Origin of the sequence: Clostridium sp. (assembly GCF_018372875.1) — a bacterium.
GTDB lineage: Bacteria > Bacillota > Clostridia > Clostridiales > Clostridiaceae > Clostridium.
The window spans coordinates 1-57,671 of the sequence record NZ_JAHAIF010000032.1 but is presented as its reverse complement, the minus strand read 5'-3'; the positions used below and the strand labels follow the sequence as shown (position 1 = coordinate 57,671).

The following is a 57,671-nucleotide window of genomic DNA, read 5'->3' as shown; positions in this document are numbered from 1 at the left end:
TCTCTTAGGGTAGCACTATTAACTCCAAGAAAACCACAAATAAATCTAGATATTAACATTCCAAGGTAGGGGAGAAATAGAAGTGTAGCATCTAAAATGTTGTAAATTTTATAAACCAGTTCCGCTATTTTATATCTTTTGTTTGTAGGTATTTTTATAATATAGTGTATAACACCACCAAGCATACGACCTAATGTTTCAGAGCTTATTAACAAGGAGTACATTGAAGTGGTTAGAAAAGATGAACTTTGAAAATAAGCCATTATCATAAGATTTACCCCATTACCCATTCCATTTGTTATAGCCATATAACCATATAGACCTTGTACACCCTTTTCCTCCTTTAAATATTTCAAAGCCTCAGATATTTGATTAAAGTAAGATTTGAAGTTAAAGGAGTTATTTAATAATAAGCTGGTTTCATCAATGCTTATTAACATTTCAAATCCAGAAGTAATTAATAATAATATTCCCTCTGCAAATAAAAGAAGATGTATTCCATAATTTTGATATATTATTGCTGATATGGGAGATATGAATACAGTAACTGTTGGGTAAATAATTGAAGATATAGAGTAACCTTTTTGCATAAAACCCTTAGGTATAAGTTCTGGATATAATGCAGAATAAGCCGTAGAATATATAGAACCTATAGCGCCTGTAATTATTCCAAAAATCATGTAAGTTATATAATTAAAACCTTTAACTACTACATAAGAAGCAAAGAGAATATAAATTATTCCCATAATACCATCTAGTGAAAAAATTATAGTTTTTCTTTTATGGCTATCTATATATGGTGATAACAATATAGGTAATATTACTGTTGGTAACATGGAGGTTGCTGCAAACAAGCCAGTCATCCAAGGGGATGATGTATTATCAAAAACAACTAAACTTAATGCAACATTCATAGCTACTCCACCTATAGCACTAATTACAGTTCCTATTGTGATTATAGTAAAGTTTTTACTCCAAAGAGTTTCTTTATTTTTCATTGTGTTATTTCCTCCTATATTTTCTTGGTAACACAATTATATGATTAAGCTTAACGAGAAACAATTCAGTATATTTGGGAAAATCATACTCCATTATACATGCTTAGATTGATTAAAATGAATACCTTAGGAAAATAAATGATTCATATCTTTTAAAATAGTAAAAGCCTCTTTATATTTTCTTCTATGAATATATAATTCTATCATAAATATAGAATGGAATTGCTTAAATCCATAATGTATCTCATTTTTAATGGTGCTATATATTTCTTTTAATAAAGTAAAGTATTCTTCTGAGTCAAGGTAGTTATCTTTATATCTTAGTTCCACTAAATGTATCATCTTATAATATAATTTTGGCATATCTGTATTATATATTTTTTGGGCTTCTTCTAGATATTTATAACCCTCATCCTTTTTATTAAGCTCACAATAAGCTATAGCGAGTTTGTGGCAGACCAAAAAAATTTTAAAATCATCTTTATATATAGAATAAGCAGATAATAAGTGAGGAATAGCTTCAGTATATTTTTGCTTTTCTATGCAAGAAGCTCCGATGTTGTAATTTACATCTGCTTGAATGCTATAATCTTTACGACATAATTCAAGTAGCTTTTTGTATGACTTTAGCATAAGATCGTGATTAAATAAATTTGCATAGCTAGAGCCTTCAATAAAGGTAATTTTTTTCATTACCATGAAATTACCTTCGTCAGAAGCACGTGAATAGCCTATAGCACAATATGCTAAAGCTTCTTGGTATTTTCCTTCTGAAAACATTAATCCTGCCATTGATAAAGAAACAAAACTATTAGGTAATAAATTATCAGCTTTTTGTAAAGCATAGAATTTTTTATTGAAGTCTTCCTCTAGATAAGAATATATGTATTGGTAAAGAAATAGGGTGGATTCATTCATATAATCCTTAAATAGTGTTAAAGATTTAAGAAGAGATTTAGCTTTTATACTATCTTTTTTATTATATAATTGATATACACGAAATAATTGATATTCTAAGCCTAATTCGCTGTATAATAAATGTTCATCTGCTGTAGATAATTCTTTTTCTTCTTCAGTAGTAGGTTCATCATGAAATGTTTTATCAAAGAAGTTAAAAAGCAGAGATTTATATTTTGAGAGAAGTATCTCGTCTCTTAAATAATTTATATTTAATGCTTTAAATAGTTGATCTATTATTTCAGGGCTTGGCTCTGCAGATCCGTTTTCTATTTTGCTTAAATATGATACAGCGCAAATTCCTTTACATAATCCTTCTTGGGAATAATTCAGTTTTAATCTATTATATTTAATTAAATATCCAATATAATTTTTCATGGTATATTCTCCTTCTTGTATCATAAGTAAATTGTATCATAGATATGCTATAATAAGCATTTTATAAGTATATCCTAGTGTGTATATAATTTTTAGTCTTAATAATCATAAATTGAAATATAAAAAGAGAAACCAATAATTGATTTCTCTAAAAATAATAATCCTATTAAACTTAACTGTTTTATACGTATTGTATTATTAACAGCTTTTTTCAAGTGTTGTCTCCACTTCTGTTATTTCTTCATGAGGAAGCCAATTAGCCTTTTTATAATATATAAGCAAGATTACAGCACTTGCAAACCAAGTGATTGGATATCCAAAGAAAACAATTTTTATATCTTCAAAAATTGGTGTGAATGTTAGAACCCAAGCCATTCTTAAGAAGCACCAACAAAGTACCATTATTATCATAGGCACAGTAGTTTTACCTGCTCCTCTAAGTACACCTGAGAATAGATGAGAAAGTCCCAAGAATATATATCCAGGAGCTAAACATTTCATCATTAATGTACCATAATAAATAACATTACTATCATTTGTGAAGATCTTTAATATGTTTGGAGTAAATATCATTATAATAGTAGAAATAGCAATAACAGTAATTAAGCTAAAGATTGTCCCGATTTTAGTACCCTCTTTAACACGATCATATTTTTTTGCTCCTATATTTTGTCCGGTAAATGTTGTTATAGCCATAGCAATGCTCATAACAGGTAGAATTGCAAAACCATCTATTTTAGCATATGAACCACATCCAGCCATAGCTAATGTTCCAAAGCTATTGATATTTCCTTGTACAACAACATTTGAAAGAGAAACTATAGTGTTTTGTACACCTGTAGGTAGTCCGATTCTAACAATCTTAATAATTTGTAACTTATGAAATTTTATATCTCTAAGTATTAATTTAAAGCTATTAGAAGTTCTTACTAATACAAATACAGTTAAGCCAGCGCTAACAAATTGGGCTATTAGAGTAGCAAATGCAACTCCTGCAACACCCATATCAAATATAGCTACAAATAATAAATCTAGAATAATATTTATTACTGAAGACACCATTAAGAAATATAATGGTCTTTTTGAATCGCCGACAGCACGTAAAATACCACTACACATATTATAAACAACAATTCCAAGAATACCACCAAAATAAATTTGAAGATATATTGTGGATAATCCCATAACATCTTCTGGTGTTCCCATAAGTCTTAAAATAATAGGAGAGAGTACAATACCTACAAAAGTCATAAATATTCCAGAAGTAAGTGCAAGTGCTACTGTAGTGTGCACTGCATCATGTAATTTTTTATCATTTTTTGCACCATAGTATTGAGAAATAACAACTCCAGCACCTACTGAAATTCCCATGAAGAAGCTAACTAATAAATTAACAAGTGGTGTGGAAGAGTTTACTGCAGCTAGTGCCTCGCTCCCAACGAATTTACCTACAATAACTGCATCTACAGTATTATAAAGTTGTTGAAATAAGTTTCCTAAAAGTAATGGAAAGGCAAATCCTATAAGTTGTTTTCCAATTGAACCCTCAGTCATAAGACCATTATTTGATAATTTTTTTTCTCTCATAACATAACTCCTATTGTGTCAATATTTCTTTAGATTTTTTAAAAAATTCATAAAAATTCTAAAATCGTCCTTTAAATATATTAACACTAATGTAAAAATATTGCTATATAGATATTGCTATAAAATTGTTTTGTTGTTAATAATAAGTAAAAAAATAATAGTATACATAAAAATGATTTTAGATACAGTATATGATAATCTTTTTTCACTATATATAAATTTATATTATAAGCTCATCAGGCTGGTGAATTTATTTGGTTTATGGAACCAAGGCTTAGAGCAATAGGATTTTTTATATTTACCTTATTATAATGATTTTTTTTGGGTAACCTTATAGGAATAAGTGAAATATTAAAGGTATGTTGATTTTCTTTAGGTATAAGGATGTAAAAAAGTAATCAATCAAATATAATGTAATTAGAGAAATAGGTTTAGGGGGCTTGGTAGTGAGAGAAGAGCTTAATTGCTGAACTGAAATGCTTAAAAGCTCATATAAGGAGGAGTATTTAAATGGGCATAATTGAAGTTTCTAATATTACAAAGGATTATGGCAATAACAAAGGTGTATTTGATGTAACCTTCTCAGTAAACAAAGGTGAAATACTAGGATTTTTAGGACCTAATGGAGCAGGTAAAACAACAACAATTCGTCAGCTTATGGGGTTTATTAGGCCAGATAAAGGTAATGTAAAAATTAATGGTTTAGATTGCTTTGATAAAGCAGAGGAAGTACAAAAGGTTCTTGGATATTTACCAGGAGAAATAGCATTTATGGATGATATGACAGGTATGGAATTCATAAAATTTATAGGAAATATGAAAGGAATGAAAGATTTCTCTTCTGCAGAGGAATTAATGAAATTCTTTGAATTAGATCCAAGTGGAAAAATTAAAAAGATGTCTAAAGGTATGAAACAAAAGATAGGTATAGTATGTGCTTTTATGCAAGATCCAGATATATTGATATTGGACGAGCCTACTAGTGGGTTGGACCCTTTAATGCAAAACAAGTTTGTGGAACTTATTTTAAAAGAGAGAGCTAAAGGAAAAACAATACTTATGTCATCCCATATTTTTGAGGAGATAGAAAATACTTGTGATAGAGTTGCAATTATTAAGGAAGGTCATATTATTGCAATAGAGGATATGGAAAAGCTTAGAGAGAATAAGCATAAGATATTCCAAGTAACCTTCAATGATGAAAAAGAAGCAATTAAATTTGCTGAAGCTACAAAGAAAAGTTTAAGAGATGGAAATATTGTTGATATAAAGGTTTCTAAAAATATAGATGAATTTATTAAAACTTTAAGTAAATATGCAATAAAAGATATTAATATTAGGACTCAAACATTAGAAGAGTTATTCTTACACTATTATGGAGGTGAAAAGAATGATAAATAATACTTTATTTAAGAGAGAGGTTAAATCCAACTACAAAATAATGCTTATTTTTATGGCATTAATTTCCATGTATTCATCTGTTATTGTATTAATGTTTGATCCAAAGTTAGGTGAGAGTCTAAATGTTATGGCAGAAAGTATGCCAGAGGTATTTGCAGCCTTTGGTATGATGAATGCAGGAGCAACATTAATTGAGTTTATTGCAAACTATTTATATGGATTTATACTTATAGTAATACCTACAATATGTATTATTATCCTTGGCAATAAGCTAATTGTTAGATATGTTGATAAAGGTTCTATGGCATATCTTCTTGCAACTCCTAATAAACGTAAGAATATAGTTACTACACAAGCTGTATTTATGGCGTTTACTATTTTAGTTTTAGTTAGCATTGCTGTTTTGATTAGTGTAGGAGTTGCACAAATTGCATTTCCAGGAGATTTGGATATAAAGAAGTTCTTATTACTTAATGTTGGTTTATATGGATTATTATTTTTTATGGGAGGAATGTGTTTTCTATCCTCTTGTATATTTAATGACATCAAATACTCTTATGGGGTAGGTGGGGGGCTGGCAGTAGTTTTTATACTTATTCAAATGCTTTCACAAGTTGGAGATAAACTTGAAAAGTTAAAGTACTTCACTCCGTTAACCTTATTTCAACCAGATAATATTATTGTAGGGGATTCAAGTGCAATTGTATGTTTTGCAGTTTTATATATAATTGGACTAATAATGTATTTAGTTGGTATTAGAATATTTATAAAAAAGGATTTTCCAGTTTAATATAGGTTAACTTTTTGGTAATATAAGTTGATTTTTACTCCATTGCTTAAGTTGAAAGGCTTTAATATACTTATATTTAGAAAGTTTTCTAATGTAAAGTATTAGGAGTGATAGTTATGAATCTACGAATAGGTAGTGTTATACAGAAGTTGAGAAAATTAAAGGGGCTAACACAGGAACAATTAGCAGATAGTATTGGAGTTTCAAAGGCAGCTGTATCAAAGTGGGAAAGTGGGAGTACTTATCCTGATATTACTTTGTTGTCACCTATTGCAAGATTATTAGGTACTACAGTAGATGGATTATTAGAATTTGAAGAAAACCTAACTAAAAATGAAATAGATGAAATATTAATGAAATGTTCAAATAAGTTTACTACTTCAGATTATTTTCAGGCATATGAATATAGTGAAAAGTATTTAAAGAAATATCCTAATTGTTTGGAACTAAAATTACAGATGACAGGCTTGTATTTTATTTATATGTCATCCCTAACTTCAGAATGTGATATGAATAGGTTTATGGATAGAATTATAGAAATGCTAAAAGAAGTTTCCAAGAGTGAGGATAATGTACTAAAAAATAATGCATTATTATCTTTATCAAGTTATTATATTATGTTAGAGAAATATGATGAAGCTTTAGTTGTTGTAAATAAATTACCAGAATCATCAACATATAGAAAGGTAGTTACTGCTACTATACATTATCGAAAGGGAGATATATGTGAGGCTAAATGTATATATCAACAGCTTTTATTAGAAAGCATACAAAATTGTGGTATAAATTTAGTGTCTTTAGCGAGAATAGCAGAGAAGGAAGGAAATCTTGATAAGGGAATAAAGATATTAGAAACTAATATGAATATTTCAAAGCTTTTTAATGTTTCTAATAATGGTGCAGGAACTTATATGGAAATAGCTGAAATGTATGCTAGAAATGGAATGGAAGAAAAAGCTATTGATGCCTTAGAGAAATATGAGCTTTTTGTAATAAATAGTTTAGGTGAAAATAATGAAAATCTATCAGATACTATTTATTTTGATACAATTAAAGTAGAAAAGAAGCTAGTGACAAATGAGCAGCATATGAAGGATAGTATTAATCTTTTATTTGAGGGAAATGAATCATTTGATTCTATAAAAGATAATATAAGGTTTAAAGAACTTATAAAGAGAATAAAAAATTAAATTAATTTAGAGTAAATTAAAAAGTTGTCTATACAATTGATTTGTTGTGTTAAATAATTATTTATAATATAAATGAATAAGTAAATAAAATTTCCGAAAATTAAATTTACCCCATTTACGCCCCTAAGGTACTGTACTAGAACGTTGATAGTAGAGTACCTTTTTTATTAATAAAAAAACAGACAAGTTATTTAGGGGAACCTGTCTGTGATGGATCTTGTACTTTAGTAGTACATATATATTTAGTTTGGCACAGTATTATTATAAAATATATAAATTCAAAAGGATAGGATCTATATTAAATAAAAATGGTGTCGAAAATTAATATTATTATTTAATCAATTAATCTAATTAAATAATAATATTAAATGTGAACTATATGCACATTTATAAAGATAAAAAAGCAAAATCAAGAGATATTAAGAGATATGCTTAAAAAAAGCTATACAAATATCTTGTTCTGGGAAGATTAACATATTCTATGGATGGATATACTTTCAAGAATAGTGAGTAGAATGTAAAATTAAGAGGAATAGAGACGAATGTATGATTAGTATATTGTATGGAGGAGAGAAGGAATGTTAGAATACACATATTATGAAAATTTTATAAGTTATCTTAACGCTAATTCTGTTCTTAAGATATACAAAAACTCTATAATAGATATAGCTACTAATGATATTACTATAGATAGTGGATCTATATTAAGGATAAGTCTAAATAATAAATTGATAGAGATAACCCAAAAGGATACCTCAGCAATGGGAATAGAGAAATGGTTAATGGAACTTGGTTGTAAATATAATAATAAAAATAAAATAAGGAATAGATATATATCAGATTTTTCTCAGGATGAAATTATGTATGATGAAATGTATTATTATGTTTGTAAAAAGTTTAGATGTATATTGAAAGATTATGAAGGATTAAAAATAAAAGATTCTAAAGGGGAATATCAATGTTTTGAAGAGGCTGTAATTACTGGAAGTGGTGATTTGGAATATAAGTTAAATCGGTACCTTTCATGTACTTTCAATATAGTAAGTAAGATACATAACTATAAAAAAGTAATTAATATAAGTATTACAGATGATATGGAGGAAAAACAGTTAGAAGAAGAAATAGGAATAGCGTTAAGTGAGTTTGTATACAAGATGAAGTTGCCAAGGTTAAACCTTAATAAAATATATGGAAGTTTTGGAAGTGAAGTTGAATGTCTTTTATCTCCTTTCTTTGCGGGAAAATTAATTCATGAATCTACTGACTATTGTTCTAAAAATAGTTTTTTAGAGAGTAGCAATTATATAAAGGATATATTAAATGAAAAAGAGAGAAATAAAGATATTAATGAGTCTATAATAGATGGATTGTACATAGATGATTGGGAGTTTACCAATATAGATAAGGATGGTGTTTTTTACATAAAAGCAAAAGATGTATTAGTAATAAAGAATAAGGAAGTTATAGGTATAATTGAGAACGTAGAGTTTTTAGGGGATAAATATAAATTTTTATCATCAATATCTCAGGTTGGAACAGAGTTTAAGTCATATAAAGATGTGTGTAAAATAGAGAATAAAAAAATAGTTAAAGTTAATTATGAATCACCATCAGTATTATGTAAATTAGATATTCTTATATAAAGGGCTATACATATTGGTAATAGCCCTTATTTTTATGGAATGACTATATTTTTTCTGGGATTGTCACAGCTATCTATTAACTTGTGTTGTAAATTACTATATTTTGAGTCAGAGGTTATTGCGTATAAATCATTATATAATAGACCTAAATCATATACATAATTAGAATTTATAAAAAACTTTTCACAATTTTTAAAGTAGGTTTTTGATAATTCTAATTCATTATTAATAAAAGCAATATGACCTTTCATAAAATAATAGCAGTTTCTATTATAGGAATCTAAGTCTTTTATATTTAACTTAGTAAGTTCTTCAAGTGAGGCATCAAAATTTCTTATATTAAATTCTAATATAGCTTTTTGCATAATAAAAGAAATTCTTAAGCTGGAATCAAAGTTATCCTCATATTTAAGAACAATTTTATCTAAGAGTTTTATAGCTTCATCATATTTTTTTGAATACCTTAAAGCATTAATATAATTTAAGTAACATTCAATCGCTTTTTGTTCATCCTTAATATAGATAAAAAAGAAGATTGCTTTTTGAATATGTTCTATCGAATGTTCATAATCTCCAATATTATAATAGGCAGAACTCAATGAAATATGTATTGATGCGAAAATTTGTAAGTATATTAATTCTTTATTATAGGATAGGAACTCTTCTAATAGATTAATACATTGTTTATAATTACTTATAGTGTTATACAGATATCCTAAATTATTTATAATCATAAAGTATTGACGTGTTTTAAGTATATTATTTTTTTGAAGAATATCCTTAGCTTTTAAAGAGTATTGTATAGCTTTTGAATAATCTTCTAATTCAAAATATATAACAGAGATAACATTAAATGCGTTTGATACATTTTCAATATATTGATTAGTATCATCCTCTTTAAGGGAAAAAACAGTTTTAATATAACTATTTAATAACTTAATACTATGGTTATAAAAGTGCATTTTATAATATGAATATCCTACATAATATGAATAATTAATATTTGTATTTATATCTATAATATTCTTTTCGTATTTTGAAATTATAGCTAAGTAATTTTCGTTTTCAAATAATTTATATAAGGAATCTTTAAATTTCTCGTTATTATCATAAGGTAAGGAATAGGTTTGAAGAAAAAATTCAATAGAAACTCCTAAGTTTTTAGCAATATGATCTAGTTGATATATAGAAGGAGTAACCTTATCATTTTCAATTTTACTCAACATAGTTCTACTCAAAATATTACAGGTAAGCTCTTCTTGTTTTAAACCTACTTCTTTTCTTAGCAATTTTACCTTTTTTCCTAATGAATACACAAAAAAACCTCCTTTTTGTGAAAGATGTTCACAATATATAAAAATAAAATAGAAATATGAGAAATTTTAAGATATACATAATAAAAGCCTAATAATATAAAATGGTCTATAATATATTTATTATACACTATGTAGCAATATTTTACATAATTGGGCTATTAAAGTAATATTTAGATATAAATTGGTTTGGAGGTGTATTAATATGAGAAAAATAAAAAATTTAACTGCTGTTGCTTTAACAGTTCTTTGCTTAGGTGGAGTGCTAGGATTCAATGCAGGTATAGCACCATGTAACGAAACAAAGCCTATTATGTTTACGTAAGTATAATATAAGCTATATTAAATATTATTAGAAGTAAAAATAGAAGATTCCTAGATAAAAAGAGCTACTAATAAAAGTAGCTCTTTTTATCTGGGGATTTGTTTCAGTTTTGGTGGTTTTATAGTTTTATTTATTATTAAACTGATTATTATTCCGCATAATGTTTCAAAAACTCTATTAAAAGCGTAATAATAAGGGTCTCCAAATGCATGAGTTGTAGTTATTGCTAAAAAGGCAATACAGGATACATTAATAGCTCCAGGCATTTTTAAAAAAGTAATATTTGAATGAATTACAATTATTATACCTATTGCAATAGAGATATAAATAATTAATTTTCTTAATAATACACTGTCTATATTTATTGTCATCCATTTGAATATAGTCATTATAATAAGTCCAATTATTGCACCATAGATAGTACCTATACATCTGTTTTTTGCCATGTTATAAGAATTTTCTAAAGTATCTTGAATACAGAAAAGACAAGTTAAACATGCAAAGAAAGGCTCGTTAGGTAATAAAACTAAACATAAAAATACTGATAAAGATGTTTTTATGGTTCTTAAACCTATCTTTGGTACTTCTAAATTCTTCATTTGTTAATCACCTTTATATTATAAAATTTTTATTATTTAACTAAGTAAACTATATCAAGAAAATTTGATATAGCTTGCTTAGTTTATCTATGTAATCCAAGTGCTAATATTGATAAAGTAGACCAGTCTGTTTGGGGATTTTCTATCCATTCACATTCTATATCTAACTCTTTAAGCCATGCATTAAGGCCACTACTTTCCTTAGAAACATTGGGAAGGTTTCTTCCATAAATACTTTTAATTTCAGCAAGTAGATTCTTTTGATCATTTTTATCTAATTTTGTTCCAATTAAATTTGAAATATATTCACGACATTCATCGTAATATACTGCATCTTGAGCATATAATTCATTTGCTAAGACTTGTCTTTCACTATTTAAGTATTCCCTAATTTCTGCTATTTCATTTTTATTAGATAAATATTTTGCAGAGATTCTAAGAGCCTCTATTTCTTTATCTAATTTTTTAATTGATTTTTCAAGTTTTAAATTTTTCATGTTTTATCTCGCTTTACTAACTTAGTTTATTTATCATAAAGATAACTAGAATATTATATCATTAATTATCAATGAATAAAGAGAAATTATAGATGGTAAAATATAATTTCTCTTTATTTATAAGGTGGATGAATAATAAGAGTTTATATTTTGAAGAAATGTTTATTATCTTATAGCTGTTTTATGGAGGACTTATTTTAATATATAAAAAAAGACCTTATCCCTTTGGATGAGGTCTTTTTTGGTGCCGCCAGTGGGAATCGAACCCACATGGTTTCCCGCACGATTTTGAGTCGTGTGCGTCTGCCAGTTCCGCCATGGCGGCATGTTTTTGAGAACACAATTATATTACCATAAGTAGAAGAATAATTCAATAGATAAAAAATTCAACCTTTATAGGCAAAATTTTTATATTTTTCTGTTGTGGTAATGGTGGACATTTGCTAGAATATAACTAGGATAAAATTAACCCTAGCGGGACAATTTTTGACCTAGTATATAATATAACTTTATTTTATAGTTATAATAATTAGGGAGGAGAAAACAATATGATGTATTCAAGAGAAGTTGAAGAAATGTGTGTAATTGCTAAAGGCCCAAATCATGGAGCAGCTCCAATACCTGAAGAAGGTAAATGGGTACAAGCTAAAGAAGTAAAGGATATTTCAGGTTTAACTCACGGAATTGGTTGGTGTGCACCTCAACAAGGAGCATGTAAATTAACTCTTAATGTTAAAGATGGAATTATTGAAGAAGCATTAGTTGAAACAATAGGATGTTCAGGAATGACTCACTCAGCTGCAATGGCTTCAGAAATCTTACCAGGTAAGACTATATTAGAAGCTTTAAACACAGACTTAGTTTGTGATGCTATTAACACAGCTATGAGAGAATTATTCTTACAAATAGTTTATGGAAGAACTCAAACTGCTTTCTCAGAAGGTGGACTACCTATCGGAGCAGGTCTTGAAGATTTAGGAAAGGGTCTAAGATCTCAAGTTGGTACTATGTACGGAACTTTAGCTAAGGGACCTAGATACCTAGAAATGGCTGAAGGATATGTAACTAAGGTTGCTGTTGATGAAGACAACGAAATTACTGGATACAAGTTTGTTCACCTTGGAAAGATGATGGAAATGATCGGAAAAGGTATGGATGCAAACGAAGCTTTAGTTAAAGCATCTGGTCAATACGGAAGAGTAGACGACGCTGCTAAATTAATAGATCCAAGACACGAATAATTAATTGATAGGGAGGAATAATCATGCCATTATTTGAAAGTTATGAAAGAAGAATAGGACAAATAACACCTGTACTAGAAAAGTACGGTATGAAAACATTAGAAGATGCTAAAGCAGTATGTGAATCAATCGGTGTTGATCCATATGCAATAGTAAAAGAAACTCAACCAATCGCATTCGAAAATGCTGGATGGGCTTACGTTTTAGGTGCTGCTATAGCTATAAAGAAAGGTTGCAAGAAGGCTGCTGATGCTGCTGAAGCAATCGGAGAAGGATTACAAGCTTTCTGTATACCAGGATCTGTTGCAGATGACAGAAAGGTTGGATTAGGACACGGTAACTTAGGAGCTATGCTTTTAAGAGATGAAACTGAATGTTTCGCATTCTTAGCTGGTCACGAATCATTCGCTGCAGCTGAAGGTGCTATAAAGATAGCTGAAAAAGCTAACAAAGTAAGAAAGCAACCATTAAGAGTTATCTTAAACGGTCTTGGAAAAGATGCTGCTATGATAATCTCAAGAATTAATGGTTTCACATATGTTGAAACTTCATTTGACTTCTACACTGGAGAAGTTAAGGTAGTAAGAGAAAAAGCATACTCTAACGGGCCAAGAGCTAAGGTTAGATGCTACGGTGCTAACGATGTTAGAGAAGGTGTTGCTATAATGCACATGGAAGGTGTTGACGTATCAATCACTGGTAACTCAACTAACCCAACAAGATTCCAACACCCAGTTGCTGGAACATACAAGAAAGAATGTATTGCACAAGGTAAGAAATACTTCTCAGTTGCATCAGGTGGTGGTACTGGAAGAACTCTTCACCCAGATAACATGGCAGCAGGTCCAGCTTCTTATGGTATGACTGATACTATGGGAAGAATGCACTCAGATGCACAATTCGCTGGATCATCATCAGTTCCTGCTCACGTTGAAATGATGGGTCTTATCGGTGCTGGTAACAACCCAATGGTTGGTATGACTGTTGCAGTTGCAGTTGCTGTAGAAGAAGGAATGAACAAGTAGTTTTTACTTGAATATAAGAAAAGTACACTATTAGCTTATTTTAATAGTGTGCTTTTTGCTTTTTAAGTGTCTTGGAAAGTATAAAATTTTAATGTGACTTAGAGCTTGCTACTGAACGAGCAAAACAAATATCCACTCCACCTTTTTAATAAGTATTTTTAGAAATGTAATTATATAAGTCTTCCATTATTAAATCTCCACCAAGCTTGTAGTTATAATCAGAATTTGAAACTAGGGATTTATTATAGCTCCAGGTAGCATTCCATAACTTAGCTATAAAAATATATTTATTTAATTTATATATATGGTAAGAAGTACAATTTCCAAAGTAAAAGAATAACAGTTTTTTTCTCGTGTCTTTAGATAAAAACCATGATAAGGTAGCTAGGTCATAGTAAATATCATTCATTCCTATAAAATCAAAATCAACTAAGTAGACTTTATTATTTTTATATAAGATGTTAGAAGGATTTAAGTCGTTATGGCATAATCCTAAGTCTAGATCTTTAGAAAGTTCTTCCTCTAAGAGTTTAAATTTATGAATTATAGCCTTTGTGTAAGGGGGAAGGGGGAAATCTATTTCTTCTAAACTAGAGAGATTATCTTTAATTTTATCAAAAGGATTATTATAGTTATTGTTAGAAAGAGAGTGTAATTTTTTTAATTCTGATGATATAGCCTTTAAAAAAACTTCTGTATTTTGTAGTTGTTCATCTAAATTTGCATTGGATATATATTTGCTAAATAAGATTCTATTTGAAGTGAAAATCCCTTTAGGTGTAATGTCTTTATGTTCTAATAGTTTTATAAGTTTTTTATTGTTCCCTTTTGTAATTTTTAAAAAGTATTTTTTATGGAAAATGGTTATATTATATGTAGAGTTATTTAGACTCTTTATTGGAGTTATTTTTAATATATTTTTCATTTTAATCTTCCTTTCAACATTAATTTATTATATCAAAAAGATTAAAATAGGAAAGTTGTACATATTATAAATTAAATTATAATGAAATAAGAAGGAGGTGTTATTTTTTGGAGATTATAAAAAAAGATGGTAGATTGCAAGAGTTTGATAAGAAAAAGATTTTTACTAGTTTAGATAATGCATCTAAAGATGTAGATGGGATTGCATTAAATGAGTCAGATATTAAAATATTAGTTGAAGATATCTGCAAGAAGTTAGAAATGATTAGAGGAAATGATAATCCAAGCTCTAGCTATGAAATTATAGGTGTGATTATTGATGTATTAAAAAAAGATGGTTTTGCACCAATTGCTAAATCCTTTGTTGAATATTAATATTTTTCAAATTGTGTTGACAAATTATTGAATACATCATAGTATGATAGTATAAAAGTTAATAGGCCTCGGTAGGTGAGGTTACTACAAGGATACGGGTCGCTGCCGTAAAAGAATGGAAACATTTTTAACTGGTTAGCAGGTTTTGCCGAACAAAGAAGGTTTAACTTAATGCGATTTCATTGCCTTGCAGAGCCAAAACTCAAACGAGAAAGTGTTGTTATAGTTAATTATGCCTTCGTCAGTTTGAGTTGACGGAGGCTTTTATTATTTTTTGAAAAATCAGGAGGTGAAAAAGAATGGAATCTGGAAATGGCAGTACGGAAAATGGAAGTATTAAAATTGAAGATAGTGATGTGTATCTGGATGAAGATCCTTTCTTTTTTACCCTTTTAACACCTTTCTATTTTCAATTCTGAAACTAACATTATCCAAGTTACTAAATTTTCAAATTCAAAAAACAAAGTCTGTGGTTAAAAAATAGAATTTTTGACCCTTAGTTTCTTATTGCCTTTTTTAGGTGATAAGTAGATTGATTTAGTAAGGAGGAAGGAAAATGTTAAAGGAAAGAATATTAACAGATAGACTAATTACATTAGGCAGAATGTCTAAGGCAGAATTATTTAATGAATTAAATACCAATATAAATGGGTTATCAAATAAGATGATAGAAGCAAGGAGAGATAAGTTTGGTAAGAATGAAGTGATACATGAAAATGAAGAACCATGGATTATAGAGTTACTAAAATCATTTATAAATCCTTTTAATATAGTTTTAGTTATATTAGCAATTGTATCAACTTTTACAGATGTAATTATTCCAAAGGCTGAGGATAGGAGTTTTACTGCAATAATAGTTATTTTAACAATGGTAACAGTAAGTACTTTGTTGCAGTTTTTTCAAGAGAGAAAGTCAAAGGATGCTACAAATAAGCTTAAAGCTATGGTTAAGACAACTACTTTAGTAAAAAGAGATGGTGAAGAAGCAAAAGAGATTGATATGGCTGAAGTAGTTCCTGGAGATATCATATATTTATCTGCAGGTGATATGATACCGGCGGATATTAGAGTTATCTCATGTAAAGACTTATTTGTTGGCCAATCTTCATTAACTGGTGAGTCTGAACCTGTAGAAAAATTGGATTATTTAAAAGAAAGAGATAGGGGGATAGCAATATGTGATTTAGATAATATACTTCTACTTGGAACTAGTATAATAAGTGGAAGTGCTGTTGGTGTTGTAGTATCAACTGGAAATGATACCTATCTTGGTAGTATAGCAGTTGAAATTTCTAATAAGGAAGAAGAAACAAGTTTCCAAAAAGGTGTTTCGAAAGTAAGTTTATTATTAATTAAATTTATGATGATTATGGTTCCTATAGTGTTTGTGATTAATGGAATTACTAAGGGGGATTGGCTACAAGCGTTTTTATTTGCAATATCAATTGCTGTAGGACTAACTCCAGAAATGCTTCCTATGATTGTGACTACAAATCTAGCTAAGGGTGCTATATCTATGGCAAAAAAGAAGACTGTAGTTAAAAAGATAGATGCAATTCAAAATTTTGGCGCTATGGATATTTTGTGTACAGATAAAACTGGAACACTAACATTAGATAAAATAGTTGTGGAAAAGCACTTAAATATAAATGGAGAAGAAGATTTAAGAGTGTTAAGACATGCCTATTTAAATAGTTATTTCCAAACAGGTTTAAAGAACTTAATGGATGTTGCGATATTAGAACATGGAAGAGAAGCAGGATGTGACAAAGAAGAAGAAAGATTTATAAAAGTAGATGAGATACCATTTGATTTTACTAGAAGAAGAATGTCTGTTGTTTTAGAAAATAAGGTTGGAAAGAAACAGCTTGTAACTAAAGGTGCAATTGAAGAAATGTTAAGTATATCCTCATATGTAGAAATGAATAATAAGGTTGTAAAGTTAACTGATGAATTAAAAGAAAAAGTGTTAAATACAGTTAATGATTTAAATGGGGAAGGTATGAGAGTAATTGGAGTAGCTCAAAAAAATAATATTGAGGATATGGTAGAATTTGGTGTTAAAGATGAGAAAGATATGGTTTTAATTGGATATATAGCTTTCTTGGATCCACCAAAGGAATCTGCGGCTGAAGCTATTAGAGAATTAATTAAATACGGCGTAGATGTAAAAATATTAACTGGAGATAATGATTCGGTAACAAAGAAGGTTTGTGAAGAAGTTGGGTTATATGTTAATTATATACTTCTTGGAAATAATGTGGATATTATGAGTGACGAAGAACTGTCAATAGCAGTTGATGAAACTAATGTGTTTGCAAAATTATCACCATTACAAAAGTCAAGAATTATAAAGGTATTAAAAGAAAAAGGTCATGTTGTAGGGTTTATGGGGGATGGAATAAATGATGCAGCTGCCCTTAAAGAAGCTGACGTAGGTATTTCTGTAGACACTGGTGTAGATATAGCTAAAGAATATGCGGATATAATACTACTTGAAAAGAGTTTAATGGTTTTGGTTGATGGAGTTAAAGAAGGTAGAAGAGTCTTTGGAAATATAATTAAATATATTAAGATGACAGCAAGCTCAAATTTTGGAAATGTTTTTTCTGTACTTGTAGCTAGTGCGTTTTTACCTTTCATGCCAATGCTATCTATTCAATTATTAGTACAAAACTTATTATATGATTTCTCACAACTATCAATTCCATGGGATAGAATGGATAAAGAGTATATAGAAAGACCAAAGAAGTGGGATGCAAAGGATATAGGAAGATTCATGATGTTTATAGGACCTTTAAGCTCGGTGTTTGATATTATAACTTTTTTAGTAATGTGGTTTGTGTTAGAAGCTAATACAATTGAGAGTCAAGGGTTATTTCAAACAGGTTGGTTTGTAGTGGGGTTATTATCTCAAATACTAATTGTATATATGATTAGGACAGAAAAGGTTCCATTTATTCAAAGTAGACCAACTATTCAGGTTATATTATTAACATCAGCAATAATGTTATTGGGGATCATAATACCTTTTACAACTATTGGAAAAGGTCTAGGTTTTGTTGCGTTACCAAAAGTGTATTTCTTAATGGTTGTTTTAATATTAGTTGGATATTGTGGTTTGGTAGAAAGTGTTAAAAGGATTTATATAAAGAAGTTTAATAACTGGTTATAAAACAAAAATCCGAATTTTGTTTCTTTTGTAACAGGAACATAATTCGGATTTTTATTCACAAAATTAATATAAAACTTAAAATTGATAAAAAATATTCGTAAACACTATTGAAAATTGTCGAAAGTTATCTTATTATAAATCGGGGGCAAATTTCAGAAGTATGAAAGAGTGGTAAAATGAAAAACTTATTAAAAAAGGATGGTCTTTTAGACAATTTCTTTGAAATATCAAAGAATAATACAAATGTTAAAACTGAAGTGGTTGCAGGTATTACTACGTTTATGACGATGGCTTATATATTAATAGTTAACCCTTTAATACTTTCAGAAGCGGGAATGGATCAAGGAGCAGTATTTACAGCAACAGCTTTATCAGCCTTAGTTGCTACATTAATTATGGGATTATATGCAAAATTGCCATTTGCTCAAGCACCAGGAATGGGACTTAATGCTTTTTTTGCTTTTACAGTAGTTTTAGGAATGGGATATTCATATCAATTTGCATTAACAGCAGTTTTCTTAGAAGGTATTATATTTATTCTTTTAACTTTATTTAATGTACGTGAAGCAATTGTTGATTCTATCCCAGCTAATATTAAGAAGGCAATATCAGTTGGGATTGGTTTGTTTATTGCTTTAATTGGACTTGAAGGAGCTGGAATTATAGTTCATCCACAAGATGGTGGGACAATAGTTGCTCTTGGAGATATAACTAGTGGAACAGCTTTACTTGCAATAATAGGGATTCTTATTACTGGAATATTATTAGTAAGAAAAGTTAAAGGAGCTTTATTTATGGGAATGTTAATTACTGCTGTAGTTGGAATTCCAATGGGTGTTACACCAGTACCAACAAGTATAGTTAGTGTACCACCATCAATAAGCTCAGTGTTCTTACAATTTGAATGGTCAAATATTTTTTCAATAGATATGTTAATAGTATTATTTACATTATTATTTATGGATATGTTTGATACTATAGGAACTTTAGTTGGAGTTGCTACTAAGGCTAAGATGTTAGATGAAAACGGAAAGGTTCCTAATATTAAAAAGGCTTTATTTGCAGATGCGGTAGGTACAACTTTTGGAGCTTGCGTAGGAACTAGTACAGTAAGTACATTTGTTGAAAGTGCATCAGGAGTTGCAGAAGGTGGTAGAACAGGACTTACAGCAGTTACTACAGGTATAATGTTTGCTTTAGCATTATTTTTCTCACCAGTATTTGCATCAATAACTTCAGCTGTAACATGTTCAGCTTTAGTATTAGTAGGGTTATTTATGATAGAACCGATTAAAGAGATAGAATTAAATGAGTATACAGAAGCTATACCAGCATTCTTAACAATAATAATGATGCCATTATCATATAGTATTTCAGATGGTATAGTATTTGGAGTTATCTCTTACATAGTATTAAAATTATTTGCTGGCAAGTCGAAAGACATTAGCTTTACAACTATAATAGTTGGTGTAATATTTTTACTTAAGTTCTTAATTTAAATATAAGTAAGTTAACAGAGGTTTTGTGTTTCAAAACCTCTTTTTATATATAGATAATTAAGAAATAATTTCTAGTTTAAAAGATAATATCCTAGTTTGAAAATGTTACTCTTACATACACTATGTTAGAATAGCTTTTTACAATTTATTTACTTTGAAAAATAGATTTAAGATGGTAAACTAATGAAGGATTTAAATTAATTAGTATAAAATACAAAAGATAATAAGGAGAGTAGAAACATGTTAGAAGATGAAAAAAAATTAAGGTGGTATAACCTTGCACTTATGGCCTTTGTATCTGTATGGGGGTTTGGTAATGTTGTTAATAACTTTGCAAACCAAGGGCTAAAAGTTATAGTTTCATGGGTGTTGATTATAGGATTATATTTTGTACCTTATGCATTAATGGTAGGGGAATTAGGATCTGTTTTTAAAGATGGTAAAGCAGGAGTTAGTACTTGGATAGGAAATACAATGGGAAGAAAGCTTGCTTATTTTGCAGGTTGGACTTATTGGGTTGTACATATTCCATACTTGGCTCAAAAACCTCAAGCAGTACTTATAGCTTTAGGATGGGCAGTTAAAGGAGATGGAACTCTTGTAAGTGATATGTCTACATTAACAGCTCAATTAATTACGTTAGTAATATTTTTGTTATTTTTATGGGTAGCTTCTAGAGGAATAACTTCTCTTAAAACTATAGGAAATATAGCAGGAACTTCAATATTTATAATGTCAATGCTTTATATACTATTAGTTATTGCAGCGCCTTTTATAAGAGGGACTGACATTGCAACTGCTAATATTACAGTTGACACTATAATACCTAGGTTTGACTTTACTTATTTTACAACATTATCAATGTTAGTATTTGCAGTTGGAGGAGCAGAAAAAATATCTCCATATGTAAATAATACAAAGAATCCATCAAAGGAATTTCCTAAGGGAATGTTAAGTCTGGCTATAATGGTAGCAATATCAGCTATTTTAGGATCAGTAGCTATGGGAATTATGTTTGATGCAAATAATATTCCTAAGGATTTAATGATGAATGGTCAATATTACGCATTTAAGATGTTAGGTGAGTATTATGGAGTGGGAAATATATTATTAATTATATATGCTCTTGCTAATATGACAGCGCAAATATCTGCTTTAGTATTCTCTATAGATGCACCATTAAAAGTACTTTTAGCAGATACTGATGATAATTTTGTACCAAGAACTTTAACTAAGACAAATAAGCATGGAGCGCCTATTAATGGATATTTAATGACTGCTATATTAGTTGGAATACTTATAGTTGTACCGGCATTAGGAATTGGTGATATGAGTGAACTATATAACTGGTTACTAAAGTTAAATTCTGTAGTTATGCCAATGAGATATCTATGGGTATTCTTAGCATTTATAGCACTTAAGAAGGCTTCAGATAGATATAATTCTGAATATAAGTTTGTTAATAATGATAAGGTAGCCCTAGGATTTGGGGTGTGGTGCTTTGCCTTTACAGCTTTTGCTTGTATAATGGGAATGTTCCCTTCAGGAGTTCAAGCTTACTCAGGTGAATGGTGGTTCCAGGTTACATTAAATATAGTGACACCATTTATATTAATAGGATTAGGATTAATACTACCTTTAATAGCTAAAAGGAAAAAGAATACATAATTTTTAATAAAATCTTAAAATAGGGATTTGAGTCTTTATTCATCTAAGAGTTAATTGTATAATAGGATTAGCAAAAGAAAATAATAATTATTATGAGGTAAAATTATGAACAAAGGTACATTGAGAACAATAATGTATATAGCATTGGGCGTTTTAATATTTTCAGTTGTTATTAATTTATTCTTTTCAATCCTTCCATATCTTTTAATAGGTGGAGCTGTAATTTATGTAGTTACTAAGGTTGTAGGATATTTTAATTCTAAAAAGAGTGAGATAAGTAGCAATGAATCAACAAATAATAATTATGAAGTATATGTTGATGATTCTGTAGATACAAGTAATGCTATAGATGTAGATTTTGAAGATGTAGATAAATAAAGAGATGAACATAGGGATGGTTTAAATAGCCATCCTTTTTTGAATTTAATTAGTATTAAAAGGGGAAAAATATATGAATATAAGAAAATTAAAAATTTTTTATGCAACAGCAACTAGTTTAAATATGACAAAGGTAGCAAAAGAATTATACATAAGTCAACCATCTGTAAGTCAAGCTATTCATGAGTTTGAGGAGGAGATAGGTGCAAGATTATTTGATAGAATAGGTAAAAGAATTTACTTAACAAATGAAGGAGAAGTTTGTCTTAATTATGTTCGAAGAATTCTCAACTTATATGAGGAAGCAACTGAAAAAGTTAATGAAATAACTAATCAAGAAAAGGGAAAAATAAAAATAGGAGCTAGTACAACAATAGGTACATATATTCTTCCTGATATATTAAAGGAGTTTGTTGAGGAACATAAAGGAATTGAAATTTCTTTAATAATAGAAAATACTACAAATATAGAAAAGCTAATTTTAGAGAATAAGGTGGATTTTGCTTTTATAGAAGGTAGGATAATATCTGAAGAAATAAATAAGGTTCCAGTATGGAAGGATGAAATTGTATTTATAACTAGTGCTAAACATCCTTTAGGAGATAAAGGCGTTATAACTCCTAAAGAACTTAAAAAGGAAAAGTTGATAATGAGAGAATTTGGTAGCGGTACTAGAGAAATTGTTGAGAGTTTCTTTTTAGAAAAAAATATAGATTATAGAATCTTTATGGAACTTGGAAATACAGAAGCTATAAAGAAAAGCGTAGAAGCTAATTTAGGAGTAGGTTGTATCTCTAAAAGATGTTTAGAAGATAAAGTTGAAAAAGGTGAACTAAAGACTTTAAGAATGGATTGTGGAAATATAAACAGAGAACTTATGCTTATAATACATAAGGATAAGTTTATGAATAACAATATGAAAGAATTTATAAAGTTTATTAATAAGTAAAAACCTATGAAATATATCAAAATTAAGTATTTTACCTTTTAAACATTCTGGCAGTATACTAAAAGTAACGAATGACAATACAGAAAGCTATTAATCATCAGGAGGAATGCTATGATAGATAAAAATACATTTATTAAGAATTTTAGAAGTGTTCATGATAATTTGCCAATAGGAGCAGTTGCAACATCAGTTGGAGCAACAACATTATCTAATATATTTGCTTTAAGAGAGTTAACTTTCTTAAAGGATATATTTATGAACATGGCAGCAATAGTGGCTTTGTTTGCATTACTTAAATTGTTTTTTTACCCTAAAACAGTGAAGAAAGAATTAGATTTGCCAGTGCTGGCAAGTGTCTTTCCTACATTTGGTATGTTAATTATGATTTTAGGTAACTACTATTTAAAGTTTAGTTATATATTAGGTAAGACAATGTGGCTTTTGGGAATTGTAATTTATAGTGTGATCTCAATGATAGCTATTTATAAACATTTAATAAAGAATTTTAATTTTAATACCTTTGTGCCTAGTTTTTTTATTCCCTTTGTAGGAAGTCTTGTAGCTTGTGTAAGTAGTACAGGAATGAATGAACCTATATTAACTAAAGTTATCTTCTATTGGGGTACAACAACATATTTTTTAATATTACCTTTTATGATATATAGGTTGTATAAGGGAGATATAGAAAAACAAATATATCCAACAGTAGTTATTATGGCAGCGCCACCTAGCTTGGTAATAATAAGTTACTTAACAGTGTTTACAACTTATAATAGAAATTTTGTAGGATTAATGGCAGTGATAGTGTTTTCTATAACTTTATACTCCTATATACAAATTCCTAAATGCTTAAAAGAAAAGTTTAATGCAGGTTTTGCGAGTTTAACCTTTCCATTAGCAGCAACAACACTTGCAACTTTTAAAATTAGTATGTATTTCTTAACTGTAAATGTAACTTTAGCACATTTATTTGAAGGAATTGGAGTTGTAGAATTATTTATTGCTACATCAGTAATTGGGTTTGTTCTTTATAATTTATTTTATTTATTGTTTCAGAAATTAACAATGCAAGATGCTATAGAATAGTTAAAGGTAAGAAGAGAAATTACTATGTGATTTCTCTTTTTCAATGCATAGAAAAGTATAAAATTTCAATTAGCGATAGTAATTTTATAATTTCCTTACCTTAAGTAAGAAGGGAATAGATATTTATTTTTCTGTGACTTGGAGCTTGCGACGGAACAAGCAAAATAAATATCTGCTACAACTTTTTGATTATTCTAAATAAATTTCTATATTTGATAAAATGAAGTTTTGGAAAATCATAATTTCATTTTAATTGCTATTAAAGCGGATGTAATGTATAATACTGGTATAAAATGAAAGTTTTTATTTAAAAGGGGGCAAAATGATGACAAAAGTAAAAATGACAACTCCATTGGTTGAAATGGATGGAGATGAGATGACAAGAATCCTTTGGGGCATGATAAAGGATGAATTAATTATTCCTTTTGTTGATTTAAAGACGGAGTATTATGATTTAGGGCTTGAGTATAGAAATGCCACTAATGATCAAGTTACAATTGATGCAGCTAATGCTATTAAAAAATATGGGGTTGGTGTTAAGTGTGCAACAATAACACCTAATGCTGCAAGAATGAAGGAATATGAGTTAAAAGAAATGTGGAAGAGCCCAAATGGTACAATTAGAGCAATATTGGACGGTACGGTATTTAGGGCTCCAATAATAGTAGATCCTATTAAGCCATACGTTAGAAATTGGAAGAAGCCAATTACAATTGCAAGACATGCTTATGGTGATATATATAGGGATGTTGAAATGAAGATAGAAGGAAAAGGAAAGTGTGAACTTGTTTTCACTTCTGAAGATGGGAAAGAAAAAAGAGAATTAATTCATAACTTTGATGGATCTGGTGTGGTTTTAGGAATGCACAACTTAGATAAATCTATTGAAAGTTTTGCAAGAAGCTGTTTTAATTTTGCTTTAGATACAAAGCAAGATTTATGGTTTGCCACTAAAGATACTATTTCAAAAAAATACGATCACACATTTAAGGATATATTTCAAGAAATATTTGATGAGGAATATAAGAGTAAGTTTGATGAAATTGGTATACAATACTTCTATACATTAATAGATGATGCTATTGCAAGAGTGGTTAAATCAGAAGGCGGAATGATATGGGCTTGTAAGAACTATGATGGGGATGTAATGAGTGATATGGTTGCTACTGCTTTTGGCTCATTAGCTATGATGACTTCAGTATTAGTTTCTCCAGAAGGAAATTATGAGTATGAAGCAGCTCATGGAACTGTTCAAAGGCATTATTATAAACATTTAAAAGGTGAAGAAACTTCAACCAATTCAATGGCAACTATATTTGCCTGGTCTGGTGCTTTAAGAAAGCGTGGAGAACTTGATGGAAATAAAGAGCTTATGGATTTTGCTAATAAGTTAGAAAAAGCATCTATACAAACAATAGAAGAAGGTATAATGACAAAAGATTTAGCTTCACTAGCTTCAATGGAAAATGTTAAGACTGTTAATACTGAAGAATTTATTAAAGCTATAAGAGAAAGATTATAATATAAAAACGAAACTACCGATGTGGTTTCGTTTTTTGTTTTAATAGATGCAAATAAGATTATTAGCAAACTAATATTTAAATATAAGAGCTTAACAATATATAAATATAACAATATATAAATATACCTTTAGTAGGAGTGGGGGGGATATTTGTTTTGATGTGACTTGGAGCTTTGTGACTGAACAAGTAAAATAAATATCTACTCCCCTATGTGTAAATGGAATTCTAATAAGATTCTTTATTTTTTCAGCATAGTTAGAATAATATTCAGGGTTTCAAGTTACTTAATAGGTTGTATATTTATCAACTAATTCATTTACTAGTATGAATTAGTTATTATAGTTTTTGGGATTAGTTCGTCCGTCTATTAAGTCTCCTGTAATTACTATAATATCAGGAGATATATTTTCTATTTGTGATAGTATAGCGTGCTGATCTTTTCCAAAAGACTTACAATGTAGATCAGATATCTGAAGTATTTTGACATTATCCTTTGTTATTTTCTTTGAAGTTAGGGTGTGTTTCGAAATATCAATTGTATTATTTTTGTAATATATGGCAATAGAAATTATAGCTAAAAGCAAAAAAACATAAGTTAAGTATCTTTTTCTAAAGTTAGGCAAACTTAGAAAACACCTCTCTTTTGTAAATAATAAAGTGTTTTCATTTCTAAATAATAGAATAAATGAATTTAAATAGAAGAAATATATAAAAAAATATTATATACAAAAAAATTACAAATTATATAATAAAAATGTTTACATTCAGAGAAAAATCGTATAAAATATAACTGTATCATTCATTTGGTAATATACATTTTGAATAAATGTACATGTATAGAAGTATATTACAAATAAAAAAATAAATATATATACAAATAAGTAAAATTATGCTATTATGTAAATGATAACAAAACTTAATATTTATTTTGTATATGATAAATTACATAAAAGGTTTGAATATTTTATTATTTGATTCAATAAAATATAGTATTAAGAGATTTAGTTTAAAGGTAATAGGAGGAACTGAAGGGAATGAATAAGGTTTTAGTAATTTGTAAGGGAACAGGGCAATCAAAATCATTTGAAAGGTTTATGGATGATTATACAAAGAAAAATAATCTTCCTATCGAATGGATTTATGCAAACGATAAAGAGTATTTAGAGGTTATAGAAGGTGGAGATGTTAAAATAGCAATTATTTCTCCAGAAGTAGTTTTGGTAGAAGCTCAAATAAAATCAACTTTAGAATCTAAGAATACTCCATACATAGTTATTAAACCTGCAGATTTTGGTTTGAAGAGAGTAGAAAAGTTTATGCCTGATGTTGAAAAATATATAGTTTAATATATTTGGGAAAAAAGGTGAGGAAATGGGAGAAATCTTGTTAACTAGGGATTACCATGAGTTATACAGCTCTCAAGAGTTCAAGGTTATTATAGATGGTAAAGAGGTAAACAACATAAAAAATAATAAAAGAAAAGTTATTACCTTGCCAGTTGGACAACATGAAATGTATATTCAAGTAATGGGGACAAAGAGCTCAACTAAAATAGTTAATATAGAGCCTAAGAAAACATTAAGATTAAGTTGCGGAAGTAACTTGAAGGGACTTAAATATATATTTCATTGGTTATTTGCTTTTAGTAAAAATAGTATATATTTAGAAGAAACAGTTTAGAGTTCTATTTTAGCTATAAAGATAATAAATATATTATAAAAATATGATGTCTTTTGAGATAAGGTTTACAATGGACAAGCATAATTTAGCTTTGTATGTTTGTATATATTAAAAGATCTAAGGCACAAGGTTTTTTAAAATATAGAAACATTCATATAAATTTATTAAAACTAAATTATTATTAGGGGGGAACAAAAAAATGATGGACAAAATTTCAGCAGCATTAGAAAAATATCTAATGCCAGTAGCGTCATTCATCGGTGGACAAAAACACTTGATAGCTATTAGGGATGGTTTTATTACTTCTCTTACAGTATCAATGACAGGTGCTTTAGCATCAATGATGAACGCAGTTTTCTTTAAAGTAGATTCATTTATAGGTCAATACTTAAATAAGATTGACGCTTACAAAAGTTCAGTACAACCAATATTAGATAAATATGCTATCCCAGTAATGGGCGATATTTGGTTCGGTACTTCAGCAATTTTATCAATATTTATATTATTAGGTGTAGCTTATTCATTAGCTAAGTCAAATGAAATGGACGGAATAGGTGCAGCTTTAGTAGCTTTAGCATCTTGGTTTACAATATTCCCACAAACAGCTATGGGTGTATTCTCAAAAGCAGAAGATGGTACTTTTGCTGAAGGCGCATGGGGATTAATGTCAGTTAATCAATTAGGATCAAACGCTATGTTCTCAGCAATGTTAGTTGGGTTAGTAGCAGCTCAATTATTCGTTACTTTTGCTAAAAAGGGATGGATTATTAAGATGCCTGAACAAGTGCCACCAGCAGTATCTAAAGCATTCGCTGCTTTAATCCCTGGAGGATTAACATTAGTTATTTTCGGTATTATCGCTGAAATATTTGCACAAGCTTTTAAGACACCATTTGTTGATTGGATGTTAAAGGTAGTTCAAGAGCCAATGATGGCACTTGGTCAATCTCCATTAACTTATATCTTCTTAATATTTATTGCACAATTACTATGGTTCTGTGGTTTACACGGTTCAAACATGGTAGACCCTGCATTAAATACTATGTATAAGACAGCTTTACTTGACAACGTAAATGCAGTTGCTCAAGGTAAAGAACCTATATATGCATTAACTAGAAACTTCGTTGACGTTTACGCTCAACCAGGTGGATCAGGTGGTACATTAGCTTTAATAATTGCTATATTCATATTCTCTAAGAGACAAGAAGCTAAGGAATTAGCTAAGATAGCAGTTGCTCCTGGTATATTCCAAATTAACGAACCAGTTATCTTTGGTTTACCAATCGTATTAAATGCTACTTACTTTGTTCCATTTATCATAGCTCCACCAATATGCTTAGCAATAGCTTGGTTCTTCACAGAACAAATCAAGTTTGCTGACTACTTATGTGTTGAGTTACCATGGACAACTCCACCAATAATCTCTGCATTCTTTGGAACTGCTGGTGACTTTAAGGCAGCAATACTTGCAGCAGCATTATTAGTACTTTCAGTTGTAATTTGGACACCATTCGTTATAGCTGCAAACAGAATGGGAGATTCTGAGCAAGCTTAAGAATGATTTTTAAGTAAATATTTAAATTTGAATGCATAAGCCCTTGGCTTATGCATTCTTTATAAGTTATAATAAATACAATATGTATTTATGGAAGGATGGGAATTATATGGCCTTTTCAAATTCAGTGGAATTAAGTTATCCAGTAGAAGAAGTATTTAAGTTATTTATAAGAACAGCAAAAAGAGACTTCCCAAGATTTAATGAAGAGAACCCAGTTGGATGTAAGGTAAATAAAAAAGTAGGGGCGTACTCAGCAGGGGCTACAACTATGGAAGTAGAGATAACTGGATTTGTAAAAAATGAGTTATATCAAATTGTAAGCACTAATGGAAGTGTTAAATATACATCTACATATGAGTTTGAAGTGATAGATGAAAATACTACACGACTTACGTTAGTAGAAGAAGATGAGAAACCAGGTATTTTCCCTTGGTTTAATACATTAGTTCAATCAGTTTTATTTAAAGGAAGAGTAAGAAAAAGATTTATATATTTTGTAGAAAGACTAGAAGAAGAGTTAGAAAGATATAGAAAGAATATTGCTAAGAACTCTAAGTCTAGAGCAGATGAAGAAGCAAAAATAAAGGCAAAAGCTGAAGCTAAGAAAGCTAAAGAAGCAGCTAAAAAAGCTAAAGAAGAAGCACAAGCAGCTAAGATGGCAGCTGCAAAGGCAATTGCTGAAGCTAAAGCAGCAGCAGAACAAGCTGAAAAAGCTGCTAAGGAAGCAGAAGCAAAATCTCAAAATATAGAGTATGTAAGTGAAGACGTTGTAGTTGATGAAACAGTTACAAATGAAGGTGAAAATAATTAAATTCAAATATAATGATGCTTTGTAAAGAAACTCGCTTTTGCGAGTTTTTTCTTGTATGCAGAAAAGTAAAGTAATATAATTAAAAATCATAGAGCAAAAGAAAAAGAGGTGTTTGTGTGTTTAAATTACTTGAAACACTAGTAGAAAAAAACAAAGAGTATGGAAAAGATGGAAAGTTAGCATCTTATATACCAGCATTACTTGAAGCTAATCCTAATGATTTAGGAGTTGCTATAGTAGATATAGAAGGAAGAAAGTATTATGCAGGGCAGTGTGAAAAGAACTTTACAATACAAAGTATTTCTAAAGTGGTAAGTTTGATTCTAGCACTTGGAGATAATGGAAGAACAAATGTATTTAAGAGAGTAGATGTGGAGCCTACTGGTGATGGTTTTAATAGTATAGTAAATTTAGAAACAAAGGATAAAAAAAGACCATATAATCCTATGATTAATGCAGGTGCTATAGCTACAACCTCATTAATATATGGAGAAGATGCGGAGGATAAGCTTGAAAGAATAATTAAGTTTATGAGAAAAGCAACAAATAATCCTAAAATTTCAATTAATGAAGAAGTTTATATTTCTGAAAGAAAAACTGGTGATAGAAATAGGGCTTTAGCATATTTTATGAAAAGTAATGGAATGCTTCAAGGGGATGTAGAAGAAATTTTAGAATTATATTTTAGACAATGTTCAATAGAAGCAAATGCAATTGATTTAGCTATGTTTGGATCAGTCTTGGCAAATGATGGTGTAACACCATGGAATGGTGAAAGATTGATGTCTAGAGAAACTTGTAGAATAGTTAAGACTATAATGGTTACTTGTGGAATGTATGATGCATCAGGAGAATTTGCAGTTCATATTGGTATACCTGCCAAAAGCGGAGTAGGGGGAGGAATATTAGCCACTGTTCCTAGAAGAATGGGGATTGGCGTGTATGGTCCTGCTTTAGATAAGAAAGGTAATAGTTTAGCTGGTATACATGTATTAAAAGATTTGTCGGAAGAACTAGATTTAAGTATCTTTTAGGTACATTGAATTAATCTAGAGTTTTTTGGGGAGTTTTATAAATGTATAATGATTTTAAATTAGAATAATAGTATAATTATTTTATGTATAAATATAGTAGCCTGCTATAGATAGCAGGCTATTATTGAATTGGAGGAAAATATGGAAAAGATATTGATTTTAGATTCTAACTCCCTTATGAATAGGGCCTTTTATGCACTACCTCCTTTAACGAATAGTGAGGGTGTTCATACAAATGCAATATATGGGTTTACAAATATGTTATTTAAGATGCAAGAGGAGATTAAACCAGACTATATAGTTGCTGCTTTTGATAAGAAAGCACCTACATTTAGACATAAAGAGTATGAAGATTATAAAGCTGGTAGAAAAAAAATGCCTCCTGAACTTGCAGAACAGTTCCCTATAATAAAAGAGTTATTAACTCTTATGGGAATTAATATATATGAGATTGATGGGTTTGAAGCGGATGATATTATAGGTACGGTTTCAAGAATATCAGAGAAAAATAATATTGAAAGCTTTATAGTTACTGGAGATAAGGATGCCCTTCAATTAGCAACGGAATATACCAATGTGGTAATAACTAAAAAGGGTGTTAGTGAAACTGCTGTATATAATGAAAAAGCATTTATAGATGAATTTGGAGTGACCCCAACTCAATTTATAGATGTAAAAGGGCTTATGGGAGATAAGTCTGATAACATACCAGGAGTTCCAGGTGTTGGAGAGAAAACAGCATTTAAACTTATTCAGACATATGGATCAGTTGAAGGTGTATTAAGTAATATTGATGAGATTAGTGGTAAAAAGTTAAAGGAAAACTTAACTACATATAGCGAACAAGCAATATTTTCAAAAAAGCTAGCTACCATAATGACAGAGGTTCCTATAGATATAAGTCTTGAAGATATAAAAAACAAAGATAGTTATGATAGGGAGAAGCTTAAGAAGTATCTATTTAAGTTACAGATGAAATCATTGGTTTCAAAACTTGGAATAGATTTTGATGAAGAAAAGGAAGATAGTACAGTAATAAACAAAGTAGATACTATAGAGGAATTAAAGAAATTATTAGCTTCATGCAATGAAAAGGTATATATATCTTATAATACATTTGATTCATCTTTATACTCAAAGATAGAGGTAAATAGGATGTTTATTGGTATTAAAGGTAGTGTAAGTGAAATTTTACTTAATGATATTTATTTAGAAAATAAAGAAGAAGCATTAAACATAATTAAGGATTTTATGGAAAATGATAAAGTAAAGAAGGTTATTCATAACTGTAAGAACTTAATTACGATTTTAAGCAAGCATAATATAGAGCTTAAGGGATTAGAGTTTGACACTGCTATAGCTGCTTATATAATAGATTCATCTAAAGGTGAATATAATTTAAATACATTAATTAATGAATATTTAGGAGAAGATCCAAAGGGAACAGCCGAAGAGGTTGAAGCAAAATTATCTTCATATCTAGATGAGTTATATACTGAACTTAAGGGTAGGATAGAAGATGATAAAATGGAAGAGCTTTATTATAAAGTAGAACTTCCACTTGTATATGTTTTGTCATCTATGGAAAAGGAAGGCTTTAATATAGATCATAATATGCTTAAGGATCTTCAAATAAAGTTTAGAGAAGAAATAGATAGAACTCAAAAAGAGATTTATAAACTTGCAGAAGAGGAGTTTAATATAAATTCTCCTAAGCAGTTAGGAAAAATATTATTTGAAAAGATGGATTTACCTGTTATTAAGAAAACCAAGACAGGATATTCAACTAATGCAGAGGTATTAGAAAAATTATCAGATAAACATGAAATAATACCAAAAATTATTTATTACAGACAAATAACAAAGTTGAATTCTACCTATGTAGAAGGACTTCAAAATGTAATAGATGAAGATGGTAAAATACATTCAAGTTTTAATCAATTAGTAACAACAACAGGAAGATTATCAAGTACAGAGCCTAATCTTCAAAATATTCCTATTAAATATGAAATGGGAAGAGAAATAAGAAAAGTTTTTATTCCAGAAGAAAACAATGATACTTTACTTTCATGCGACTATTCTCAAATTGAATTAAGAGTTTTGGCTCATATGTCTAATGATGAGAATATGATTGATGCATTTAAACACCATAGTGATATTCATAGAAAGACTGCTTCTGAGGTATTTAATGTACCAGTTGAAGAAGTTACATCACTTATGAGAAGTAGAGCAAAAGCAGTTAACTTTGGTATTGTTTATGGAATTAGTGATTTTTCTCTTGCACAAGATTTAAAGATAACTAAGAAAGAGGCAGGAGAGTATATGGATATTTATTTTGAAAGATATCCTAAGATTAAGTCATATTTAGAAGCGGTTGTTAGTAAAGCTAAAGAAGAGGGATTTGTTTTAACAATATTAAATAGAAGAAGATTCATACCAGAAATAAAGTCTTCTAATAAGATTGTAAAAGCTCTTGGGGAAAGATTGGCTATGAATGCTCCAATTCAAGGAAGTGCAGCAGATATTATAAAGATAGCTATGGTTAACGTATATAATAGGCTAAGAGAAGAAGGGCTAAAGAGTAAACTAATTTTGCAGGTTCACGATGAACTTATTCTTAATGTAAAGTCAGAAGAAGAAGAAATAGTAAGAAAACTAGTTAAAGATGAAATGGAGAACGCAGTTAAGTTACATGTATCTATGGAGGTAGATGTAAATGAAGGTCATACTTGGTATGAAGCTAAGTAAGGAGGCGTAGAAAATGTTGAAAATAGGGCTTACTGGTGGGATAGGTACAGGAAAAAGTACTGTGTCTAGAATGCTTATAGCATCAGGCTTTAAAGTGCTAGATGCAGATTTAGTAGCAAGGCAAGTACTAATGCAATATCCCGAAATATTAGATAAAGTAAGAATAGAATTTGGTGAAGGTTTTTTCGATTGGAGAGGGGAATTTAGAAGAAAAGAGTTTGGAAACCATATTTTTAGATTTCCTAAATTAAGAGTTAAATATGAGAATATCATAATTCCATATATAAAGAAAGAAATTAACTTGGCCTTTGAAAGGTATGAGCAAAATGGTGTTAGCCTAGTAATATTGGATGCACCAACTTTAATTGAAAATAATCTTCATGAAGATATGGATTATGTAATTTTAGTTTGGGCAGATAATACAACTCAAGTTCAAAGGGTAAAAACAAGAGATAAGCTTTCAAATAATGATGCTGTAAGTAGAATTAATGCACAAATGCCAATTGAAGAAAAGAAAAAGTATGCAAATATACTTATTGATAATAATGGAGAGCTAGTTAAAACTAAGAATCAGGTAGATGCCTTAGTTAAATTCCTAAAAATAATATAGTATAGAGGGGAGTAAGAATGAAGCTTAAAAGATTGATTATAGTATTAGCGGTAATAGTAGCAGTTTATTTTAGTGGAGAATTCGTATTGAAAACATATTTATTTCCTTTTAAGCATAAAGAAGCAATTGTTAAGTACTCAGAAGAATATAATTTAGATCCATATCTAGTATTAGCAGTAATTAAAGCAGAGAGTAAATTTAAAGCTGATGCTGAATCACATAAAGGTGCTATTGGGTTAATGCAGATTACAGGCGATACAGCAGATTGGATAGCAATACAAATGGGACTTGAGGATTATGATAGAAGTAAATTATATAACGAAGATTATAGTATAATGATGGGATGTTGGTACTTAGATAACTTAAGAACTGAGTTTGGAGTACTAAATAATTATATTGCAGCTTATAATGCAGGGAGAGGAAATGTAAACAAGTGGTTAAATAACGAGGAATATTCTAAAGATGGTAAGACCTTAGATTATATACCATTTAAAGAAACAAAAAAGTATGTGGATAGGGTAAATTCATATTACAAAATATATAAGGCAATATACGAATAGGTTGTATAGGGGGCAATATGAGAAAAAAGAATATAATAGTAGTTTTAATAGCGTTAGTTGTTCTAGTTGGATTTGGAATGTATTACTTTAAGCCATATTTATTGCCAATAAATAGTGGAGTTGTATGGTCAGAAAATGTAGTATCTGAGCGGGAGCAAATCTTATTAGATTTCGTTAATAATAAATTAACTGATGAAAAAGGTGGAATAAAAACAAACTATACAGAAGAGGATTCAGATGGAGATATTACAAAGGGAAGTTCTGTATTATCAGAATCAGAGGGGCTCATGCTTATATACTATCTACATAGAGGAAGTAAAGAGGATTTTAATAGAACTCTTCAATATATAAAAGAAAACATGATTCTAGAAAGTGGAGTTATAAGTTGGAGAGTTGAAGGAGATGAGCCTTCATTAACATCAGCTACTATTGATGATCTAAGAATAATTAAAGCTTTATTATTAGCTACAGAAAAGTGGAAGGATCAGAGTTATAGAAGAATGGCATTAAATATTTCCCAGGGAATAAAAAAGGATCTCTTAGAAGATGGCCTGCTATCGGACTTTAATGATGGATATAACAAAAGTAAAAAAACAACTTTGTGTTATTTAGATCTTCAGACTATAAAGCTTTTATCTAACCTAGACAATGATTATAAAGATGTATATAAAAAGTCATTAGATATACTTGAGGGTGGATATGTTAGTGATAGTATACCCTTATATAAAAAAGAGTACAATTGGGAAGATGGTAGTTATGATGAAGGAGATATAGATATGCTTTTATCTACAATAGTAATATTGAATAAACTTGATGCTGGTGAAGATGTATCTAAGAGCGTATCTTGGATAAAAGAGAGAATGCTTAATGATAAAAAGCTATATTCCACCTATAGTGTAAGTAGTGGAAAAGCGTTAAGTAATGTAGAATCTACATCTATATACTCTAATGTAATTCAAATAGCAGCTGAAGTTGGAGATAAAGAACTTTATAATAGTTGCTTATCAAGACTTCAAGAATTTCAAGTAATAAATCCTAGAAGTGATATTTATGGGGCTTTTGGGGATGAGAATACTTTACAGGTATATTCATTTGATAATTTGAATGCATTAATAGCTATGAGAAGAACTATTAATTAAATATTATATTAAGAGGAATTGCAAAGCAATTTCTCTTTTTTGTTGTATAGGAAAATATATGCGCTTAGTCTTTTGCTCACATGCATTTCCAAAAGCCAGAGTGAGTTGAAAAAATAAGTGTATTATATTTATAAAATGTGAATCTAGAGTAATAAATTTATGTATATCTATGAATTTTTGTTATGGATTTGAGAAGAATAAAATTGTTAGGAAATTGTAACATTTTAAAATTAATGACCAATAGTCATAAAAGTGTGTTATAATAATTTCATCAATTTAACTAAAGGATGAGGTAATAGTATGAAAAATGCATTAAGGATTTTTAAACGTGATCTAAAGAAGATAGTAACAAATTGGGTTGCACTTGTAGTAGTTATAGCACTAATAATATTACCAGCGCTATATGCCTGGTTTAATGTAAAGGCCATGTGGGATCCCTATGGAAACACAAGAGGGATAAAAATTGCTGTAGTTAATGAGGATATAGGTGCATCATTAGAGGGGAAAGAAATTAATGTAGGAGAAGAGATTATTAAGAAACTCGAAGAAAATGAAAATATAGGTTGGCAGTTCGTAGATAGAGAAGATGCACAAGAAGGTGTTAGAACTGGAAAATATTATGCTAGTATGATAGTGCCAGAGGATTTTTCAAAAAAACTTTTATCTATAACAGAGAATACAATAATAGAACCAACATTAGAATATACAGTTAATGAAAAGAGTAATTCTGTAGCACCTAAGATAACAGATAAAGGTGTAGGTACTGTTAAAGATCAAGTAAGTGAGCAGGTTATACAAACAGTCGATGGGATAATTTTTAGTGTATTAAACAAAATTGGTGTTGAAGTAACAAACTCAAAACCAGAAATAAGAAAATTAATTGATGTAATTTATAAATTAGATGAAGAAATGCCACAAATTGAAGAATTAGTTAATAAGGCATATGATGGAACTATAACAATAGATGAAATGGTAAATAATATAAATCAATTAATGCCAACAATTGAAGATACCATAAATACAAGTCAAGATGTACTAGGAACAAGCAAAGATTATTTAGATAAGGCAAAAACCTCACTAACACAGTTATCACCAGTTATTAAGCAAGACTTAGTAGTTGCTGAAAATGTAGTAGGAGGAATAAATAGCTTATTACAATCTATTGATGAAAACACATCACCTGAAAAAGTAAAGGAAATTCTTACAGTAGTAAAAGGTAAGATAGAAGGGGTAGGCAATTCTGTAGAGTCATTAATTAAGCTATTAAAGTCTATAAATAATTTAATTCATAATAAAGACTTAGAGAATGCTATAGGCAATTTAACTAAAATAAAGGATGAATTAGATAAGGTATTAGGTTTAATAAATGAAGGAATTGAGGGAGGTAATAATGAAGCCTTTAAAGATAAATTAAAAGACCTTCAAGAAAGAGTAGCAAGAATAAATTCAGTATTAACAAGCGTATTGGATAATTATGATAGTAAAATAGTGCCAGCATTAAATACTGGTATAGCTCAATTAACTAAAATAGCAGATAATACTTCAATGCTAATGAATGAAGCAGAAAAAAGTATACCTGATTTAAAAAATATATTAGGATTAATAGGTGAAGGCTCTAAACTTGGTAATGAGAATCTAGGAGTTTTAAAAGAAAAGATGCCTACCTATAAAGAAAAGCTTCATGGTTATGTAGAAAAGATAAAAGGTCTTGATGATGAAGAGAAAATAGATAACATATTAGACTTAATTACAGGAGATGCACATGCTCAAAGTAAGTTCTTATCAAGCCCTATACAAATAAATGAAACTAAGGTTTTCCCAATTCCAAACTATGGATCAGGAATGTCACCATTTTTCTCAGCTCTTTCTATGTGGATAGGAGCAGTGCTATTATTGTCATTGTTTACTACACATGCTAAAGATTTTGAGGATGGAACACAATTAAAACCTTATGAAGAATACTTAGGGAAATATTTATTCTTCTTAACTATGGGGATACTTCAATCTGTGGTTATAACTTTAGGAGATATCTTTATATTAAAAGCATATGTTGTACATCCAATTCTATTTGTTGCATATGGAGCTTTTATAAGTGTTGTATTTGTTACCATAGTATATACTTTAGTTTCTCTATTTAGAAATGTAGGTAAAGCTTTAGCTGTAATTTTACTTGTATTACAGATAGCTGCTTCTGGTGGAACATATCCAATAGAAGTTATGCCGGAATTTTTCCAAAGCATACATCCATTGCTTCCATTTAAGTATGCTATTGGTGGTTTAAGAGAAGCTGTAGGAGGAATTGTACCAGAATTATTATCTAGAGATACAATAGTTTTAGCTGGATTTTTCTTGGTATTTATAATAATTGGAGTATTAGGAAAGAAATATTTGAATAAAGCTTTAGATAAATTTTCACGAAAATTAGAAGAAAGTGAAATTGTAGGTCACTAAGGGATTAAGATGAAGAGCTTCTTCATCTTAATTTTTATAAATTAATTTAGGAGAGATAGTTATGGAAAAGTTTAGATTTATGGATTCAGAGGGTAAAAATATTTATGTTTATAAATGGGAGCCTAAAGAGAAAGATATAAAAGGAATTATTCAGATAGCTCATGGTATGACAGAAACAGCTTTAAGATATAGCTATTTTGCAGAAAAGTTAAATGATGCAGGCTTTGTAGTATATGCTAATGATCATAGAGGGCATGGAAATACTGCATGCACAAAAGAAGAATTAGGATATATTGCAGATGAAGATGGATTTCATTGGATGGTAGAAGATTTGAATGAACTTACAGATATAATAAAAATGCAATATCCTAATGTACCAGTAATATTATTTGGACATAGTATGGGATCCTTCTTAAGTCAAAGATATATACAACTTTATGGGGATAAAATTGATGGATTAATACTTTCTGGAACAAATGGAAGACCTAAAAAGATAACTAAAATAGGGAAGTTTATTGCTGGTTGTGAGATAAAACTATATGGAAGAAGGCATATAAGTAAAGTAATGGATAAGCTTTCTTTTGGTGATTTTAATAGCAATTTTAAACCTAATAGGACACAATATGATTGGTTATGTTCAGTTGATGAAGAAGTTGATAAATATATTGCAGATGAAAAGTGTGGCTTTATTTGTTCTTCATCATTCTATTATGATTTAATTAATGGATTGTGGAAGATACATGAAAAAGAATCATTAAATAATATACCAAGAGATTTACCAGTATATATATTTGCAGGGGATAAAGATCCGGTGGGATATGCAGGGAAAGGAATAGAAAGTTTATTTAACTTATATAAGGATATTAAATTAAAGGACGTTTCTTATAAACTATATGAAAATGGAAGACATGAAATGCTAAATGAATGGAATAAAGATGATGTAATAAATGATATTTTAAAGTGGACAAGTAAGGTTGTTTAGATAAGTAAAAACTTTTAAAGAAGAGATTCTGAGTTCAAGAATCTCTTTTTCTGTGTCAAAAAATATACGTCACTAGTATTTTGATAGCATCCCTTTATAAAAGCACAAAATTTCTTTTTTAGACATTTAGAGAAGTTATATACAATAAAATATATTCAAATCTTCACATATTTTAGAAAATAATGTAAAATATAAGTGTGAGGGGATGATGATTTGTTAGAGAGGGAAAATTGGAAAGACATTATTTATTGGCCAATAAAAAAGGTTGTATTTTATTTGGTAATAATGATTTTTATAGATAGTTTTATTTATATTGTATTTATGGATTATAAGGATATATTGGATATGATTAATAATATACTTCTAATAATTACTGGAGTTTCTGCAGTTATAATTATAAATACAACAATGTTATTGTCTGAGAGAATTGTTAAATTAACTAGTTTGTTATATATAGTAATAGTTGTTTTTGCTTTGCTAGAATTATTACCTGAACATAAAGTATACCTTAAGGAAGCTCATTTTGCACAAGTAGGCTTTGAGAGATTTGTGTATATGTGGTTTTTCTTTGCATTGATACTTGTTTATACAAGCATGGGAAAAAGAGAAAATCAAAAAATAAAAATAATATCCTATTTCATAATATCTTTATTTATATGTAACCAATTTACTGCAAGAAGTTTTGTAATCATAAAACTTCTTACAATAATACTTTTCATAATATCCTGTTTTATCTTAGCTGACTTTAAGTTCATTGAAAATAGTAAATTAAATATTGCAAAGTCAGGAAATATATGTTTCATTTTAATAACTGTAAGTAGTTTTAAATCTACATATATATATGTCTATGAGGCTTTTTTTATTACTATGATTCTGTGTACGGTAGTTCTTATGAATAATATAGTTAATAACCCTTATAAGATATTATTTAAAGATCTCTTTGAAAAAGGAATAGAGATGGGGAATTTAAATACAAAAATAATTGAAAAGAATAAGGAATTAGAGTTTTCTCAAAATATTGTTATGAAAAAGGAGAAGGTTTTTAAGAGCTTTTTTCGGAATGTTCCTATACCATTAGTAATTTTGAATAAAGAAACCCGAAGGATTTCTTTTGCAAATTCTAGTTTTGTTAATATTGTAGAAAATAAGTCTTTAAAGAGTATTATAAATAAGAAATTTACATCTGTAATAAATATAGATGAAGGTAAATTCAATAATTTAAATTATAGCGAAGGAAAGATAATACTTAGGGGGTCTATATCTAATGAGGAAGATTTAAAATATTTTGATATAGAATTAATTGACAGTAGTACAAGTAGTGATGAAATAATAGTAATATTAAATGATGTTACATCAAAAGTTAAAGTGGATTCAATGAAAGAAGCTATTCAAAATAAAATGTTAGAAGAAAACTTGAAAAGAGACTTTCTATCTAATATATCCCATGACCTAAAAACGCCTATTAACGTAATATACTCAGCAATTCAGTTAGAAGAATGTTTAATAAAAAATAATAATATTGATGGATTGAAAAAATATAATACTATTTCTAAACAAAACTGTATTTCATTAATAAGATTAGCTAATAACCTTATAGATACTAGTAGGATAGAATCTGACTATATTTCTGCTGACTTAAAAGTAAAAAATATAGTAGATATAATAGAGAATATAATAGCAACATTAGTAGATTATGCTCACAATAATAATGTAGATTTGATTTTTGATACTAATGAAGAAGAAGTATATGTAGAGTTAGATGAAGACTTTATGCAGAGAATAATTGTGAATTTAATTTCAAATTCTATAAAGTTTTGTAATTATAATGGAATGATAAAAATAAATGTCCAGGCTTCTTATAAAAAGGTAGTAGTTTCTGTACAAGATAATGGAATAGGAATGGAAGAAGAGTTTATAAAAGATATATTCAACAGATATTCTATGGGGAAAAATAATGAAGCAAAATCCAATAAAGGAACAGGTATTGGTATGTTTGTTGTAAAAAGATTGATGGAAATACAAAATGGTGATGTATTTGTAAGTAGTAAAATAGGAGAAGGAACAAGATTTGACTTAGTCTTTAATAGAGTTTTAGAAAGGCGTTATAAGTATGTTGCACAGAATTAAATCTATAGAGTACCAAGAGAATAATAATAACAAATACAAAGAATCTTTATTTGTTACTATTCCAATATTAATTTCAATACTGTTAAATTGCTTTGTTAAGTGTGATTATAACCTATATCTTGTACTTATAGAAACATTTTGCGCGTCTATGGGGGCTGCCTTATTTCTAGTATGCATTATAAGAAAGGATAAAAAAGTTAATTACTATTTTTATATTGGAGTAGGATTCTTCTTTTTAAGTATATTCTCATTTATACATGCAGTGCTATTAAATTCATCTGTAATCAATGTAAGTGAAAGTATAAATAATATTTTTGTATTTTCATCATATTGTTTATCTTACATTTTAATTATATTATCATTTGGGTTGGATAAAAAGAAAAGTAAGCTAATAGATTCTATAAGGAAATATATATTAGTAAGTATATCAATACTATTAGTAAATATGTATTGCACTACAAAAAAATCCTATTTAGGAAGTAGTATAGAGTTTGAAAGGATAATAATTTTAATAATATTAGTACTTATAACCTTTAGTTCTATTAATAAAAATAAAGATAGATTGAATGTTAATGAAAAGAATTACCTTTATGCTTATTTAATATTATTAATATTTAGCCAAGTAATTGATTTCTTTAATGAGTTTTATGAGTTTACTTTAGGATTTGAGGTTGGAATATTTAAGTATTCATCTTATTGTATAATGTTTGCGGCTATAAGTAGATTTGTATTGTATAAATCTTATCATGATATAGAGATGGACTTAGAAAAAGCACAAAAAAGACAAGTAGATTTAAATAGAAGATTGAGTGAAAGAAATAAACTACTTATTGAGTGTAAATCACAAATAGAAAAGAGTGAAAAGAAATATGGTAAACTAATTAATACTATAAAAGATGGAATAATAATTTTTTATTTTGATAGGCTTTCTTATATAAATAAAGGAGCTTTACAAATATTAGATTATAATGAAGATGCATATGTAACTGGAAGAAGGCTAGAGTATGTACTTAAAGATTTAATGCCACTAACTAGCTTCCGTTTTGATAATAATGGGAATGTGATTTTAGATGAGTATATTAAAATAGAAAATATAATAAAAAAGGATAAAGAGTATGAAATCTATTTATTAAAAATGGACAAGTATAATAGATTACTATATGTAAAAGATAATACTGAAATAAATAGGAATAGAAAAATTAGAAAAGAATATGAAGAGTATTTAAAGGAAGAGTCACTAAAAAATGAATTTTACTCCAATATATCTCACGAGTTAAGAACTCCCATAAATCTTATTTATTCAGCACTTCAATTAAATGAAATTAATTTAGAGGAAGAATCTATAGAACCACTAATGGCAAGAAATAAGATAATTAGGCAAAATTGTTTAAGACTTATAAGAACAATAAACAATTTTATTGATACTAATAGGATATCTGAAGGTTTTTTAAAGCCTAATATGAAGGTTTGTAATATAGTGTCTGTTATAGAAAATATTTCTATGGAGTGCACAAGCTATTTTGAAAAAATAGATGGAACTATTACTTTTGATTCAGTTGAAGAAGAGATATATGTTGAATGTGATAAGGATATGATGGAAAGGATAATGTTAAATCTATTATCAAATAGTGTGAAGCATGGGAAAAGAAGGGGAAAAGTATATATATATATTGAAGAAGATGAAGATATAGTATTAATTCATGTTAGTAATAATGGATATGTTATAGATAAGAGCATACAACCTTATATATATGATAAATTTACTAAAATTAACAAATCATTAAATAGAGAGAGAGAAGGAAGTGGATTAGGTTTATTCTTAGTAAAAGCCCTTTTAGAATTGCAAGGTGGAGTGATTGAACTTAAATCTAACAGTAAGGTAGGTAGTGAGTTTATAATTAAGTTACCTAAATCCTATGAAGAAGAAAATGTAGAATATAAGCATGAGATGGTTGCAATAAAAGAAAAAGTAGATATGGAATTTTCGGATATATACCTTTAAGCATATTTCTTCTATATAAACATAATAATATATAGAATATAGGAGTTTTGGGGTGTTTTAGATGGGAAAAATATTTAAGGTAAATGGTAAGTTTAAGATATTACCTTTTGTTGGACTAACAATATTACCACTAATAGGTGGAGGGGGGATAGGATATCTTATTAGAAATTCTATAAATATATATGGAAAATTAGATAAACCTATATTTTCACCACCTAGTTTTGTTTTTATAATTGTGTGGACTATATTGTATTTACTTATGGGTTTTGCATCATATAGGATATATATGATTAGAGATAGTGGTAAAGATATTGGAACATCTTTGTTCTTTTATATCATACAACTGTTGCTAAATTATTTGTGGCCAGTTACATTTTTTTTATTTAGATTATATGGAATGGCTTTTATAGAGCTAATAGTACTGTTCATATTTGTTGGGATTACATTTTTTAAATTTATTAAGCTAGATAAGATAGCAGGAATTTTATTTATACCTTATATGGCTTGGTTAATATTTGCAGGTGTATTGAATTATTTTGTTTGGTGGAAAAATGAAATGTATATATAGGTGATTATTGATTTACGTATATGAATGTGATAGTATTAAATATAGTTTAATATGGTTAGTTTATAATGGCGTGTTACAAAAAGGCATCAGCTATCAATTAGGGGTAGTTGACGCTTTTTTATTTTCATAAAATTTTAGTGTAATAATATATAAGTATCAAATGTTTACATGATAATGTAAAAATGATATTATATAGGATGATATAAAGTCTAAAAATGTATTTTCATTAAAGTTATTTTTAGAAAGAGAGGATAATATGAGTAGGGTATTAGCTAAAGATGCGGTCATAACTAGAGCTTTTAATAATAACCTTGCCTTGGTAAAAGTAGATGGCAAAGAGAAAATAATCTTTGCTAAGGGAATAGGTTTTGGTAAAAAGTTTGGAGAAATTATAAGTAAGGATACATCTGTAGAAAAGATATTCTCTATTGAAGATGAAGGCAATGCAAAGAATTTAAAAAGGATAGTAGAGAAGGTTGATAATGAGTTTTTTGCAGTTTGTGAAGAAGCTATTGTAGAGATTTCAAAAAAGGTGGAAGGTGAATTAAATGAAAAGATTCACGTAAGTCTAATAGATCACCTTCATTTTGCAGTGAAAAGGCTTAAAAATAAAGAAGAGATAGTAAATCCATTCTTAGCAGAGATAGAAAGTTTTTATCCAAAGGAGTATGAATTAGCTAAAATAGTAGCTAATAGAGTTGGGAAGGCAATGAATATAGTAATTCCAGAAGGAGAGGTTGGATTTATTGCACTACATATACACTCAGCATTAAACAATGGAAAATTATCAAATACTGTAAAGTATAGTTATTTAAGTGGAAATATTATAAAGCATATAGAAGAAAGGTTAAATTTAACTATAGATAGAAAATCTCTTGATTATACAAGGTTTATTACTCATATTAGATTTGCAATAGAAAGAATTATGAATAAAGCAAAGATTTATAATGATTTATCAGAAGTTATAAAAATTAGATATAAGGAATCATATAAGGTAGCAAAAGAAGTTGCACTTATAATTCAAGACTATCTAGCTGTAAAGGTAAGTGAAGAGGAAATAGCATATTTAGCTCTTCACATTGAAAGATTTAGAGTGAGTTTGTCAGATTAAGATAAATTATAGTATAATAATAATAGGCATATTAACTTGCATAAGTTAAGTTGCCTATTTTTTTGATTTAGAAAGGATTGTTATATGAGTAAGGTAATTATTGCAGAAAAACCATCTGTAGCTAAAAATATAGCAGATGCCCTTAATATAAAAAAGAGAAAAGATGGATATTTCGAAGGTGAAGGATTTTATATAACATGGGCTTTTGGTCATTTGCTTCAACTTTATGATGCTAAAGATTATGATGAGAATATGAAGGGATGGCGAATGGAGAAATTCCCTTTTATTCCTAAAGAGTTTAAGTATAAGGTAAAGTGTGACAATGTAAATAGAAGTGCTGAAGATAAAGGGGCTGCAAAACAAATTAATATAATAAGCTCCCTTATTAATAGAAGTGATGTTGACGGTGTGGTTTCTGCAACAGACTTTGATAGAGAAGGTCAAGTTATAGCAGATGAACTCTTTGGATATTTAAATGTTCAAAAACCAATTTATAGATTATTACTTAATGAATGGACTCCAGATGAGGTTAAGAAGGGAATGGCTGCACTTAAGGATAATATTGAAATGAAGTCACTTCAAGATGCAGGGATAGGTAGGCAATGGACAGATTGGATTATAGGGATAAATCTTACTTCAGTAACTACTTTGAAATACAATTTTGAGAAAAATAAAACTTTAAATATAGGAAGAGTGTTACTTCCAACATTAAAAATAATTTATGATAGAGACATTGAGATAGAAAATTTTAAGGCAACAAGCTATTATAAATTAACTTCAACATTTAAAACTTCAAGAAATGAAGAATTTGATGCTTTATATTATGAAAAGGAATCTGAAAAGTTTGAGGATAAGAAGGTACTAGATAATATTGTATCATTATTAGATGGAGAAGATGCTAAGGTAATTGATAAACAAACAGAGAAGAAGAGAGAATATCCTCCATACTTATTTAATCTTTCAAATCTTCAAGGTTATATAACAAGTAAATATAAGGGATGGACATCAGATAAGGTTTTAAAAGTAGCTCAAAGCCTTTATGAAAAGAAGTTTACAACTTATCCAAGAACGGCCTCAGTTGTTCTTGAAGAAAGTTTAGAGGATAGAGCGAGAAAGGTATTAAATACATTAAAGGTTGGTTTGCCTTATGAAAATGAAATTAAGTTTGTAAAATCAAAAAGAGTGTTTGATAATTCTAAGGTAGAAAGTCATAGTGCTATAACTCCAACTTATATAAAACCTACTGGACTTAGTAAGGATGAAGAAATTGTATATAATGCAATTAAAAATAGATTTATAATGCAATTTATGCCAATAGCAGAATTTGAAGAAACTAAGATTACATTAAAGGCTGAAAACCGAGAGGTAAAGGGCCAATTTATAGCTAAGGGTAAGGTACAATTAGTAGAAGGGTGGAGAAAGGTAGAGAAGATAGATACAAAGGATACAATACTTCCAATGGTAAATAAGGATGAAAATGTACAGTTTGTAGCTAACAAAATAGGGAAAGTTACTAAAAAGCCACCTAAACATCATACAGAAAAAACTCTGTTAAGAGTCATGGAGACCTGTGGTAAAGGCGTAGAGGACAAAGAGGATTCAGAGGAAATGATGGCTTCTATCTTAAGTGGTTTTAGTATAGGGACTCCAGCTACTAGAGCAGAAACTATAAAAAAGCTTAAGGATATAGGATATATAAAAACTAAAGGAAAAAGTCTTACTTGCACTGAACTTGGAAGGACAATGGTTGAAATATTTCCTGTTAAGGAGCTTCTTGACCTTGAGTATACAGGAAGACTTGAAAAGACATTATCAGATATAGAAAAAGGAAGATTTGAAAAATCTGATTTTATGAATTTAATTTGTAATTTCACTGAAACTGCTGTTGATAAGATAAAGAATGATACTGGAGCATTATCAAAGTTTAAGGTTGAAGCTCCAGAAGGAAAAGAAGTTATAGGAAGATGTCCTACTTGTGGAAATCCAGTTATCGAAGGAGAAAAGGGATTTGGATGTACTAATTGGAAAAATGGATGTAAGTTTACTATCTGGAAAGATGATAAGTATATTGCTTCATTTGGAAAACAAGTTACTAAGGAAATGGTAAAGCTTCTTCTTCAAAATGGTAAGGTAGGATTTAGAAATTTAAAAAGTAAAAAGGGAAATACTTTCTCAGCTTATTTTAAATATATTAAGAATGAAGAAACTGGTAGATATAATTGGGAGATAGAATTTATTTAAGAGAAATTGTTTTGCAATTTCTCTTTTTTGAATAATGTTTTTTCTATAGGGAAATTTATTTATGAGGTGAGATAAATGAAAAAGATAACTTTCAAAGGAACTGATATAACCCTTGAAGGTAGTCAGTTATCAGTTGGAGATACATTAAAGAGCTGTATACTTGTTGGGAATGATTTAAATGAAGTTGAATTAACAAAGACAAATGGTATTAGAGTAATATTATCAGTGCCATCAATTGATACTCCTGTTTGTGATACTGAAGTTAGAAGGTTTAATAAAGAAATTGAAAGTTTACCAAATGCACATTGCTATACTGTTTCAATGGATTTACCATTTGCTCAGGCAAGATGGTGTGGAGCAGCTGGAATTAATAGAGTAACAACTTTATCTGATTATAAGTATAAAAGTTTTGGAGATACAACAGGAACTTATATAAAAGAGCTTGGATTATTAACAAGAGCTTCTTTTGTAGTAGATGAAAATAATAAAGTTATATTTGTAGAATATTTGGATGAAGTAGCTAATGAACCAAGTTATGATAAGATAATTAGTGTTGTAAAAAATGCTATTTAATAATGTATTTATAAGTTTAAGAGGAGAGCTTTGCAAAGGCGAAGCTCTCCTCTTATTTTATTAAGCTATGAATATATAAAGATATGTTGTAGGCTAATGGAGCAATAAATACTGTCATTATTCCAGCCACTCCAATTGAAAGACCACTCATAGCGCCTTCTGTTTCACCTATTTCTAAGGCCTTAGTAGTACCTACTGCATGAGCTGCTGTTCCTAGGGAAATTCCAACTGCAACACTGTCTTTTATTTTAAATATTTTACAAATTGTAGGGCCTATAACTGCTCCAATTATTCCAGAGAGAATTATTGCAAGAACAGTTATTGAAGAAATACCTCCTAATTGATTAGAAAGTTCAATTCCTATTGGAGTTGTAACTGACTTAGGTAATAGTGACTTTATTATTGAAGCATCTAATCCTAAAAAGTAAGAAAGTCCTATTACTGCAAATATTCCTATAATAGATCCAAGAAGTACTCCAAGAAAGATAGATAAAGAATGTTTCTTTAATAAATCTAACTGTTTATATAGAGGTACTGCAAGTATTACGGTTGATGGTCCAAGAAACATATTTATAAATTTTCCACCTTGATTATATGTGTCAAAATCAATATTAAAAGCAAGTAAGAATGCTACTACAATTCCTATTGCAATAAGTAATGGGTTAAATAGTGGAATATTTGTCTTTCTATATATATATAACCCTATTTCAAAGGCAACCAGTGAAAGGACTATACCAAATAAAATATTATTAGTTATTATGCTCATCTACTCCACATCCTTTTGTATTATCAACTTTTCTAGATATAAATTGAACTATTAACCCTGTGCTAGCTATTACTATTGAAGTGGTTAATATACATACTATTATTAGTTTTATCCAAGTATCTTTTATAACTCCAACAGAAGTCATAAGTCCTACACCAGCAGGGATAAAGAAAAATGCTAGATGATCTAAAAGAAATGTTGATACAGTTTCAATCTGTTCTAGTTTTATTACCTTTGTGCATAAAAGTAACAATAAAATTAGCATTCCTAGAATGTTTCCAGGTATAGGGAGGTTTAAAAGTCCAGATATTAGTTCACCCATTAGATAAATTCCGAATATTATAATTGCTTCTCTAAATAGTTTCATAATGCGCCTCCTATTTTATATCACTTTTAATTTATCATTTATGAAAATAAATGTAAACTACGAAAAATTGCGGAAAACAGTTAATTATGTCTATATATATCTGTAGGCTTTAGTTACTTAAAAGTTACTAATTGATAGTATAAATAATTATTGTTATACTTAAAAACAAGCTATATATAAGATAGGAGATGAATAAAGTATGGATAATAATAAATTTAAGTGTCCTATTGAATCTTTATCAAATATATTAGGGAAGAAGCAAATTTAAAATGCAAATAAAGGAGTATTAAAATGTTTGAAGGATTAGCAGCATTAGAAAATATAAGTTTTTTACTAGTATTTTTAGAAGGGATATTATCATTTCTATCACCTTGTGTTTTACCTTTAATACCTATTTATATTAGTTATTTAGCAGGTAATGCAAAGAAAGAAAATGAAGATGGAAGTATAACATATATAAGAAAAAAGGTGTTGTTTCACACAATATTCTTTATATTAGGAATTTCAACAGCCTTTTTTGTATTAGGTTTATCATTCACTTCCTTAGGAAAGTTCTTTAATACAAATAAAGCTTTATTTAGTAAAATTTCAGGAATTATAATTATAGTTTTAGGGTTATACCAAATTGGGATATTTGATTTTAAATTCCTTCAAAGAGAGAGAAAGATAAATCTTAATTTAAGTGGTAAGAAGATAAATCCTTTAATGGCATATATAATGGGATTTACATTTAGTTTTGCATGGACGCCTTGTGTGGGACCAGCGTTATCATCAGTATTAATTTTAGCTTCTAGTGCTAAAAATGCTGCTTTAGGAAATTTATTGGTATTATTGTATACAGTTGGATTTACAATACCATTTTTATTATTAGGTATATTTACTACACAAGCTTTAAACTTTATTAAGAAAAATAAGAAGATAATGAAGTACACAATAAAGGCTGGTGGTGTAATTATGATTATAATGGGTGTAATGACCTTTACTGGATGGGTAAATAACATAACAGGATATTTAAGTTCAACTGGAAATAATCAGAATGCTCAAAAGGAGCAGCCTAAAGATGAAGAAAAGGAAAGTGATAGTGAAGGGGATAAGAAAGAAGCACCAGATGCAATTGACTTTGAACTAGTTGATCAGTATGGGAATATACATAAGTTATCAGATTATAAAGGAAAGGTAGTATTTCTTAATTTCTGGGCAACTTGGTGTCCTCCTTGTAAAATGGAAATGCCTAATATAGAAGAACTTTATAATGAATACAATTATAATAAAGATGATGTTGTTATATTAGGGGTAGCTCAGCCTGGAGGGCAAGAGAAAAGTATTTCTGGTATAAAGGAATTTATAAATAGTAATGGATATACTTTTCCTACAGTTTTTGATGAAAGTGGGGATGTATTTGGAAATTATTATATAAGATCACTACCAACTACTTTTATGATTGATAAAGATGGAAAGATATATGGCTATGTAAGCGGAGCTTTATCAAAGGATCAAATGAAGAGTATTATAAATCAAACAATAGAAAAGAAATAATAATAGGCTATGAGGGGTCTCATAGCCTATTACTTTAAAAGATTAGGATTCTTTAATATATTTTTTTTCTATTATAGCAACTAATTTATACATTAAGAATGCAATTATTGAAAGTAGTACTATACTCATCATTACCATATCTAACTGGGAGATTTGACCGCCATAAACAATTAGGAAGCCAAGCCCTTCTCTTGCAACTAGGAATTCACCCATAATTACACCAACCCAAGATAGGCCAACATTAATTTTTAAAGCTGATATTAATACAGGAATAGTATAAGGTATAATTAAATATCTTAAAATTTGTATTTTGTTAGCTTGGAATGTTTTCATTAATAGAATTTTTTCTCTATCTACATCTTGGAATCCTGTAAATACACTTATTATAGTGGTTACAATAGATATTAAAAGTGCTATTACAATTATAGCGCTAGTACCATTACCAACCCAGAATATTATAATAGGTGCTAAAGCAACTTTTGGTAGAGCATTTAATACAACTAAATAAGGGTCTAATACCTTAGCTGTAAATGGGAACCACCAAAGAACTATAGCCACTATAGTACCTAAAATAGTACCCAGTGAAAATCCTAATATGGTCTCATAACATGTAACCCAAATGTGTCTTAGTATAGTTCCATCTTCATAGAAAGATAGGAATGATTTAAACATCCTACTGGGACTTGAAGTTAAAAATGGGTCAATCCACTTCATATCTGCTGCTAATTCCCATAGTACTATAAATCCAAGAAGAATTAGTATTCTAAAAAGAGTAACTTTTAATTTATCACGTTTAACTTTCTTAACGTACAGTTCATGTTCCTTACTCATTATCCATCCAACTCCTTCCATAATGAATTAAAATAGCCTTTAAATTCAGGCTCTTTTCTTCTTTGGAAAGGGGTAGCATATTTATTTGCAAATTCCATAGGAACATCAATTTTTATAGTAGAAGGTCTTTTTGCTAAAACTAAAACTCTATTTGCTAAAGAAATTGCTTCACTTATATCATGAGTAACCATAATTGCTGTTTTCTTTTCTTTTTTGATTATAGAGCTTACATCATCACAAACTTTTAATCGTGTTTGGTAATCTAAAGCAGAAAAAGGTTCATCCAAAAATAATACATCAGGATTTAAAGCAAGAGTTCTAATTAAAGCAACTCTTTGTCTCATACCACCTGAAAGTTCTCTAGGATAATGGTTTTTAAACTTTAAAAGGTCATAATCTTTTAATAGTTGTTCAACTCTTTCTTTATTTTCTGGGGTCATAAGTTTCTTTATTTTCAATCCTAAAGTTACATTTGTCCAAACAGTTTCCCATTCAAATAAATGATCCTTTTGAAACATGTACCCAATTTTATTTAAATGTTTATGAATGTCATCTCCGTTATAAAGTACTGTTCCACTAGAAGGTTCTAATATTCCAGATAGTATATTTAAAAGAGTGGATTTTCCACAACCAGAAGGTCCAAGTATACAAATAAAATCTTCATTACTTACATCAAAATTTATATTGGTTAATGCTTTTGTCTCTCCTTTTAAGGAGTGATAATTCATAGATATATCTTGAATTTCAAGCAAAGACATCTAATCACCACCTTTTTATTTTATGTATATAGGTGGATTATCTTATATGTGATGTGGGAAGCCTTAAAATTAAGACTTCCATCATCCACACTTGTTCGTCCTGTATTTCTACTATTTTTCATTTACTATTTTTTCAGCAAAAGAGTTATTTACTATTGTCTTATATTCAGGTCTAGAAGGTATAAGTGATGCGTCATAGGATTGAATAACATCCATTAATTTAGTTAAATCTTCTTCTTTTAATGTTGGATCTGAAGCAATAGCATCGATTTCTTTGTAGTTATCGATAACCTTAATAATAATGTCTCTATCAGTTCCAGGGAAGAAAGATATAATTGAATCAGCTACTTCTTCAGTTGTATGGTTTTGGAACCATTGTTGTCCTTTATAGATGGCTCTGGTAAATTTTTCTACTGTTTCTGGATTTTTATCCATATAGGATTTTGTTGAGAAGAAACAAGTATAAGCAAGTTTTCCAGAATCGTTACCTATTGAAGCAACAATCTTTCCACTACCTTCTTTTTCTAGCATTGAAGCTGTAGGTTCGAATAGAGCTACATATTCCCCACTTCCAGCCTTAAATGCACCAGCAGTAGCAGTGAAATCAATATTAGTTACCATTTCTACATCTTTTCCAGGGATAATACCATGGTTATTCATAACATATTCAAGTGCCATTTCAGGAACTCCACCAGGTCTACCGCCTATTAACTTCTTACCCTTTAGTTGTTCCCAAGTGAAGTTTTCTTCAGCATTTCTTCCAACTAGGAAGGAACCATCTTTTTGAGTAAGTTGAGCAAATAGTACTGGGTAGTCTTCTCTTCCTTGATTATAGATGTAAATTACTTGTTCAGGTCCACAGAAACCAATGTCGGCGTTGTTGCTAAGCACATTTTGCATTACCTTATCAGCTCCTTGTAGTCTTTACAGTCAGGTGCGACAAATGGGCATACTTACCTTCAAGTTTCTTCTTAGTGGTAGTATCATCATCAGAGCCAATAAAGTTAATTTTAAAAGTCCCATCATCACCATTCCAAGTTATATCTTTAATTAAACTATTTATAAGAAGTTTCTTTTCATCATGATTTAAACTATCTATAATAGAACATTGATTAAGCAACATACCTATAAAAGATATATCTAAATCTTTTTGTTTATTTTGTTCAACTTCTTCTTCATGATTGGATAGGTTTGCTTTTAATTCATAAAGCTCTTGTTTTAAAGCTTTAATCTTTTGGACTAAAATATCAGATATATCATTATCAAGAGAGAGTTTGTCAACTAGGTTATTAATCTGATTTTCCTTAGTGGCAATTTGTTTTTCAAGTTCAAATTTATAATTAGCAAGTTCTTTATTCTTAGACTTAGCTTTATTCTTTTCAATTAAGTTATCTATGAACTTTTGCTTGTTCTTACCAAGGTTCTTTAAAGCTTCAATTACAATTGAATCAAGTTCATCAACTCTAACATTTTTATTATCACAACGTACACTTCCAGATTGCTTTTTTAGGTTACATGCATAATAGGTACGTTGAAAACCAGTGGTTTTATTTTTTGAAGCATATAAAATTCTCATTCTAGAGCTGCATTTTGCACATTTTAGAATACCAGTAAGTAGGGCTTTTGTAGACCTTGCAGAGGTTTCAAATCTAATAGAGTTTTTGGCAATAAGCTTTTGTGCATCAATCCATTCTTTACTTTCAATTATTCCATTGTGTTTTGATACTCCTGCCACCCAATCACATTTATCTCTTTGGGTTCTAACTAGTTCACCATCAACAGTGTAATTACTTTTAAATTTGTTGTAGAGGATTATTCCGTGGGTATTATCAGGGCTTCCACAGGCATCAATACCTTTACTTCTAAGATAATTCATTACTTCTTCAGATGATTTAGTGTAAACAGGATTAGTAAGTATATTGCTTATAGATTTAAGGGTGAAATCAGCATTATTTCTAGTTTTAATATAATTTTGTAACAGGTACCTTTGAACAGAGCTTAAGGATTTTAACTCTAGGTATTTTTTAAATATTATCTTAACTGTATTAAGTTCATCTTCATTAGGCTCTAGTATAGCCATAGAACGCTCTTTTAAGTTTTCATCTAGGTATTTATAGGGTTTGGATGTAAAACCTAAAGGGGGAGTGCCACCTAGCCATCTTCCTGTCTTAGCTAGTTCAAGCATATTATCTCTAACTCTTTCTGCAATAGTTTCTCTTTCAAGTTGTGCAAATACAGAACTTATATAGATCATTGCTCTTCCCATAGGGGTAGTGGTATCAAATTGCTCCTTAATACTTACAAAGTCTATATTGTTACCTTGGAGAAGTTCTAAGGTATTTGAGAAATCTGCAACATTTCTTGAGATTCTATCAAGTCTATAGCAAATGAGAATATCATACTTTTTACTCTTGGCATCATTTATGAGCCTTTTAAATTCAGGCCTATTTGTATTACCCCCTGAGAAACCTTCATCTTCATAAATTAGGAATTCAGTTATATTTTTTTCTCTTAGGTTGATTGAAGCGTATTCTTTACACATTTGGATTTGGTTTTCTATACTCTCACCTTTTTCAGAGAATTTAGATTTTCTGCTGTATATAGCTGCTTTCATTTGTAACCTCCAATGAATATATTTCTATGTTTAGTTTATGAAATTTTAGTAGAAAAAGAATTAGATTCATGGAATGAATGGAATTAACAAAATAACCTGATATGAATAATATGAAATAATAGCAATTTTAAGGGGGAGGAGCTTTGAAGGTAAAAGCTATCATAAACTACCCAAAGGATATGGATGCTTTATATGACAAAGCTTCAGATGTTTTAGCAGATATTTTGATTAAAAAGCTCCAACCAAAGGAAATAGATAAGCTTGTAGCTTTACTTAAAGATAAAAATAAAAAAGTAACTTGGTAAGAAGTTTAAGAGAGGACTTAAGAAAAGGGGAAGATTGGTTGATTTGAATGTATAGGGAGTATTAGGGGGGGATTCTCCCCTCTGGTAGATTGGAGAATTTTATGATTAAAAATATGGGGGGGAGGGAGATAGAATAAATAAATTGGAGGTTGCTCTTAGGGGATATGCTAATAGGAATTTAATATTGGCTATAGAGAATAAAAGGTTGGTAGGGAAGCATGAGGGGCTTAAGAAAGTACCACAGAAATGTTCTATGAAATTGAATAATATGTTATTGGAATAATATGTTATAATTACAGTGAATAATTACTAGCAAATTATAACTTGCAGGAGGATTGTTTATGTAATCTGATAAAATTATGGGGGTATATGATGGGTAAATTTATGCAGATGAAGTCAACATTATTTATTATTAGTGGTTGGGTTATATTGTTTATTGTAAATAAAAAAGTTAATATAATACCTTTATTATGCAGTAATGGTATTAACAAGCTGAATGGAGAATATTATCGTTTTATTACTGGTGCAATGCTTCATAATGATTTGATACACCTGCTTGTAAATTGCTTTGCTTTATATTGGATTGGGTATTATTTAGAAAGAAATATAGGGAGTGTAAAGTTCTTAATTTTTGGAATACTTGCTTGTATATTATCAGAAGTTATATTTTTATCGATATATAGTGAAGCAGAAAGTTCATTTGGAGGATCAACTTTTACATTCGCATTTATTGGTTTAATATTAGTATTGCAATTTTTAAGACCAGAACTTCAAAAATTAAAATTAGGTACATTGTGTGGAAATTGTATATTTATTTATGGAATTTTTTCTAATATTCCAAGTTTCTATTTTATAGATATAACAACCGTAATATCACATTCTATTTCGTTAAGTGTAGGAGCTTTGTTAGGAATATTAGCTATTCTTATTATAAAAAAATCCAATTTATTCATTAGCTTATTGAAGAATAGAAGAGGAAAATTAAATGAATGATAAAGTTATAATTTATTAAGGAGAGAAAGGTATGCTTTTAATTGGTGTAAAAGAAGAAAATGGTTGGTTACTATCAAGATGGAATTTAACATATAGAGTTGGTTGGGAATTAATTTGCAAAGCTACACATTCTGTATTTGAATACTATAAAAATTTAGAGATATTAGTTGACGACAAACCGATTTGTATTTTAACCAAAGATGATATATTTAAGATGAAAGAAGGGAGAAGTTTGACAATTAGAGGTTTATCATTAATTCTTGGTGTTCCTATTATGATTACATTTTTTAACCAGACAAATGCAGTCAGTATAAACGTTGCAAGTACCACAGAAGAATTCAAAATAGCGGATTACCAAAAATTTAATCTGTCTTTGGGGCAATATGTGGATAGTATTGAGCTTTCTATGTACCGTTAAAATTATAAACCGTGAATGCGGAGGTTGTGGAATATGGAGTATCAAAGGAGATATGAGTACATGTATTTTAAGAGGTGCCAACATTGTAATACTGAATTTGAATACGAGATAAGTGGAAATTTTATAGTCTTTTGTCCCCATTGCAGAAAATGTGTTCTTGTAGAATGTGAATATGGATATGGACCGGTAGTTCCTTGTAATATATTTTTGGGAAAAGAAGAAATTGCCACAGTAACAAATCATACTAAAAATGTAAGTGTATATAGGTATGACTCTGATAAATTTAATATCCATAAAATATTAAGTAAAAAATATCTTGAAGCTTTAGAGGAAGCAAGAGATATTACCGCTGTATTATTAGACTAAATGATGTAAGCGTATTGAGAGAATTTCAGAGCCTACAAGAGTGTATTGATAGATATGATTAGTTCAAAAGGAATATACGGTATTTTTTTATTTTGTAATTATAAGATATTATTAACTATCTGAAATTATTGAGAACTAATTAATATATTTTGACCTTTGAAAATCAAATAGTATGATATTTTCAAAATATGCTATAATTAACTTATAATTGTAAAAGGGCTAGATATAAATAAAATAAATTCAAAAGGAGAATATTAGATGGGGTTAGTTATTATAGGAACAATTTTAGTAGCTATATTTATTGTTATATTCTATATACCAACTAAGTTAAAGGAACAAGAAGAAAAACAATCGTTATATGTTAAAGAACTATATATAAGAATAAATAGACTTGAATCTAAGATAGATAAAATACTAGATTCAAATAAAAATGAATTTTGAAATAGTTACTTAAATATATTAAGAAAGTGAAATGAAATATTAAATTAATGGTGGCACCGTATTATTTAAAAATGAATTTGCAATATTTTTTTATAAAAAGTACTTAAAAGAAAAAAGTTGAGGGGATTTACTCTCAACTTTTTTTCATTAAATGATCATAGTAAAAGCAAATAGCACTATCTATAATAGTATTCATATAAATATTGTAGTCAGGGCTTGTACCTTTAATCTGATTAAGTTTTATTAGGGTAGATTTTCTAAAAGAATAAGATCTACGGACTTCAAAAAATTCTCCATCTATAGGAGGGGTAATACCATTTGGTTGAGGTTTATGTCTATTATCTTCAATAGGTGGAGGAGTAAAGTTTATTTTAGTGACAGGTTGAACCTCTTCTTTAGCTTCATCGGTAAAACAAAAACTAGCAACAGCATCCTTTGATGGGGGAACATAATCTGTAAAGCAGATTTCATCCATTGGTTCTTCGTAACATAAATCGTCTTTTGACATTACAAATTCTTTTTTTCTTCTTGCCATCTCAAACCTCCAAATTGTTTTTCTA

Annotated in this window: 52 protein-coding genes, 1 tRNA gene and 1 riboswitch (1 of these 54 running past the window's edge); of the genes, 37 read left to right on the top strand and 16 right to left on the bottom strand. The window is 29.0% G+C overall.

The genetic code is table 11. The features are described from left to right. From KIB46_RS11090 to KIB46_RS11080, 3 genes are all read right to left on the bottom strand, one after another. Nucleotides 1–998, bottom strand: partial view of an MFS transporter gene (locus tag KIB46_RS11090; RefSeq protein ID WP_291671941.1) — the 5' portion only. Its footprint begins 235 nt before the window's first position; 998 of the gene's 1,233 nt are visible here — the first part of the coding sequence; the start codon lies at nucleotides 996–998; its stop codon lies beyond the left edge, outside the window. Nucleotides 999–1,124: 126 nt separating this feature from the next. Next, nucleotides 1,125–2,333 (bottom strand): helix-turn-helix transcriptional regulator, encoded by a 1,209-nt coding sequence (locus tag KIB46_RS11085; RefSeq protein WP_291671939.1) that lies wholly within the window; start codon nucleotides 2,331–2,333, stop codon nucleotides 1,125–1,127. Nucleotides 2,334–2,531: 198 nt separating this feature from the next. Beyond that, complete coding sequence (locus KIB46_RS11080) at nucleotides 2,532–3,920, bottom strand: MATE family efflux transporter (protein ID WP_291671937.1); 1,389 nt, start codon at nucleotides 3,918–3,920, stop codon at nucleotides 2,532–2,534. A gap of 510 nt (nucleotides 3,921–4,430) precedes the next feature. Between KIB46_RS11080 and KIB46_RS11075 the strand changes: the two genes are divergently transcribed. From KIB46_RS11075 to KIB46_RS11060, 4 genes are all read left to right on the top strand, one after another. Then, the gene (locus KIB46_RS11075) at nucleotides 4,431–5,321 is read left to right on the top strand and encodes an ABC transporter ATP-binding protein (protein WP_291671935.1); all 891 of its coding nucleotides are present in this window, start codon (nucleotides 4,431–4,433) and stop codon (nucleotides 5,319–5,321) included. After that, nucleotides 5,311–6,111 carry an ABC transporter permease subunit gene (locus KIB46_RS11070; RefSeq protein WP_291671933.1) on the top strand — a complete coding sequence of 267 codons (801 nt, stop codon included), beginning with the start codon at nucleotides 5,311–5,313 and terminating at the stop codon, nucleotides 6,109–6,111. Before KIB46_RS11075 ends, KIB46_RS11070 begins: the two co-directional genes overlap by 11 nt. 116 nt (nucleotides 6,112–6,227) lie before the next feature. Continuing rightward, nucleotides 6,228–7,301, top strand: a complete 1,074-nt coding sequence (locus KIB46_RS11065) for a helix-turn-helix domain-containing protein (RefSeq protein ID WP_291671931.1) — start codon at nucleotides 6,228–6,230, stop codon at nucleotides 7,299–7,301. Nucleotides 7,302–7,879: 578 nt separating this feature from the next. Continuing rightward, nucleotides 7,880–8,944 (top strand): hypothetical protein, encoded by a 1,065-nt coding sequence (locus KIB46_RS11060; RefSeq protein ID WP_291671929.1) that lies wholly within the window; start codon nucleotides 7,880–7,882, stop codon nucleotides 8,942–8,944. Between the two features lie 32 nt (nucleotides 8,945–8,976). Here KIB46_RS11060 and KIB46_RS11055 read toward each other — a convergent pair whose 3' ends face one another. The 4 genes from KIB46_RS11055 to KIB46_RS11040 form a co-directional block, all read right to left on the bottom strand. Then, nucleotides 8,977–10,260: a helix-turn-helix transcriptional regulator gene (locus KIB46_RS11055; protein ID WP_156560782.1), complete on the bottom strand. Its 1,284-nt coding sequence runs from the start codon at nucleotides 10,258–10,260 to the stop codon at nucleotides 8,977–8,979. 408 nt (nucleotides 10,261–10,668) lie between these two features. Next, nucleotides 10,669–11,181 (bottom strand): FUSC family protein, encoded by a 513-nt coding sequence (locus KIB46_RS11050; protein WP_291671926.1) that lies wholly within the window; start codon nucleotides 11,179–11,181, stop codon nucleotides 10,669–10,671. Nucleotides 11,182–11,264: 83 nt separating this feature from the next. Continuing rightward, nucleotides 11,265–11,678 (bottom strand): hypothetical protein, encoded by a 414-nt coding sequence (locus KIB46_RS11045; protein WP_291671925.1) that lies wholly within the window; start codon nucleotides 11,676–11,678, stop codon nucleotides 11,265–11,267. 242 nt (nucleotides 11,679–11,920) lie between these two features. After that, a tRNA-Leu gene (locus tag KIB46_RS11040) sits at nucleotides 11,921–12,003 on the bottom strand. A gap of 223 nt (nucleotides 12,004–12,226) precedes the next feature. On the opposite strand from KIB46_RS11040, the gene KIB46_RS11035 reads away from it, so the two are divergent. Then, nucleotides 12,227–12,919 (top strand): iron-sulfur cluster assembly scaffold protein, encoded by a 693-nt coding sequence (locus tag KIB46_RS11035; RefSeq protein WP_156560789.1) that lies wholly within the window; start codon nucleotides 12,227–12,229, stop codon nucleotides 12,917–12,919. A gap of 23 nt (nucleotides 12,920–12,942) precedes the next feature. Continuing rightward, the gene (locus KIB46_RS11030; protein WP_027098263.1) at nucleotides 12,943–13,944 is read left to right on the top strand and encodes a GGGtGRT protein; all 1,002 of its coding nucleotides are present in this window, start codon (nucleotides 12,943–12,945) and stop codon (nucleotides 13,942–13,944) included. 145 nt (nucleotides 13,945–14,089) lie between these two features. Here the strand turns inward: KIB46_RS11030 and KIB46_RS11025 are convergent, their stop codons facing one another. Further along, nucleotides 14,090–14,869 carry a phosphotransferase gene (locus KIB46_RS11025; RefSeq protein ID WP_156560790.1) on the bottom strand — a complete coding sequence of 260 codons (780 nt, stop codon included), beginning with the start codon at nucleotides 14,867–14,869 and terminating at the stop codon, nucleotides 14,090–14,092. A 107-nt stretch (nucleotides 14,870–14,976) separates the two neighbouring features. Here KIB46_RS11025 and KIB46_RS11020 point away from each other — a divergent pair, with 107 nt between their 5' ends. The 8 genes from KIB46_RS11020 (at nucleotide 14,977) to KIB46_RS10985 (ending at nucleotide 25,520) form a co-directional block, all read left to right on the top strand. Further along, nucleotides 14,977–15,243 carry an ATP cone domain-containing protein gene (locus KIB46_RS11020; RefSeq protein ID WP_156560792.1) on the top strand — a complete coding sequence of 89 codons (267 nt, stop codon included), beginning with the start codon at nucleotides 14,977–14,979 and terminating at the stop codon, nucleotides 15,241–15,243. 60 nt (nucleotides 15,244–15,303) lie between these two features. Beyond that, a riboswitch (M-box (ykoK) riboswitch) is annotated at nucleotides 15,304–15,465 on the top strand. A gap of 334 nt (nucleotides 15,466–15,799) precedes the next feature. After that, nucleotides 15,800–18,418, top strand: a complete 2,619-nt coding sequence (gene mgtA / locus KIB46_RS11015; RefSeq protein ID WP_291671918.1) for a magnesium-translocating P-type ATPase — start codon at nucleotides 15,800–15,802, stop codon at nucleotides 18,416–18,418. 176 nt (nucleotides 18,419–18,594) lie between these two features. Further along, nucleotides 18,595–19,917 carry an NCS2 family permease gene (locus tag KIB46_RS11010; RefSeq protein WP_156560796.1) on the top strand — a complete coding sequence of 441 codons (1,323 nt, stop codon included), beginning with the start codon at nucleotides 18,595–18,597 and terminating at the stop codon, nucleotides 19,915–19,917. A gap of 240 nt (nucleotides 19,918–20,157) precedes the next feature. Further along, on the top strand, nucleotides 20,158–21,585 hold the full coding sequence (locus KIB46_RS11005) for an amino acid permease (RefSeq protein ID WP_156560798.1): 1,428 nt from the start codon (nucleotides 20,158–20,160) through the stop codon (nucleotides 21,583–21,585). Nucleotides 21,586–21,690: 105 nt separating this feature from the next. Beyond that, nucleotides 21,691–21,963, top strand: a complete 273-nt coding sequence (locus KIB46_RS11000) for a hypothetical protein (RefSeq protein ID WP_291671914.1) — start codon at nucleotides 21,691–21,693, stop codon at nucleotides 21,961–21,963. A gap of 73 nt (nucleotides 21,964–22,036) precedes the next feature. Further along, the gene (locus KIB46_RS10995; RefSeq protein ID WP_156560802.1) at nucleotides 22,037–22,912 is read left to right on the top strand and encodes a LysR family transcriptional regulator; all 876 of its coding nucleotides are present in this window, start codon (nucleotides 22,037–22,039) and stop codon (nucleotides 22,910–22,912) included. 111 nt (nucleotides 22,913–23,023) lie between these two features. Next, on the top strand, nucleotides 23,024–23,998 hold the full coding sequence (locus tag KIB46_RS10990; protein ID WP_291671912.1) for a TDT family transporter: 975 nt from the start codon (nucleotides 23,024–23,026) through the stop codon (nucleotides 23,996–23,998). A gap of 325 nt (nucleotides 23,999–24,323) precedes the next feature. Beyond that, complete coding sequence (locus tag KIB46_RS10985; RefSeq protein WP_291671910.1) at nucleotides 24,324–25,520, top strand: NADP-dependent isocitrate dehydrogenase; 1,197 nt, start codon at nucleotides 24,324–24,326, stop codon at nucleotides 25,518–25,520. A 330-nt stretch (nucleotides 25,521–25,850) separates the two neighbouring features. On the opposite strand, the gene KIB46_RS10980 is transcribed toward KIB46_RS10985, so the two are convergent. Continuing rightward, nucleotides 25,851–26,144, bottom strand: a complete 294-nt coding sequence (locus KIB46_RS10980; RefSeq protein ID WP_291671908.1) for a metallophosphoesterase — start codon at nucleotides 26,142–26,144, stop codon at nucleotides 25,851–25,853. A 411-nt stretch (nucleotides 26,145–26,555) separates the two neighbouring features. Between KIB46_RS10980 and KIB46_RS10975 the strand changes: the two genes are divergently transcribed. The 17 genes from KIB46_RS10975 to tpx all read left to right on the top strand — a co-directional run bounded on the left by KIB46_RS10975 (nucleotide 26,556) and on the right by tpx (nucleotide 47,716). Beyond that, nucleotides 26,556–26,867, top strand: coding sequence for a hypothetical protein (locus KIB46_RS10975; protein WP_156560810.1), 312 nt, complete (start codon nucleotides 26,556–26,558; stop codon nucleotides 26,865–26,867). Nucleotides 26,868–26,892: 25 nt separating this feature from the next. Continuing rightward, a complete protein-coding gene (locus tag KIB46_RS10970) occupies nucleotides 26,893–27,201 on the top strand; it encodes a hypothetical protein (protein WP_291671905.1) in 309 nt (102 codons plus the stop codon). A 199-nt stretch (nucleotides 27,202–27,400) separates the two neighbouring features. Beyond that, the gene (locus tag KIB46_RS10965) at nucleotides 27,401–28,756 is read left to right on the top strand and encodes a PTS transporter subunit EIIC (RefSeq protein WP_156560814.1); all 1,356 of its coding nucleotides are present in this window, start codon (nucleotides 27,401–27,403) and stop codon (nucleotides 28,754–28,756) included. Nucleotides 28,757–28,865: 109 nt separating this feature from the next. Next, complete coding sequence (locus tag KIB46_RS10960; protein WP_291671902.1) at nucleotides 28,866–29,570, top strand: DUF3284 domain-containing protein; 705 nt, start codon at nucleotides 28,866–28,868, stop codon at nucleotides 29,568–29,570. Nucleotides 29,571–29,686: 116 nt separating this feature from the next. After that, the gene (glsA, locus tag KIB46_RS10955; protein ID WP_156560818.1) at nucleotides 29,687–30,604 is read left to right on the top strand and encodes a glutaminase A; all 918 of its coding nucleotides are present in this window, start codon (nucleotides 29,687–29,689) and stop codon (nucleotides 30,602–30,604) included. A gap of 141 nt (nucleotides 30,605–30,745) precedes the next feature. Then, a complete protein-coding gene (gene polA, locus KIB46_RS10950) occupies nucleotides 30,746–33,352 on the top strand; it encodes a DNA polymerase I (protein WP_291671899.1) in 2,607 nt (868 codons plus the stop codon). A 13-nt stretch (nucleotides 33,353–33,365) separates the two neighbouring features. After that, nucleotides 33,366–33,962: a dephospho-CoA kinase gene (gene coaE / locus KIB46_RS10945; protein ID WP_156560822.1), complete on the top strand. Its 597-nt coding sequence runs from the start codon at nucleotides 33,366–33,368 to the stop codon at nucleotides 33,960–33,962. A gap of 17 nt (nucleotides 33,963–33,979) precedes the next feature. Beyond that, nucleotides 33,980–34,522 carry a lytic transglycosylase domain-containing protein gene (locus KIB46_RS10940; protein ID WP_156560824.1) on the top strand — a complete coding sequence of 181 codons (543 nt, stop codon included), beginning with the start codon at nucleotides 33,980–33,982 and terminating at the stop codon, nucleotides 34,520–34,522. 17 nt (nucleotides 34,523–34,539) lie between these two features. Then, entirely contained in the window at nucleotides 34,540–35,661 is a 1,122-nt protein-coding gene (locus KIB46_RS10935) for a glycosyl hydrolase family 8 (RefSeq protein WP_156560826.1), read from the top strand. Between the two features lie 300 nt (nucleotides 35,662–35,961). After that, complete coding sequence (locus tag KIB46_RS10930; protein WP_291671895.1) at nucleotides 35,962–38,112, top strand: YhgE/Pip domain-containing protein; 2,151 nt, start codon at nucleotides 35,962–35,964, stop codon at nucleotides 38,110–38,112. 61 nt (nucleotides 38,113–38,173) lie between these two features. Beyond that, on the top strand, nucleotides 38,174–39,094 hold the full coding sequence (locus KIB46_RS10925; RefSeq protein WP_156560830.1) for an alpha/beta hydrolase: 921 nt from the start codon (nucleotides 38,174–38,176) through the stop codon (nucleotides 39,092–39,094). Nucleotides 39,095–39,307: 213 nt separating this feature from the next. Next, entirely contained in the window at nucleotides 39,308–41,221 is a 1,914-nt protein-coding gene (locus KIB46_RS10920; RefSeq protein ID WP_291671892.1) for a HAMP domain-containing sensor histidine kinase, read from the top strand. Further along, nucleotides 41,205–43,223 carry a HAMP domain-containing sensor histidine kinase gene (locus KIB46_RS10915; RefSeq protein ID WP_291671890.1) on the top strand — a complete coding sequence of 673 codons (2,019 nt, stop codon included), beginning with the start codon at nucleotides 41,205–41,207 and terminating at the stop codon, nucleotides 43,221–43,223. Before KIB46_RS10920 ends, KIB46_RS10915 begins: the two co-directional genes overlap by 17 nt. A gap of 61 nt (nucleotides 43,224–43,284) precedes the next feature. Next, nucleotides 43,285–43,791, top strand: a complete 507-nt coding sequence (locus KIB46_RS10910) for a TspO/MBR family protein (protein WP_156560836.1) — start codon at nucleotides 43,285–43,287, stop codon at nucleotides 43,789–43,791. A 256-nt stretch (nucleotides 43,792–44,047) separates the two neighbouring features. Further along, the gene (locus tag KIB46_RS10905) at nucleotides 44,048–44,902 is read left to right on the top strand and encodes a PRD domain-containing protein (RefSeq protein WP_291671887.1); all 855 of its coding nucleotides are present in this window, start codon (nucleotides 44,048–44,050) and stop codon (nucleotides 44,900–44,902) included. 84 nt (nucleotides 44,903–44,986) lie between these two features. Next, on the top strand, nucleotides 44,987–47,143 hold the full coding sequence (locus tag KIB46_RS10900) for a type IA DNA topoisomerase (protein ID WP_291671885.1): 2,157 nt from the start codon (nucleotides 44,987–44,989) through the stop codon (nucleotides 47,141–47,143). Nucleotides 47,144–47,218: 75 nt separating this feature from the next. After that, the gene (gene tpx, locus KIB46_RS10895) at nucleotides 47,219–47,716 is read left to right on the top strand and encodes a thiol peroxidase (RefSeq protein ID WP_156560842.1); all 498 of its coding nucleotides are present in this window, start codon (nucleotides 47,219–47,221) and stop codon (nucleotides 47,714–47,716) included. 52 nt (nucleotides 47,717–47,768) lie between these two features. Here the strand turns inward: tpx and KIB46_RS10890 are convergent, their stop codons facing one another. After that, nucleotides 47,769–48,482, bottom strand: a complete 714-nt coding sequence (locus tag KIB46_RS10890; RefSeq protein WP_156560844.1) for an LrgB family protein — start codon at nucleotides 48,480–48,482, stop codon at nucleotides 47,769–47,771. Next, entirely contained in the window at nucleotides 48,466–48,849 is a 384-nt protein-coding gene (locus tag KIB46_RS10885; RefSeq protein ID WP_291671881.1) for a CidA/LrgA family protein, read from the bottom strand. Before KIB46_RS10885 ends, KIB46_RS10890 begins: the two co-directional genes overlap by 17 nt. Nucleotides 48,850–49,140: 291 nt before the next feature. Here KIB46_RS10885 and KIB46_RS10880 point away from each other — a divergent pair, with 291 nt between their 5' ends. Continuing rightward, entirely contained in the window at nucleotides 49,141–50,385 is a 1,245-nt protein-coding gene (locus tag KIB46_RS10880; RefSeq protein ID WP_291671879.1) for a cytochrome c biogenesis protein CcdA, read from the top strand. Between the two features lie 42 nt (nucleotides 50,386–50,427). Here KIB46_RS10880 and KIB46_RS10875 read toward each other — a convergent pair whose 3' ends face one another. The 4 genes from KIB46_RS10875 to KIB46_RS10860 form a co-directional block, all read right to left on the bottom strand. After that, on the bottom strand, nucleotides 50,428–51,216 hold the full coding sequence (locus tag KIB46_RS10875) for an ABC transporter permease (RefSeq protein WP_156560851.1): 789 nt from the start codon (nucleotides 51,214–51,216) through the stop codon (nucleotides 50,428–50,430). Further along, the gene (locus KIB46_RS10870; protein WP_156560853.1) at nucleotides 51,216–51,974 is read right to left on the bottom strand and encodes an ABC transporter ATP-binding protein; all 759 of its coding nucleotides are present in this window, start codon (nucleotides 51,972–51,974) and stop codon (nucleotides 51,216–51,218) included. The genes KIB46_RS10875 and KIB46_RS10870 overlap by 1 nt, the downstream gene beginning before the upstream one ends. Nucleotides 51,975–52,085: 111 nt before the next feature. Beyond that, nucleotides 52,086–52,874, bottom strand: coding sequence for an ABC transporter substrate-binding protein (locus KIB46_RS10865; RefSeq protein WP_156560855.1), 789 nt, complete (start codon nucleotides 52,872–52,874; stop codon nucleotides 52,086–52,088). Between the two features lie 7 nt (nucleotides 52,875–52,881). Then, nucleotides 52,882–54,588 carry a recombinase family protein gene (locus tag KIB46_RS10860; RefSeq protein ID WP_291671875.1) on the bottom strand — a complete coding sequence of 569 codons (1,707 nt, stop codon included), beginning with the start codon at nucleotides 54,586–54,588 and terminating at the stop codon, nucleotides 52,882–52,884. A 143-nt stretch (nucleotides 54,589–54,731) separates the two neighbouring features. Between KIB46_RS10860 and KIB46_RS10855 the strand changes: the two genes are divergently transcribed. From KIB46_RS10855 to KIB46_RS10835, 5 genes are all read left to right on the top strand, one after another. Beyond that, nucleotides 54,732–54,893, top strand: coding sequence for a hypothetical protein (locus KIB46_RS10855; protein WP_291671872.1), 162 nt, complete (start codon nucleotides 54,732–54,734; stop codon nucleotides 54,891–54,893). A 372-nt stretch (nucleotides 54,894–55,265) separates the two neighbouring features. Then, nucleotides 55,266–55,886 (top strand): rhomboid family intramembrane serine protease, encoded by a 621-nt coding sequence (locus KIB46_RS10850; protein ID WP_291671870.1) that lies wholly within the window; start codon nucleotides 55,266–55,268, stop codon nucleotides 55,884–55,886. Nucleotides 55,887–55,917: 31 nt separating this feature from the next. Next, complete coding sequence (locus KIB46_RS10845; protein ID WP_291671869.1) at nucleotides 55,918–56,304, top strand: hypothetical protein; 387 nt, start codon at nucleotides 55,918–55,920, stop codon at nucleotides 56,302–56,304. Nucleotides 56,305–56,364: 60 nt separating this feature from the next. After that, the gene (locus KIB46_RS10840; protein WP_291671867.1) at nucleotides 56,365–56,670 is read left to right on the top strand and encodes a hypothetical protein; all 306 of its coding nucleotides are present in this window, start codon (nucleotides 56,365–56,367) and stop codon (nucleotides 56,668–56,670) included. A gap of 258 nt (nucleotides 56,671–56,928) precedes the next feature. After that, complete coding sequence (locus KIB46_RS10835; RefSeq protein ID WP_156560867.1) at nucleotides 56,929–57,111, top strand: hypothetical protein; 183 nt, start codon at nucleotides 56,929–56,931, stop codon at nucleotides 57,109–57,111. Between the two features lie 133 nt (nucleotides 57,112–57,244). On the opposite strand, the gene KIB46_RS10830 is transcribed toward KIB46_RS10835, so the two are convergent. After that, nucleotides 57,245–57,646 (bottom strand): hypothetical protein, encoded by a 402-nt coding sequence (locus KIB46_RS10830; RefSeq protein WP_291671864.1) that lies wholly within the window; start codon nucleotides 57,644–57,646, stop codon nucleotides 57,245–57,247. Nucleotides 57,647–57,671 lie beyond the last annotated feature (25 nt).

What these genes read in the sequence shown, in the direction of transcription:
- KIB46_RS10995 (WP_156560802.1), top strand. Translation starts at nt 22,037, where the DNA reads ATGAATATAAGAAAATTAAAAATTTTTTATGCAACAGCAACTAGTTTA.
- KIB46_RS11000 (WP_291671914.1), top strand. Translation starts at nt 21,691, where the DNA reads ATGAACAAAGGTACATTGAGAACAATAATGTATATAGCATTGGGCGTT.
- KIB46_RS10900 (WP_291671885.1), top strand. Translation starts at nt 44,987, where the DNA reads ATGAGTAAGGTAATTATTGCAGAAAAACCATCTGTAGCTAAAAATATA.
- KIB46_RS10830 (WP_291671864.1), bottom strand. Translation starts at nt 57,646, where the DNA reads ATGGCAAGAAGAAAAAAAGAATTTGTAATGTCAAAAGACGATTTATGT.
- KIB46_RS10845 (WP_291671869.1), top strand. Translation starts at nt 55,918, where the DNA reads ATGCTTTTAATTGGTGTAAAAGAAGAAAATGGTTGGTTACTATCAAGA.
- KIB46_RS10940 (WP_156560824.1), top strand. Translation starts at nt 33,980, where the DNA reads ATGAAGCTTAAAAGATTGATTATAGTATTAGCGGTAATAGTAGCAGTT.
- KIB46_RS10970 (WP_291671905.1), top strand. Translation starts at nt 26,893, where the DNA reads ATGGGAGAAATCTTGTTAACTAGGGATTACCATGAGTTATACAGCTCT.
- polA (WP_291671899.1), top strand. Translation starts at nt 30,746, where the DNA reads ATGGAAAAGATATTGATTTTAGATTCTAACTCCCTTATGAATAGGGCC.
- KIB46_RS11065 (WP_291671931.1), top strand. Translation starts at nt 6,228, where the DNA reads ATGAATCTACGAATAGGTAGTGTTATACAGAAGTTGAGAAAATTAAAG.
- KIB46_RS10965 (WP_156560814.1), top strand. Translation starts at nt 27,401, where the DNA reads ATGATGGACAAAATTTCAGCAGCATTAGAAAAATATCTAATGCCAGTA.
- KIB46_RS10880 (WP_291671879.1), top strand. Translation starts at nt 49,141, where the DNA reads ATGTTTGAAGGATTAGCAGCATTAGAAAATATAAGTTTTTTACTAGTA.
- mgtA (WP_291671918.1), top strand. Translation starts at nt 15,800, where the DNA reads ATGTTAAAGGAAAGAATATTAACAGATAGACTAATTACATTAGGCAGA.
- KIB46_RS11025 (WP_156560790.1), bottom strand. Translation starts at nt 14,869, where the DNA reads ATGAAAAATATATTAAAAATAACTCCAATAAAGAGTCTAAATAACTCT.
- KIB46_RS11035 (WP_156560789.1), top strand. Translation starts at nt 12,227, where the DNA reads ATGATGTATTCAAGAGAAGTTGAAGAAATGTGTGTAATTGCTAAAGGC.
- KIB46_RS10860 (WP_291671875.1), bottom strand. Translation starts at nt 54,588, where the DNA reads ATGAAAGCAGCTATATACAGCAGAAAATCTAAATTCTCTGAAAAAGGT.
- KIB46_RS10870 (WP_156560853.1), bottom strand. Translation starts at nt 51,974, where the DNA reads ATGTCTTTGCTTGAAATTCAAGATATATCTATGAATTATCACTCCTTA.
- KIB46_RS10865 (WP_156560855.1), bottom strand. Translation starts at nt 52,874, where the DNA reads ATGCAAAATGTGCTTAGCAACAACGCCGACATTGGTTTCTGTGGACCT.
- KIB46_RS10990 (WP_291671912.1), top strand. Translation starts at nt 23,024, where the DNA reads ATGATAGATAAAAATACATTTATTAAGAATTTTAGAAGTGTTCATGAT.
- KIB46_RS11045 (WP_291671925.1), bottom strand. Translation starts at nt 11,678, where the DNA reads ATGAAAAATTTAAAACTTGAAAAATCAATTAAAAAATTAGATAAAGAA.
- KIB46_RS10910 (WP_156560836.1), top strand. Translation starts at nt 43,285, where the DNA reads ATGGGAAAAATATTTAAGGTAAATGGTAAGTTTAAGATATTACCTTTT.
- KIB46_RS10840 (WP_291671867.1), top strand. Translation starts at nt 56,365, where the DNA reads ATGTATTTTAAGAGGTGCCAACATTGTAATACTGAATTTGAATACGAG.
- tpx (WP_156560842.1), top strand. Translation starts at nt 47,219, where the DNA reads ATGAAAAAGATAACTTTCAAAGGAACTGATATAACCCTTGAAGGTAGT.
- KIB46_RS10875 (WP_156560851.1), bottom strand. Translation starts at nt 51,216, where the DNA reads ATGAGTAAGGAACATGAACTGTACGTTAAGAAAGTTAAACGTGATAAA.
- KIB46_RS11030 (WP_027098263.1), top strand. Translation starts at nt 12,943, where the DNA reads ATGCCATTATTTGAAAGTTATGAAAGAAGAATAGGACAAATAACACCT.
- KIB46_RS11050 (WP_291671926.1), bottom strand. Translation starts at nt 11,181, where the DNA reads ATGAAGAATTTAGAAGTACCAAAGATAGGTTTAAGAACCATAAAAACA.
- KIB46_RS10925 (WP_156560830.1), top strand. Translation starts at nt 38,174, where the DNA reads ATGGAAAAGTTTAGATTTATGGATTCAGAGGGTAAAAATATTTATGTT.
- KIB46_RS10915 (WP_291671890.1), top strand. Translation starts at nt 41,205, where the DNA reads ATGTTGCACAGAATTAAATCTATAGAGTACCAAGAGAATAATAATAAC.
- KIB46_RS10905 (WP_291671887.1), top strand. Translation starts at nt 44,048, where the DNA reads ATGAGTAGGGTATTAGCTAAAGATGCGGTCATAACTAGAGCTTTTAAT.
- KIB46_RS10890 (WP_156560844.1), bottom strand. Translation starts at nt 48,482, where the DNA reads ATGAGCATAATAACTAATAATATTTTATTTGGTATAGTCCTTTCACTG.
- KIB46_RS11005 (WP_156560798.1), top strand. Translation starts at nt 20,158, where the DNA reads ATGTTAGAAGATGAAAAAAAATTAAGGTGGTATAACCTTGCACTTATG.
- KIB46_RS10850 (WP_291671870.1), top strand. Translation starts at nt 55,266, where the DNA reads ATGGGTAAATTTATGCAGATGAAGTCAACATTATTTATTATTAGTGGT.
- KIB46_RS11075 (WP_291671935.1), top strand. Translation starts at nt 4,431, where the DNA reads ATGGGCATAATTGAAGTTTCTAATATTACAAAGGATTATGGCAATAAC.
- KIB46_RS10835 (WP_156560867.1), top strand. Translation starts at nt 56,929, where the DNA reads ATGGGGTTAGTTATTATAGGAACAATTTTAGTAGCTATATTTATTGTT.
- KIB46_RS11060 (WP_291671929.1), top strand. Translation starts at nt 7,880, where the DNA reads ATGTTAGAATACACATATTATGAAAATTTTATAAGTTATCTTAACGCT.
- KIB46_RS11010 (WP_156560796.1), top strand. Translation starts at nt 18,595, where the DNA reads ATGAAAAACTTATTAAAAAAGGATGGTCTTTTAGACAATTTCTTTGAA.
- KIB46_RS10885 (WP_291671881.1), bottom strand. Translation starts at nt 48,849, where the DNA reads ATGAAACTATTTAGAGAAGCAATTATAATATTCGGAATTTATCTAATG.
- KIB46_RS11080 (WP_291671937.1), bottom strand. Translation starts at nt 3,920, where the DNA reads ATGAGAGAAAAAAAATTATCAAATAATGGTCTTATGACTGAGGGTTCA.
- KIB46_RS10930 (WP_291671895.1), top strand. Translation starts at nt 35,962, where the DNA reads ATGAAAAATGCATTAAGGATTTTTAAACGTGATCTAAAGAAGATAGTA.
- KIB46_RS10985 (WP_291671910.1), top strand. Translation starts at nt 24,324, where the DNA reads ATGACAAAAGTAAAAATGACAACTCCATTGGTTGAAATGGATGGAGAT.
- coaE (WP_156560822.1), top strand. Translation starts at nt 33,366, where the DNA reads ATGTTGAAAATAGGGCTTACTGGTGGGATAGGTACAGGAAAAAGTACT.
- KIB46_RS10960 (WP_291671902.1), top strand. Translation starts at nt 28,866, where the DNA reads ATGGCCTTTTCAAATTCAGTGGAATTAAGTTATCCAGTAGAAGAAGTA.
- KIB46_RS11085 (WP_291671939.1), bottom strand. Translation starts at nt 2,333, where the DNA reads ATGAAAAATTATATTGGATATTTAATTAAATATAATAGATTAAAACTG.
- KIB46_RS10935 (WP_156560826.1), top strand. Translation starts at nt 34,540, where the DNA reads ATGAGAAAAAAGAATATAATAGTAGTTTTAATAGCGTTAGTTGTTCTA.
- KIB46_RS10975 (WP_156560810.1), top strand. Translation starts at nt 26,556, where the DNA reads ATGAATAAGGTTTTAGTAATTTGTAAGGGAACAGGGCAATCAAAATCA.
- KIB46_RS11070 (WP_291671933.1), top strand. Translation starts at nt 5,311, where the DNA reads ATGATAAATAATACTTTATTTAAGAGAGAGGTTAAATCCAACTACAAA.